This window comes from Arthrobacter sp. NPDC080031 (assembly GCF_040702485.1).
Taxonomy (GTDB): Bacteria; Actinomycetota; Actinomycetes; order Actinomycetales; family Micrococcaceae; genus Arthrobacter.
On record NZ_JBFBLA010000003.1, the window covers coordinates 1 to 57,671 of the forward strand.

The 57,671-nt window shown below is 63.6% G+C and carries 42 protein-coding genes (1 of these 42 running past the window's edge); 17 read left to right on the forward strand and 25 right to left on the reverse strand.

Annotated elements, in window-relative coordinates; translation table 11 throughout:
• Positions 1-206 precede the first annotated feature (206 nt).
• Positions 207-1,955, forward strand: coding sequence for a phospho-sugar mutase (locus tag AB0323_RS03125; RefSeq protein ID WP_366176075.1), 1,749 nt, complete (start codon positions 207-209; stop codon positions 1,953-1,955).
• A 1-nt stretch (position 1,956) separates the two neighbouring features.
• Here the strand turns inward: AB0323_RS03125 and nirD are convergent, their stop codons facing one another.
• Positions 1,957-2,328, reverse strand: a complete 372-nt coding sequence (nirD, locus tag AB0323_RS03130) for a nitrite reductase small subunit NirD (protein WP_366176076.1) — start codon at positions 2,326-2,328, stop codon at positions 1,957-1,959.
• 280 nt (positions 2,329-2,608) lie between these two features.
• Here nirD and nirB point away from each other — a divergent pair, with 280 nt between their 5' ends.
• Genes nirB through AB0323_RS03145 form a run of 3 tightly spaced genes read left to right on the forward strand, consistent with a single transcriptional unit; the run spans position 2,609 to position 7,455 of the window.
• Positions 2,609-5,236 (forward strand): nitrite reductase large subunit NirB, encoded by a 2,628-nt coding sequence (nirB, locus tag AB0323_RS03135; protein WP_366176077.1) that lies wholly within the window; start codon positions 2,609-2,611, stop codon positions 5,234-5,236.
• Between the two features lie 13 nt (positions 5,237-5,249).
• Positions 5,250-6,284: a uroporphyrinogen-III C-methyltransferase gene (gene cobA, locus AB0323_RS03140; protein ID WP_366176078.1), complete on the forward strand. Its 1,035-nt coding sequence runs from the start codon at positions 5,250-5,252 to the stop codon at positions 6,282-6,284.
• Between the two features lie 10 nt (positions 6,285-6,294).
• Positions 6,295-7,455 carry a uroporphyrinogen-III synthase gene (locus AB0323_RS03145; RefSeq protein WP_366176079.1) on the forward strand — a complete coding sequence of 387 codons (1,161 nt, stop codon included), beginning with the start codon at positions 6,295-6,297 and terminating at the stop codon, positions 7,453-7,455.
• On the opposite strand, the gene AB0323_RS03150 is transcribed toward AB0323_RS03145, so the two are convergent.
• Entirely contained in the window at positions 7,452-8,909 is a 1,458-nt protein-coding gene (locus AB0323_RS03150) for a sugar porter family MFS transporter (RefSeq protein WP_366176080.1), read from the reverse strand. The genes AB0323_RS03145 and AB0323_RS03150 overlap by 4 nt on opposite strands.
• 334 nt (positions 8,910-9,243) lie before the next feature.
• On the opposite strand from AB0323_RS03150, the gene AB0323_RS03155 reads away from it, so the two are divergent.
• From AB0323_RS03155 to AB0323_RS03185, 7 genes are all read left to right on the forward strand, one after another.
• Positions 9,244-10,152, forward strand: a complete 909-nt coding sequence (locus tag AB0323_RS03155; RefSeq protein ID WP_366176081.1) for an FAD-dependent oxidoreductase — start codon at positions 9,244-9,246, stop codon at positions 10,150-10,152.
• A 189-nt stretch (positions 10,153-10,341) separates the two neighbouring features.
• Positions 10,342-11,046 (forward strand): deoxyribose-phosphate aldolase, encoded by a 705-nt coding sequence (gene deoC, locus AB0323_RS03160; protein WP_234750836.1) that lies wholly within the window; start codon positions 10,342-10,344, stop codon positions 11,044-11,046.
• A 53-nt stretch (positions 11,047-11,099) separates the two neighbouring features.
• Positions 11,100-11,324: a hypothetical protein gene (locus tag AB0323_RS03165; protein ID WP_364532333.1), complete on the forward strand. Its 225-nt coding sequence runs from the start codon at positions 11,100-11,102 to the stop codon at positions 11,322-11,324.
• Between the two features lie 708 nt (positions 11,325-12,032).
• Positions 12,033-12,506, forward strand: coding sequence for a hypothetical protein (locus tag AB0323_RS03170; RefSeq protein WP_366176082.1), 474 nt, complete (start codon positions 12,033-12,035; stop codon positions 12,504-12,506).
• 88 nt (positions 12,507-12,594) lie between these two features.
• Positions 12,595-13,434, forward strand: a complete 840-nt coding sequence (locus AB0323_RS03175) for a hypothetical protein (RefSeq protein WP_366176083.1) — start codon at positions 12,595-12,597, stop codon at positions 13,432-13,434.
• A 1-nt stretch (position 13,435) separates the two neighbouring features.
• Positions 13,436-13,945 (forward strand): hypothetical protein, encoded by a 510-nt coding sequence (locus tag AB0323_RS03180; protein WP_366176084.1) that lies wholly within the window; start codon positions 13,436-13,438, stop codon positions 13,943-13,945.
• Positions 13,942-16,377, forward strand: a complete 2,436-nt coding sequence (locus tag AB0323_RS03185; RefSeq protein ID WP_366176085.1) for an Ig-like domain-containing protein — start codon at positions 13,942-13,944, stop codon at positions 16,375-16,377. The genes AB0323_RS03180 and AB0323_RS03185 overlap by 4 nt, the downstream gene beginning before the upstream one ends.
• Positions 16,378-16,423: 46 nt before the next feature.
• On the opposite strand, the gene AB0323_RS03190 is transcribed toward AB0323_RS03185, so the two are convergent.
• A complete protein-coding gene (locus tag AB0323_RS03190) occupies positions 16,424-17,230 on the reverse strand; it encodes a metal-dependent hydrolase (protein WP_366176086.1) in 807 nt (268 codons plus the stop codon).
• A gap of 3 nt (positions 17,231-17,233) precedes the next feature.
• Positions 17,234-20,959, reverse strand: coding sequence for a transcription-repair coupling factor (gene mfd / locus AB0323_RS03195; RefSeq protein WP_366176087.1), 3,726 nt, complete (start codon positions 20,957-20,959; stop codon positions 17,234-17,236).
• 158 nt (positions 20,960-21,117) lie between these two features.
• On the opposite strand from mfd, the gene AB0323_RS03200 reads away from it, so the two are divergent.
• From AB0323_RS03200 to nhaA, 3 genes are all read left to right on the forward strand, one after another.
• Positions 21,118-21,615, forward strand: a complete 498-nt coding sequence (locus tag AB0323_RS03200; RefSeq protein ID WP_364532354.1) for a DUF2505 domain-containing protein — start codon at positions 21,118-21,120, stop codon at positions 21,613-21,615.
• A gap of 1 nt (position 21,616) precedes the next feature.
• Positions 21,617-21,838, forward strand: a complete 222-nt coding sequence (locus AB0323_RS03205) for a hypothetical protein (protein WP_366176088.1) — start codon at positions 21,617-21,619, stop codon at positions 21,836-21,838.
• Positions 21,839-22,019: 181 nt separating this feature from the next.
• Complete coding sequence (nhaA, locus tag AB0323_RS03210; protein ID WP_366176089.1) at positions 22,020-23,327, forward strand: Na+/H+ antiporter NhaA; 1,308 nt, start codon at positions 22,020-22,022, stop codon at positions 23,325-23,327.
• Positions 23,328-23,378: 51 nt separating this feature from the next.
• Here the strand turns inward: nhaA and AB0323_RS03215 are convergent, their stop codons facing one another.
• The 7 genes from AB0323_RS03215 to AB0323_RS03245 form a co-directional block, all read right to left on the reverse strand.
• Positions 23,379-24,368 carry a glycosyltransferase family 2 protein gene (locus AB0323_RS03215; RefSeq protein WP_366176090.1) on the reverse strand — a complete coding sequence of 330 codons (990 nt, stop codon included), beginning with the start codon at positions 24,366-24,368 and terminating at the stop codon, positions 23,379-23,381.
• Complete coding sequence (locus AB0323_RS03220) at positions 24,365-25,876, reverse strand: polysaccharide pyruvyl transferase family protein (protein WP_366176091.1); 1,512 nt, start codon at positions 25,874-25,876, stop codon at positions 24,365-24,367. The genes AB0323_RS03215 and AB0323_RS03220 overlap by 4 nt, the downstream gene beginning before the upstream one ends.
• Positions 25,877-26,410: 534 nt before the next feature.
• Complete coding sequence (locus AB0323_RS03225) at positions 26,411-26,548, reverse strand: hypothetical protein (protein WP_284981004.1); 138 nt, start codon at positions 26,546-26,548, stop codon at positions 26,411-26,413.
• Positions 26,549-26,616: 68 nt separating this feature from the next.
• Entirely contained in the window at positions 26,617-27,144 is a 528-nt protein-coding gene (gene sufU / locus AB0323_RS03230; protein ID WP_366176092.1) for a Fe-S cluster assembly sulfur transfer protein SufU, read from the reverse strand.
• Entirely contained in the window at positions 27,141-28,472 is a 1,332-nt protein-coding gene (locus AB0323_RS03235) for a SufS family cysteine desulfurase (protein WP_366176093.1), read from the reverse strand. The genes sufU and AB0323_RS03235 overlap by 4 nt, the downstream gene beginning before the upstream one ends.
• Before the next feature lie 122 nt (positions 28,473-28,594).
• Positions 28,595-31,249, reverse strand: coding sequence for a LuxR C-terminal-related transcriptional regulator (locus AB0323_RS03240; RefSeq protein ID WP_366176094.1), 2,655 nt, complete (start codon positions 31,247-31,249; stop codon positions 28,595-28,597).
• Between the two features lie 540 nt (positions 31,250-31,789).
• Entirely contained in the window at positions 31,790-32,005 is a 216-nt protein-coding gene (locus tag AB0323_RS03245; protein ID WP_366176095.1) for a hypothetical protein, read from the reverse strand.
• A 28-nt stretch (positions 32,006-32,033) separates the two neighbouring features.
• Between AB0323_RS03245 and AB0323_RS03250 the strand changes: the two genes are divergently transcribed.
• Positions 32,034-32,771 (forward strand): hypothetical protein, encoded by a 738-nt coding sequence (locus AB0323_RS03250; RefSeq protein ID WP_366176096.1) that lies wholly within the window; start codon positions 32,034-32,036, stop codon positions 32,769-32,771.
• 140 nt (positions 32,772-32,911) lie between these two features.
• Here the strand turns inward: AB0323_RS03250 and AB0323_RS03255 are convergent, their stop codons facing one another.
• Both AB0323_RS03255 and AB0323_RS03260 read right to left on the reverse strand, forming a co-directional pair.
• Positions 32,912-34,093 carry a glycosyltransferase family 2 protein gene (locus AB0323_RS03255; protein WP_366176097.1) on the reverse strand — a complete coding sequence of 394 codons (1,182 nt, stop codon included), beginning with the start codon at positions 34,091-34,093 and terminating at the stop codon, positions 32,912-32,914.
• 194 nt (positions 34,094-34,287) lie between these two features.
• Positions 34,288-35,700, reverse strand: coding sequence for a polysaccharide deacetylase family protein (locus tag AB0323_RS03260; protein WP_366176098.1), 1,413 nt, complete (start codon positions 35,698-35,700; stop codon positions 34,288-34,290).
• Positions 35,701-36,218: 518 nt separating this feature from the next.
• Here AB0323_RS03260 and AB0323_RS03265 point away from each other — a divergent pair.
• Entirely contained in the window at positions 36,219-37,379 is a 1,161-nt protein-coding gene (locus tag AB0323_RS03265; RefSeq protein WP_366176099.1) for a chitinase, read from the forward strand.
• A 189-nt stretch (positions 37,380-37,568) separates the two neighbouring features.
• Here AB0323_RS03265 and AB0323_RS03270 read toward each other — a convergent pair whose 3' ends face one another.
• From AB0323_RS03270 to AB0323_RS03295, 6 genes are all read right to left on the reverse strand, one after another.
• Positions 37,569-38,189 (reverse strand): hypothetical protein, encoded by a 621-nt coding sequence (locus tag AB0323_RS03270; RefSeq protein WP_366176100.1) that lies wholly within the window; start codon positions 38,187-38,189, stop codon positions 37,569-37,571.
• 271 nt (positions 38,190-38,460) lie between these two features.
• Positions 38,461-40,320, reverse strand: coding sequence for an S-layer homology domain-containing protein (locus AB0323_RS03275; protein ID WP_366176101.1), 1,860 nt, complete (start codon positions 40,318-40,320; stop codon positions 38,461-38,463).
• 188 nt (positions 40,321-40,508) lie between these two features.
• Positions 40,509-41,513, reverse strand: coding sequence for a GDP-mannose 4,6-dehydratase (locus AB0323_RS03280; RefSeq protein WP_364532400.1), 1,005 nt, complete (start codon positions 41,511-41,513; stop codon positions 40,509-40,511).
• A gap of 31 nt (positions 41,514-41,544) precedes the next feature.
• The gene (locus tag AB0323_RS03285; RefSeq protein WP_366176102.1) at positions 41,545-42,927 is read right to left on the reverse strand and encodes a nucleotide sugar dehydrogenase; all 1,383 of its coding nucleotides are present in this window, start codon (positions 42,925-42,927) and stop codon (positions 41,545-41,547) included.
• Positions 42,928-43,420: 493 nt separating this feature from the next.
• Positions 43,421-46,102: a LuxR C-terminal-related transcriptional regulator gene (locus AB0323_RS03290; RefSeq protein WP_366176103.1), complete on the reverse strand. Its 2,682-nt coding sequence runs from the start codon at positions 46,100-46,102 to the stop codon at positions 43,421-43,423.
• On the reverse strand, positions 46,099-48,642 hold the full coding sequence (locus AB0323_RS03295; RefSeq protein WP_366176104.1) for a LuxR C-terminal-related transcriptional regulator: 2,544 nt from the start codon (positions 48,640-48,642) through the stop codon (positions 46,099-46,101). The genes AB0323_RS03290 and AB0323_RS03295 overlap by 4 nt, the downstream gene beginning before the upstream one ends.
• A 46-nt stretch (positions 48,643-48,688) precedes the next feature.
• Between AB0323_RS03295 and AB0323_RS03300 the strand changes: the two genes are divergently transcribed.
• The gene (locus AB0323_RS03300; RefSeq protein WP_366176105.1) at positions 48,689-48,928 is read left to right on the forward strand and encodes a hypothetical protein; all 240 of its coding nucleotides are present in this window, start codon (positions 48,689-48,691) and stop codon (positions 48,926-48,928) included.
• 169 nt (positions 48,929-49,097) lie between these two features.
• Here AB0323_RS03300 and AB0323_RS03305 read toward each other — a convergent pair whose 3' ends face one another.
• The 6 genes from AB0323_RS03305 to glmU form a co-directional block, all read right to left on the reverse strand.
• Positions 49,098-51,857: a LuxR C-terminal-related transcriptional regulator gene (locus AB0323_RS03305; protein WP_366176106.1), complete on the reverse strand. Its 2,760-nt coding sequence runs from the start codon at positions 51,855-51,857 to the stop codon at positions 49,098-49,100.
• Positions 51,835-54,555, reverse strand: coding sequence for a LuxR C-terminal-related transcriptional regulator (locus AB0323_RS03310; RefSeq protein ID WP_366176107.1), 2,721 nt, complete (start codon positions 54,553-54,555; stop codon positions 51,835-51,837). Before AB0323_RS03310 ends, AB0323_RS03305 begins: the two co-directional genes overlap by 23 nt.
• A gap of 176 nt (positions 54,556-54,731) precedes the next feature.
• Positions 54,732-55,316, reverse strand: coding sequence for an aminoacyl-tRNA hydrolase (gene pth, locus AB0323_RS03315; RefSeq protein WP_366176108.1), 585 nt, complete (start codon positions 55,314-55,316; stop codon positions 54,732-54,734).
• Between the two features lie 119 nt (positions 55,317-55,435).
• Positions 55,436-56,008, reverse strand: a complete 573-nt coding sequence (locus AB0323_RS03320) for a 50S ribosomal protein L25/general stress protein Ctc (protein ID WP_364532421.1) — start codon at positions 56,006-56,008, stop codon at positions 55,436-55,438.
• Positions 56,009-56,393: 385 nt separating this feature from the next.
• Positions 56,394-57,374, reverse strand: coding sequence for a ribose-phosphate diphosphokinase (locus AB0323_RS03325; protein ID WP_028266439.1), 981 nt, complete (start codon positions 57,372-57,374; stop codon positions 56,394-56,396).
• A protein-coding gene (gene glmU, locus AB0323_RS03330; protein ID WP_366176109.1) for a bifunctional UDP-N-acetylglucosamine diphosphorylase/glucosamine-1-phosphate N-acetyltransferase GlmU crosses the window boundary here: on the reverse strand, positions 57,371-57,671 show its end. 1,208 nt of this gene lie beyond the right edge of the window; only the last 301 of its 1,509 coding nucleotides appear in the window; its start codon lies beyond the right edge, outside the window — the gene reads right to left on this strand; it ends in the stop codon at positions 57,371-57,373. The genes AB0323_RS03325 and glmU overlap by 4 nt, the downstream gene beginning before the upstream one ends.

Below are 57,671 nucleotides of genomic sequence, written 5' to 3' on the forward strand. Positions count from 1 at the left end.
AAGTCCACAAACTCGTTGCGGGCACTCTGAGGAAATGACCTGACCATAGAACGCTCCATCAATCAGAGCGTTGCTACGACCATATGACTTTGCCCGCCTTATAACGACAACAAATGCGAGTCACTTGTGGTGGGGCGGCCGGACTGTGACGGCTGACATAGCCCTTGACCTCGGCATTCATTCTCTTTGACGATAGCTTTATCCCTATGACATCGAGCGATGCCGAATTTGAAAAGCTGATATCCGACGCCGGCGAGTGGGCTGCCCAGGACCCGGACCCGATCACTGCGGCAGCACTGGCCGAACTGACCGGACTCGCCTCCAGCGGCGTCGCTGCAGCCCGTCAACAGCTTGAAGACAGCTTCAGTGGAACACTGCAGTTCGGTACCGCGGGACTCCGGGCAGCCCTAGGCCCGGGTCCCAACAGGATGAACCGGGTGGTGGTGCGGCGGGCAGCGGCAGGTTTGGCGGCCTTCCTCAAGGACGCCGTTGAGGCGGCTTCCCCCGGAACGCGGCCGCGCGCCGTCGTCGGCTATGACGCGAGGCACAACTCGGATGTCTTCGCCCTGGAGACTGCCGCCATCTTCACGGCCGCGGGAATCGACACCTTCCTGATGCCTTCAGCGCTTCCCACCCCGCTGCTGGCTTACGCGGTCCGGTCCCTCGATTGCGACGGCGGCGTCATGGTCACAGCGAGCCACAATCCGCCGCAGGACAACGGATACAAGGTGTATCTCGGCGGCCGGGCCGTGGAGGAAAGCGGGCGGGGATCCCAGATCGTGGCACCCTACGATTCGCAGATCGCCGCAAGCATCGAAGCCGTGGGCCCTTTGGATTCCATTGAACTGGCTGAATCCGGCTGGACCGTGCTCCCCGGCTCCATCACCGGCGAGTACGAGGCCGCAATGGCCGGCCTGGCCGACGTCGAAAACTTTCCGGCCCGCGAGCTGAAGATCGTCCTGACCCCCATGCACGGTGTGGGTGGTGAGACTGCGGTGTCCGTGCTCAGTGCGGCAGGCTTCGCGGACGTCTCGCTCGTGGAAGAGCAAGCAGCACCGGATCCGGACTTTCCCACGGTCAGTTTCCCCAACCCGGAAGAACCCGGCGCGCTGGACCTGGCCTTGGCAGCAGCGGCGCGCTCGGGCGCCGACATCGTGCTGGCCAACGACCCCGACGCCGACCGGGCGGCTGTAGCGGCAAAGGACCCTGATACTGGTGCCTGGCGGATGTTGCGTGGTGACGAAGTCGGCGCTCTCCTCGGGGCACATGTCGTGGCCCGGCACGCCGCGGACGCCCGGCAAGGGGACTCGAGCCGGGGCGTTTTCGCAAACTCAATCGTCTCGTCCCGGCTGCTTTCCCGCATCGCGGCGTCTGCAGGCTTCGCCCATGAAGAAACGTTGACGGGATTCAAGTGGATTTCCCGGGTGCCGGGACTTGTGTACGGCTACGAGGAAGCCTTGGGCTACTGCGTGGCTCCCGAACTCGTCAGGGACAAGGATGGCATTTCCGCCTCCTTGCTCATCGCCGAACTGGCGGCGGCGGCCAAGGCCGAGGGAAAAACGATCTTCGACACCTTGGACGAGATTTACCTGGTGCACGGCCTGCATGCAAGCGACCAGCTCAGCATCCGGGTGGCTGACCTTGGTTTGCTGGACGCCATGATGAACCGGCTCCGGGCCGATCCGCCGGAGTCCTTTGGCGGTTCCGCCATCGAGGCCTTTGTGGATCTGGCCGAGGGAAGCGAACAACTGCCGCCAACGGACGGCCTCCTCTACCTGACCAAGGACCTGAGCCGCGTCATCATCCGGCCCAGTGGCACCGAGCCAAAGCTCAAGTGCTATCTGGAGGTCATCAAGTCGGTCGGTTCCGCGGCGGAACTCGCAGAAACCCGGCACGCCGCGCGGACCACTTTGGACCACATACTCGCCGACGTCCGTGAAGCGTTGGGACTCTAATCTAGAGTTCGACCTCGACGAAGCCATCAACCATGCGGGTCTTGAATGCCGGAAGCCGGAGCCCGGGGTTGGAATAGCACTCACCGGTCTGCAGGTCGTAGACCTCCTTGTGCAACGGCGAGGCGATGGTGGGGCGTGATCCCCGGGAACCGGTGATGCCGCGGGCCATGACGTTGGCCAAGGTTGCAGGGTCCTGCTGGGCTACTGCGTAGACATTTTCGGCGTCGATGCGGAAGAGAGCCACCTGCACGCCATCTATCAATGCGGCCTCTCCCCAAGCCGGCTCAAGCTCGTCCAACGGGCACACACGGTGCCAGCCGGACGTCGTCGGAGCGCTCGTCAGTTGTTCTTCCCGTTCCAGAATGACGGTCATGTCAACCCCTCTCGCTATGCCTTCGGCCGGACAAATGCTGTCCGTTCCTTTCAGGCCTTGGCCGCCACACGGCCATACCTTCAAGGTAGGCGGGGCGTGTTTCACGGGAACGCAGTCAATGTGTCCGGTGCGTAAAAGAGACCTCACACGTCCCGACATGCAATCGTGACCCAGAAGTTAAGACCACGAAACAAAGGGGAAACTGCAGAGTAACTGCCCGTCCGTAGTCTGAGGTGACAAGTTGCGGAGCACGTTCTGCGGCGTATGCGAAAGGCCACCAGTGACCGGACACACTTCCACCCCAGAAAACCAGCGCCGTATTGTTGTCGCCGGCGGAGGCCCTGCGGCCCACCGTTTTGCCGACGCCATGCATACCCGCGGTCTTGAGGGCTGGCACGTCACGGTCCTGACCGAGGAAGAGCACGTTCCCTATGACCGGGTCACGCTGAGCAAGGCGTTGACCGATGTGGACTATGACCTCACCTTGGGCGACATGTCCATGTGGGAGCACGAGGCCATCTCCCTGCGCACTGGCGAGCGCGTAGTCAGGATCAACCCCGATGCCAAGTCCGTGGAGACCGCGGCCGGCAACACGTACGAATACGATCACCTGGTGGTGGCCACCGGCTCGGACGCGGCAGAGCTCCCCTTCCCCGGCGGCGAGCTCGCCCATGTCTACCGCACGCTCGACGACGTCTGGGCCATCAACAAGGCCATTGCCGAACTCAGCGGGAAGCTCGGCCGGACCGTCAAGACGGTGACCATCGGCGGCGGCCTCCTCGGTCTGGAAGCGGCGGCCGGGACCATGGAGTTGGGCGCGCAGGCCACCGTCATCAACGGTTCGCGCTGGCTCATGAACGCCCAGCTGGATGAGGGTGCCGGCCAGGCGCTGGGCCGGCTGGTCACGGCCAAGGGGCTGGAGGTCCTTACGGGAACCTACCCCGCCGAAGTATTGTCCGACGACGACGGCCAGGTCACCGGCGTCCTCATGAGGGACGGCCGCATCGTCCCCGCCGACATGGTCATCGCGTCCATCGGCATCCGCCCCCGCGATGAACTATTCCGCGCCGCCCAGGACCCTTCGGAAGGCAAAGAACAGCTGTTCGAACTGGGAGAGAAGGGTGGCGTGGTCATCAACGACCACTGCGCCACCCCGGTCCCCGGAATCTGGGCCATTGGTGAGGTCGCGAACTTCGAGGGCATGTGCCTGGGACTCGTGGCGCCGGCGAACACCATGGCCGAGATCGTAGCCGACCGGCTGCACGGCGGGAAGGCGACCTTCCCCGGGTTCGACACTGCCACCAAGCTCAAGCTCTCCGGAGTGGACGTCGCCAGCTTCGGCGACGCCTTCGCCAAGACCGAGCACTCCCTGGAAATCGTCTACGCCGACCCCGCCCGGGGCGTCTACCAGAAGATCGTCACCACCGACGACGCCAAGACCCTGCTCGGCGGCATCTTCGTCGGCGACGCCACCCCGTACATGAGCCTGCGCCCCCTGCTGGGCCGCGAACTGCCCGCCGAGCCCGGCGCATACCTCACCGCAGCCGGCGGCGGGGACGCCCCCGAGACGGAACTGCCCGACGACGCGATCTTGTGTTCCTGCAACAACGTCCCCGCCGGGAACATCCGCGACGCGATCAACGGCTGCGGCTCCTGCGAAGGCAACGCACCCGTCCGAGAACTGGGCGAACTGAAGACCTGCTCCCGGGCCGGCACCCAGTGCGGCTCCTGCGTGCCGATGCTCAAGAAGCTCCTCGAAGGCGAGCTCAAGAAGTCGGGCATCGAGGTCTCCAAGGCGTTGTGCGAGCACTTCAGCCTCTCCCGCCAGGAACTCTTCGACGCCATCCGGGTCCTGGAACTGGACTCCTTCGAAGACATCCTGACCAAATACGGCACCGGCGCGGGCTGCGATATCTGCAAACCGACCATCGCCTCCATCCTCGCCAGCCAGAACAGCGAATACGTCCTGGGCGCCGGGCGCGGCACCCTGCAGGACACCAACGACCGCGCCCTGGCCAACATGCAAAAGGACGGCACCTACTCCGTGGTCCCCCGCATCGCAGGCGGCGAAATCACCCCGCAGGGCCTGGGCGTGATCGCGCGCGTCGCGGAGAAGTACGGCCTGTACACGAAAATCACGGGCGGGCAGCGGATCGACATGTTCGGCGCCCGCCTCGAACAGCTCCCCGAGATCTGGAAGGAACTGGTCGAGGCCGGCTTCGAGTCCGGCCAGGCCTACGGCAAGAGCCTGCGCACCGTGAAATCCTGCGTCGGATCGACCTGGTGCCGCTTCGGCGTCCAGGACTCCGTCGCCATGGCCATCAACCTCGAAATGCGCTACCGCGGCCTGCGCAGCCCGCACAAACTCAAAATGGGCGTCTCCGGCTGCGCCCGCGAATGCGCCGAAGCCCGTGGCAAGGACGTCGGCGTCATCGCCACCGATAAAGGCTGGAACCTGTACGTCGGCGGCAACGGCGGTTTCCTGCCCGCCCACGCGCAACTCCTCGCCCAGGACCTGGACGACGACACCCTGATCAAATACATCGACCGCTACCTCATGTACTACATCCGCACCGCGGACCGGCTCCAGCGCACGGCCCGCTGGCAGGAAGAACTCGACGGCGGCCTCAAACACATCGAAGACGTCATCATCCACGACTCCCTCGGCATCGCCGACGAGCTCGAAACCGCCATGGCCCGCCACATCGACACCTACCAGGACGAATGGGCCGAGACCCTCAAAGACCCGGAACGGCTCCGGCGCTTCCGCTCCTTCGTCAACGCCCCCGACCAGAAAGACGAAGCCATCACCTTCGTCCCCGAACGCGGCCAGATCCGCCCCGCCACCAACGAGGAAAAGGGCGGCGTCCTCGTCGCCAGCACGATCCCCGTTCGCGGCCAGGACTAAGGAGCAAGAAGCCATGCAGCTCGCCCTCGACCTCACAGGCCGCGACGTTCTGGTCACAGGCTCGGCCCACGCCGCACGGCAGGCCGTCCGGCGCTACGAAGCCGCCGGCGCCGTCGTGCATCGGCTCAGCACCCCCGACGGAGCCGACGCTGACGGCCCTCTTCCCGAACGCCCGTTCCTGGTCGCGGCCGTCGACGATGGCCAGCCCGGCTGGGAACCCCTGCTCGAACGCTGCCGGAAAGCAGGGATCCCCGTCGCCAGCGAACCGCCTGCAGGCGAGCCGGGCCATGTCACCTTGGTCGGCGGCGGCCCCGGCTCCCTCGATCTGCTGACCATGGGCGCGGTCAACGCGCTTCGGGACGCCGACGTCGTCTTCTACGACCGGCTCGCCCCCTACGCTGAACTGGCGCAACTGACGTCCGCGGACATGGTGGACGTCGGCAAGCGCCCCGGGCACCACAAGGTCGCCCAATGCGACATCGAAAAGCTCATGGTCGACGCCGCCGTGGCCGGCAAGAACGTGGTCCGGCTCAAGGGCGGTGACCCTTATGTGTTCGGCCGCGGCGGCGAAGAAGTCAGCGCGTGCGTGCACGCAGGCATCCCGGTCCGCGTCATCCCGGGCGTCACGAGCGCCATCTCGGTCCCGGCCGCCGCAGGCATTCCGGTCACGCACCGCGAGGTCAGCCACATGTTCACGGTTGTCTCGGGCCACGCACCGCTGACCGAGAAGGAGCACGCCCACTTGGCTGGCCTCGGCGGGACCATCGTGGTCCTCATGGGCATCGGAACCCTCCCCCAACTCGCCGCCGGGCTCCGCCGGGCCGGGATGGACCCCGCAATGCCCATGGCCGTCGTCGAACGCGGCTACCGCCCCGGACAACGCACTACCATCGCCGAACTCGGAACTGTCGAAACGGCGGCCGCGGGCTGCACCAATCCCGCCGTCCTGGTCATCGGCGAAGTGGTCCGGGTGGCCGAAGCCAACCGCAATCACACCGAAGCCACCGCAGACCTCAAGCTACTCGCAGCTTCCCTCCTTGAAGCCTGAAAGAACACACATGACTACGTTGAATGCCCTAGATTCCATCGATGCAGGCTCGCCGTTGGCCACCCCCGTACCAAACGACGATGCGCCCCTGGACGGTTTCCGCATCGGGGTGACATCCCACAGGCGTTCACTGGATTTGATCGAGGCGCTCGAACGGCGCGGCGCTTCCGTGCTGCACGCCCCGGCTTTGAAGATCGCGCCGGTCCAGGAAGACATCACGCTTATCCGGGACACGAAAACGATCATCGCGGCCAAGCCGGATATCTGCATCGCCACCACCGCCTACGGCATGCGGCGCTGGTGTGAGGCCGCGGACTCTTTCGGCATCGGCGAGCAGCTTCTCGACGTCCTGGCCGCCTGCCGCATGTTCGTGCGGGGACCAAAAGCCCGCGGTGCCGTCCGCGCGGCAGGCCTTGCCGACGTCGGGATCAGCAGTGACGAAACCACCGCCACACTGGTGGATATGCTCCTTCAGGAAGGCGTCCGGGGGAAGACTGTCGCCGTGCAGTTGCACGGCTACACCGATGTGCGCCAGCTGGAGCGGCTCCGGATGTCCGGCGCGACCGTCCTCACCGTCACCCCCTACCGCTGGGTAAAGCCCGACGGCGAAGACAAGCTGCCGCGGTTGATCGAAGCCGCCTGCAGTGGAGACTTGGACGTGCTCACCTTTACGAGCGCACCTGCCGTAGACGCCATGTGGAGCACTGCCCACGAAATGGGCCTGTACCGCCAGCTGGTCGAGGCCCTCAAGACCCAGGTGACCGTCGCCGCCGTCGGGCCCGTCACCGCACAGCCGCTGATCGACGCCGGACTCGCCCCCCTCATCCCGGACCGCTACCGCATGGGTGCGCTCATCCGGCTCGTCACCGAACACCTGGCCCTGAACCATGTGCGCCGGCTCGACACTCCCGCGGGGAACATCGAGCTGCGCGGCCGCTGCTTGAAGATCGATGGTTCGGTGGTGGAGCTGGCGCCGGCTCCGCTGCTCCTGCTGCGGGCGCTTTTGGGAGCAGGGGGCGCTGTGCTGTCCCGCGAGGCGCTTTCCGATCTTCTGGAACTGCGTGGCTCGGTCCATGCCCTGGACATGACGGTGAGCCGTTTGCGGTCTTCGCTGCCGGACGGAAAGCTCGTGGAAACCGTGGTCAAACGGGGTTACCGGCTCCGGGTCTAGCCGTGGTTCTTGTGGACCAGGTAGATGGCACCGGTGGTGACGTCTTCCTCAAGTGCTTCCAGGGTGCGGCCACGGGTTTCGGGAACCTGCTTGACGACGAAAACCAGGGCCAGCGCCCCGACGACGGCGAAGAGGAAGAAGGTGCCGGTGATCCCGACCCCCGCAACCAGCGACGGGAAGAACAGCGAAAGGAACCCGTTCACGACCCAGAGGAAGAAGATCGAGACGCCGGTACCGAAGCCGCGCATGTGCAGCGGGAAGACTTCCGACAGGTAGACCCAGACCGCCACGTTCAGGAACGTCTGCATGGACCCGACGAAGGCAACCACCAGGAAGAGGATCACGTACGGGCGGATCGGATTGCCCACGGGCAACATCATTGAGGCGAACCCGATGAGCAGGTGGCAGCTGGTGGTCAGCGTGAGACCGAGGATGAAGGTCTTGCGGCGGTCGATCCGGTCCATGAGCGACAAGGCGATGACGCCGCCGACCACGGCGATCACGCCGGGGGCGATGTTCGCGATGAGCGCTCCGCTCTCGTTGAAGCCCGACTCGACGAGCACCGTCTGTCCGTAGTACATGATCGAGTTGATGCCGGTCAGCTGCTGGGCGACGCCGAGGCCGATGCCCACGAGCAGAATGCGGAACAGGTTCTTGTTGCTGAAGACCGCACGCCAGCCGATCTGTTGGCTCTCCTGCTCCTCTTTGGCGACGTTCTCGACCTCGCCGAGCTCCGCAAGAGCGCGGTCCTCGGAGCGGACGGACCGCAACACCGCGAGCGCCTCATCGTGCCGGCCCTTTTCCACGAGCCAGCGCGGGGACTCGGGCACTCGGAGCATCCCGAAGAACAGCGCGATCGCCGGCAACGCGCACACCGCAAGCATGATGCGCCACACGCCCGGGACGTCGCCCCACACGATGCCGATGATGGCGTTGACGACGAAGGCCGCCAGTTGGCCGGCGACGATCATGAGCTCGTTCCGGCCTGCCAGGGAGCCGCGGATCTCGTACGGGGCCATCTCCGCCAGGAACACCGGGACCACCGCCGAGGCGCCACCCACTGCGAGACCGAGCAGGATGCGGCCAACAACGAGGACGCCAAAGCTCGGCGTGAACACGCACACCAGGGTTCCGGCGAAGAACAGCACGGCCAGCAGGATGATCGTCTTGCGCCGCCCCCACCCGTCAGAGATGCGGCCGCCGGAGAGCGCGCCGATCGCCGCGGCGAAGACGAGTGAACTGGCCACGATGCCCTCGGTGAACGGGGTGAGGCCGAGTTCGGCCGTCATTGGCCTCAGGGCACCGTTGATCACACCCGTGTCATAACCGAACAGCAGGCCACCGAACGTGGCGATCAGGGCTACCAGGCCCAGTCGCTTACGATGTGGGCCGGCGGTCAAAGGTGGAAGCGCGACTACGCTGCCGGCTCTGCCGTGACTTTGAGTAGCAGACATCAGGACTCCTTTGTCATGTGGTGCGGGTCATACGCCCGCTCTGAACACAAGACTAACGCGCGAAAGACACAAATGTAAGGTCAATCTAACAAATGACTTAATTGAGGCTTCTTCGCCATGGCAAAATGAGGGCATCCGCGGACCGTCCGACAGCCATTTCGCCCGCAACTCAACGGCGCCCGTCGCCATGTGACCCAGCTCATTACCGGCTGGTAACCATCAGGGAACGGGTTCCGGCCAAATTGCAACAACGGGGAAACACCACCGAAAAACCCCACGCCTAGGCTGGGCACAGGCACATCCACCACAGCTCAGTTCAGCGAAGGGACCCACCATGTCCATCACCCCGTCCGCAGGCTCCATCCACCTCGTCATCGCAGGAGCCGGGCCCGCAGCCCAGGCCCTCGTCCGTCAGCTGACAAGCAGCAGCACTACTTCGCGACAACCCGGCACGGCAGCGTTCATCGGCACCATCACGGTCCTGAGCAACCGCGACGAGTGCCCCGACGCGCTCCTGGAGCTAGCAGCCCTCCCCCAGGTCTCCGTGCGTTTCGGCCAGGCCGCGAGTTTCATCGATGTCCAGGCCCGCACGGTGACGACCACCGAAGGCCTCGAGTTCCCTTACGATCAGCTGGTGATTGCCACCGGCTCCTCCCCCATGTACCCGCCGGTCCAAGGCGCGGCACGCAGCCTCAGCTACTCCACGATCGACGACGCCGAGCAGATCGGCACCGCGGTCCAGGACATCACCAAGGTCCTGGGACGTCGTCCGCTGGGGATCTTGGTTGGCACCGGTCCGGCAGCCGGCCAGGCCGAGGCAGTCCTGCGTGCCCGCGGAGTCCGGCCCGTCCGCACCACCTTGCGTCCAGCTGCCGTCATGCCTTCCGTCGCCGGTTCGGTCCTGCCGGCTACCGGGATCGTCTTCGAGGACGGAAGCAGCATGAACGGCGATCTCGTGGTGCTCGCGGAGGAACGGCTCCCCCGCAACGGGCTCGCTGAAAGTGCAGGCCTGCAAACAGCTCCCGACGGCGGCATCAGGGTGGGGCGCGACTTCGCCACATCCGTGCCCGGCATCTGGGCGATCGGCGACGCCGCCTCCCGGGACGGCATGCGCCTCGGACTCGTCTTCTCCTCGAATGCCGCCGCGGCACACTGCGCCGCCCGGCTTGAGGAAGACGCCAGGCTCCACGCGTCCAGTCCCCAACGGTCCCGGCGTTCCTCACGGTCCGCCGTCGCGGCCTAAGGCGGGCCGGGGGGCCTGAGGCGGGCCGGGGTGTGTAAGGCGGGCCGGGAAGCCTGTCTCAGGGGCCCAAAACTCAGCCCGCCGGGCCCTAGGCAGGGAGCCTCCACGGCGGCCGGGCAGTGTGGCAAGATGGTCATTTGACGAGCCGCGACCCTTGCGGCACACCGGGCCCGCCACGGAAGGACCTCCATGAGCAACGAAGCCTCCAGCGCACTGGACAACAGTGCAAGCATCGCTTCATACATCGACCACACTCTCCTCAAGCCGGAAGCCAGCGAAGCCGAGGTGCGCCAAGTCTGTGCCGAGGCGGCCGAGTACAAGTTCAAGTCGGTGTGCGTCAATCCGATTTGGGTCAAGACCGTCACCAAGGCACTCAAGGGTTCCGGAGTGCTCACCTGCTCGGTTGTCGGCTTTCCGCTGGGCGCCACTCCTAGCGATGTCAAGGCCTTCGAAGCACGAGGCGCCGTCTTGGATGGTGCGGATGAAATCGACATGGTGATCAACATCGCCGCGGCCCGCGCCGGGGACAAAGGCGCCTTGGTGGATGACATCACGACCGTAGCGGAGGCGGTCCACGCGGGCGGGGCCATCCTGAAGGTCATCATCGAGACTGCCCTGCTGAATGACGAGCAGAAGGTCCTGGCTTGCGAGGCATCGGTGGAGGCCGGGGCGGACTTCGTCAAGACCTCAACCGGTTTCAACGGTGGGGGCGCCACGGTGGAAGACGTGGCCCTCATGCGCAAGACGGTGGGCCCGGATCTCGGCGTCAAGGCCTCCGGCGGAGTACGTTCCCTGGCCGACGCACAGGCTATGATTGCTGCTGGTGCAACACGTATCGGTGCGAGCTCCGGAATTGCCATCGTCAAAGGTGAACAAGGTTCATCCGCGTACTGATTTTCCCGGCAGCCGCCACAGTTTTTGAGCCCCCCGGGGCCGAGGAGGAAAGCATGTCCCAGAACGCCAGCCAGCCCATCGAAAAAGAGAACCCCCTGGGCCAGAGCATTCTGCTCTTTGTGTTCAGCATGGTCCTGTTCCTCGGCGCCATCTACTCCCTGACCTTCCTGACGCTGGAGAACACGTGGCCGATGGCCATCTGCCTGCTCCTCTTTGGCCTCGCCTTCTGGATCCCGCAGACCATTCTTGGCCGCTCCAACTCGGCGGGCGAAAGCTAAGAACCAACCGCAACTACTGTGGCCCCGGACTTTTAGTCCGGGGCCACAGTACTTTAAATGTGGCTCCACCACTTCTGACTTCTTTTGAACGCCAACGACGGCGACACGCCCCAAAAAGGGGCGTGTCGCCGTCGTTCTCCCAGCAAAGAAGGTCAGAAGTGGCGACAAAACCAAGTAGTACCACTCGTATTGGCCTGCGTTGGCTCACGGGTCGTGGTCTCGGAGTGGGTCGGCATTCTGACTTGCGGTGATGTCGGTGGATTGGTGCTTTTTCACGCACTGAGGAAATAAGCCAAGTCACGTGGCCGACTGCCATCCGTCTGTCCTCTTTGGCCTCGCATTCTGAATCCCGCGGACCATTCTTGGCCGCTTCACGTCGGCTGGCGAAAGCTAAGAACCAACTGTAACTACTGTGGCTCCACCACTTCTGACTTCTTTTGAACCCGAACGACGGCGATACTCCCCAAAAAGGGGCGTGTCGCCGTCGTTCTCCCAGCAAAGAAGGTCAGAAGTGGCGACGAAACCAAGTAGTACCACTCGTATTTGCCTGCGAAAAACGGGTAACACCACTCGTTGTTAGTTAAAGACGGCCCATGCCAGCATTTGGTCATCGATTGAATGGGCAATCGAAGCAAGGGTCGGAAATTTCGAATTCATTGCCGCTGTCGCCTGTTCTGGGGAATACCAATTCAAAAAGGAGTCTCACTCATGCGCAAATTGAGCAAAAAAGGGAAGATCTACGCGGCGGCAGCAACAGTTGCCCTGGTGGCAGCAAGCGGCGGAGCAGCCTACGCGTACTGGAGCACGACGGGTAGTGGTTCGGGAGCGGCAGCCAACTCCGCCGGAACATCACCCGTCACGCTGCACGCGGCTTTCGCGGCAGGGCTGGCCCCTGGCAACTCGACTTCGGTCACATACACCGCAAGCAATCCCAACAGCAGCAGCACCACTGTCACCCTCGGCACCCCCACAGTAACGATCGACGCCGCGCACGCAAGCTGCGATCCCGGGTGGTTCCAAGTCACGGCCTCAGGGGGGAGTACCCTCGTGCCAGCGGCCACCGTAGCCGGGCCCGGCAGCGCTCAGGTTGGAACGGGCACCCTGACCATGGTGGACCTTTCCGGTACCTCCCAGGATGGGTGCAAGGGCGCCACCGTCACCGTCAGCGTCGGCAGCAACTAATCAAGAGCTGGTGGGCCCATCGCGGGCCCACCAGCTTGTGCTGTCCGATCAGTAGAAACCACGCAGAACAAACTTAGAGGAGGCCCAGGTGCCGAGCATTCAGGAGTTATTCCACTCGCCGCTTCGCATTGTCCGTGCGGGAGCCAAAGTGCTTCTGGCAGGCCTCCTCTTGGTGACCCTCACATCGGGCGTCGTGCTCGCCGCCAGTAGTAATGGCAACCAAACCACACCAAAAGGCATCACGCTGCAGCTTGCCCCCACCAGCAGATCCGTTACACAGGGAACGTCGGCAAGCTACAACGTCGTGGTCCAGCCCTCGGGCGGGTTTGCTGGCAACGTCGCACTGACAATCTCGGGTCTGCCAGCGGGTGCCACTGCATCGTTTTCTCCCGCGGTGGTAGCCGTCGGACCCGGATCAGGGTCAGCGACCCTCAACGTGTCCTCTACATCCGCCACGCCCTTGGGAACCTACTCCCTTAGCCTCAAGGGCAGCAGCGGGACGCTGCAGTCCGCCGTCGTCGTCATTTCTTTGACGGTGACGGCCGGACAGCACCAGCCGTTCAACATCTCAGGCGACCCCACAGGGCTTCTGGCACCGGGCAATGCAGTACCGATTAATCTTCAATTGACGAACCCGGGCAATTCCAGCCTCAACGTCACCGGCCTGACCGTTTCCATCGCCGGAGTCACGCGCACTGCCCAGGCCGTCGCCAACAACCGGCCATGCAATCCTTCGGACTACGTCGTCATCCAATTCAGCGGCAGTTATCCGATAGCTGCCCCGCCCGGCAACTCCTCGCTTTCCGGGAGCGGAATTCCGGCAGCTCGGTGGCCACAGGTAAGGATGCTGGACACTTCGTTGAACCAGGACGGTTGCAAAGGCGCAACCGTGCAGCTTTCCTACTCCGGGACGGGACAGGGCAACTGAGATGACTTCCAACGGATGGCTGAAGATCAGCAGGGGCCGCGGCGGCAAGGCCGCGTTCCTGGCGGGCGCGCTCACCCTCGCGCTCGGCGCGGGGACGGCTTATGCATACTGGGCCACGAACGGCTCCGGCAGCGGCTCCGCTGCCGCCGGCGACATGCAGACTGTCACCGTGGACGCGCTCGTTCCCGGTGACACTCCGTCGTCGACACTGATGCCCGGCGGGACCGCCGACGTAGTGCTGCGGGTGACCAACCCGAACCCCTACCCGGTCCAGGTGTACAGCGTCATGGGCAACGGACCCGTCACCGCCGACACCGCGCATCCTGCCTGCACCACCACGGGGGTCACCTTCGCCGGCTCTCCGGGTCCACTCAGTCCGACCGTTTCCATCGCCGCGAATTCGACCGCACTGGTCACTCTTCCCGGAGCCGCGGGCATGGATGCGACGTCGCAGTCAGCCTGCCAGGGCTCCACCTTCCACCTTCCAGTCAGTTTGGCGGTCCGAAAATGAGCATTCAACCGCGGCACCATATGCCCCGCGCCGCCAGCTGGCTGAGGACCCGTGCACCGTGGGTGCTCATCGGAATCCTCCTGGTGTCCGGCATCGGTTCCGCGGCCTACGCGTTCTGGCAGTCCATCAGCAGCAGCAATTTCGCCTCTGCTACCGGGGACGCCGTCATGCCCGGAAACAAGCCATCGGTCTCTGCCACGGGTGCCGACATCTCAGTGAACTGGACACCTGGTATGACGGCAAGCGGCCGGGCTGTTACCGGTTACACGGTTGCCCGGTATAACGCGGCCACGGGCGGATCCCAAACCCCTGCGACAGGCGCCTGCGCAGGCACCGTTACGGTCATTAGCTGCGCCGAACACAACGTCCCCGGCGGAATATGGTTCTACACCGTCACCCCGGTCATCGGACTCTGGACCGGCGCTGAAAGCCCGCGCAGCGACGCCGTCAGCAGTGACAGCACGCCGCCGGTGGCCTCCGTTGCGTCCATTTCCCCGACACCCAACGCGTCCGGCTTCAACAACAGCAGCCCTGTCATCGTCAATCTCTCGGCCCAGGACAACACAGGCGGCTCCGGCGTCGCCTCGATCACCTACGCCGTTGATTCCGGCAGTCCGACGACGGTGAGCGCCGCCAACGCGGCAGTCACCGTGAGCGGTGACGGAACGCATGTCGTGACCTATTTCGCGACCGACAACGCAGGCAACGCCAGCGCCCCCCAGAATCTTGCGATCAAGATCGACACGGTGGCGCCCGGCGCACCTTCGATCATCGTGCCCACGTACGTGAACAGTGCCAACGTCGCCGCTGTCCCAGTCAACGGCACAGCTGAGCCCGGATCAACGCTGACCCTTACAATCACCGATCCCGGTGCCGCGCACACGCTGGCACGGACTGTGACAGTCAACGGCTCCGGAGCGTGGACGGCAACCGGTCTCGACCTGAGCTCCCTGAACCAAGGCACCGTCACGTATGCCGCCAAAGCCACCGACGCTGCGGGCAACACCGGCTCCACGGTGGCCGTTACCAGCATCAAGGACTCGCTGGCCCCGGGCACCCCGACGATCTCCGCCCCGCTGTACGTCAACAGCGCCAACGTTGCCAACGTGCCGGTCAGCGGCACGGCGGAGGCTGGCGCGGCAGTCACGCTAGTGGTCACCGACGCCGGGGCCGCCCATTCGGTGACGCAGACTGCGACCGCCAGCGGCACCGGTGCTTGGTCCACAACCGGGCTCAACCTCTCCCCACTCAACCAGGGCGCTGTCACGTACACTGCCACCGCTACCGACGCCGCCGGTAATACTGGCGCCTCAGCAACGACAACCAAAACCAAGGACACGATTTCGGCCACTCCCACGGTCACTGTGCTTACCTACGTCAACAGCGCCAACGCGGGCAACGTGCCGGTAAGCGGAACGTCCGACGCCGGGGCATCGGTCACACTCACCGTCACCGACGCCGGCTCCGCTCATACTGTCAGCCAGACTGTCGCCGCCGCGGGTTCCGGAACATGGTCAGTGACTGGCTTGAACCTAAGCACGTTCACAGACGGGAGTATCAGCTACTCCGCGACGGCGACCGATCCGGCCGGAAACGTCAGCGCCACGAAGACCACCACGAACACGAAAGACACGGTTTCCGCCACTCCGGTGGTCAACGCTCCTGCCTATGTGAACGGTACCAACGTAGCCAGTGTCCCGGTCAGCGGAACGTCCGACGCCGGAGCATCAGTCAGCCTTACTGTCACGGACGCCGGCACCCCAGTACACACGGTCACCCAAACCGTCACGGCCAATGGCTCGGGAACGTGGTCAACCAGTGGACTCAACCTGGGCACGCTCAACCCTGGTGCCATCAGTTACTCGGCAACTGCCACGGACCCGGCCGGAAATGTCAGCGTCGCGGGAACAGCAAGCAGCACGAAGGACGTCGTGGCGCCAACGGTCACAGGGGTCGCACTGACGAACAGTAACGGAACCGCAGACAGCGGAGACTCAGTGACTATCACTTATTCGGAACGCATGGATGCCACCAAGTTCTGCAGCACGTGGAACAACACCGGAACTCAGACTCTGAACAGCAACAATGACGTGACTGTTACCCTCACCGACAATGCACTTAACGACACGCTGACGGTCTCCAGTAGTACTTGCGCCCTCAACTTCGGGCCCGTGTCCTTGGGCGGAGATTACATCAGCTCGGGGATGGCAACGTTCAAGGGCGGGGGCGGCATGAAGGTTCCTTCGGTGGTTCAATGGGATCCGGTGACCTTCAAGCTGACCATCGTCCTGGGAAGCCTCAAATCGGGCACGGTGCGCACGGGCGTCAGCGCAGGAACCCCTTCTTACGCGCCGCTTGCAGGCTTCGCCGACCTCGCCGGAAACGCCCTCGGTACAACGCCATTTACCTCTGCAAGTACGTCAGGGTTCTGATGCCGGTGACCCGGGCGTCAGAACCGGCAGGTTCTAAAAACCACCGTCATCCACCCAGCCCCAACATGAGGGCCAGGAGCGCAGGCCACTGGTTTCGGACCAATGCCCACGCCGCCAGGCCCAGCCCAACCATGGCGTAGCCGCTCACGGGAATCAGGACGAGCCACTCCCGCCGCGAGCCGGCCTTGCCAAGCAAGGGGATGGAAAATGCACCATTGGACCGCCAGATCCCGCTGACCAGGGGCAGCTTGCGCCAGAACTTCGGCGGCTTGATGACGATGGGCCACAGCAACGGCACTCCCCCGGTGGTGATCATGTCGCCGACAATATGGACTACGACGCCGGTGAGCATGGCCAAGGGCAGCCAGCTCCACTGGTGCGGGGCGAACCATGTGACCAGCCCGGCCATGGCAAGGGCGAAGACCCAGTTGGCGATCCACCCGGTATTCGGGAACAGCTTGAGGGCTTTTGCGGCCAGGTTGATCATGAACATGCACAACAGCCCGGCACCCACGGACAAACGGCCCACGGGAGTATCCAGCTGGAATTGGGCGGCCATGGCGGCGAGCACCACGAAAGCCGAGGCGCCCAGCAATGAATGGGTTCCCTGCCTGTGCCCGCCGCTGGCCTTCTCGATCCCGACGGCGATCACGTGGGACAGCGGCGGCAGCGAGTGGGCGATGGTGCTCGAGCGGTGGTCCCAATCGCACACCAAGGCAGTCCCCGCCGTCGTCATCGCTCCGATGAGGATCCCTGTGGCGTCCAGCGGATACCAGCCCAAGGCGTACGGGCCGGTTGAAGCGATAGCTATCCACGCCGCGGCCCCGGACGCGGCGTGGTGTCCTCCCATCATCGCTTAGCCTGCGGTCTGCGAAGCGGGCGCAGCCGGCGAAGCCGCGAAGATAGCTTCGATCACGGTGTTGGCCCACTCCAGGATCTCGGCGTCCTGCAGGTCCCTGCCGCCGATCCTCGCCGTCTTGGGCTTGGGGAGCAGCACGGCGTCGAGGGCCGGCTTGATCTGCGAGCCCGGGTACATGCGGTTGAGCCGCATGACCTTGGATTCGGGCAGCTGGGCGGGCGAGAAACGGATGAAGTTGCCTTGGAGAGCGACGTCGGACAGCCCGGCCTCGCGGGCACCCACCCTGAATCGTGCGACGGCGATCAGGTTCTTCGCGGGCAGCGGCGGCTCACCGTAACGGTCCACGAGTTCAGCCAATACCTCGTCGATGGCCTCGTTGGTGAGGGCCGCGGCCAGTTTCCTGTAGGCCTCCAGCCTCAGCCGTTCGCCCGGCACATAGTCGTGCGGCAGGTGGGCGTTGACGGGCAGCTCGATCTTCATGTCGGCGGCCTTCTCTTCTGCCTCGCCACGGTATTCGGCCACGGCTTCACCCACCAGCCGGATGTACAGATCGAAGCCGACCCCTTGGATGTGTCCGGACTGTTCCCCGCCCAACAGGTTGCCGGCACCGCGGATTTCGAGGTCCTTCATGGCCAGCTGCATACCCGCTCCGAGCTCATTGTGGGCCGCGACGGCTTTCAGCCGTTCGAGCGCCACTTCGCCCAGGGGCTTCTCGGAGGGGTACAGGAAGTAGGCGTAGGCGCGTTCGCGGCCACGGCCCACGCGGCCGCGCAGCTGGTGGAGCTGGGACAGGCCGTATTTGTCCGCGCCGTCCACAATGAGGGTATTGGCATTGGAAATATCCAGGCCGGTCTCAATGATGGTGGTGCAGACCAAGACGTCAAAACGCTTCTCCCAGAAGTCCACGATGATCTTTTCCAGGCGGCTCTCGGACATCTGTCCGTGCGCCACCTCAACCCTGGCTTCGGGGACAAGTTCCCGGATCTGGGCGGCGATGCGCTCGATCGAGGACACCCTGTTGTGGACGAAGAACACTTGGCCTTCGCGCATGAGTTCGCGCCGGATCGCGGCGGAGGTCTGCTTGTTGGTGAACGGCCCGACGTACGTCAGCACCGGGTGCCGCTCCTCCGGCGGCGTGGCCAGGGTGGAGGTTTCGCGGATGCCGGTGAGGGACATCTCCAAGGTGCGCGGGATGGGCGTGGCACTCATGGCGAGGACGTCCACGTTGGTGCGCATCTTCTTGAGCGCTTCCTTGTGCTCCACACCGAAGCGCTGCTCCTCATCGACGATCACCAAGCCGAGGTCCTTGAACTCGAAGTCCTTGGACAGGAGGCGGTGCGTGCCAATGACCACATCCACGGAGCCGTTCTTGACTCCCTCGATGGTTTCCTTTGCTTCCTTCGCTCCTTGGAACCGGGACAGCGGCTTGACGCGCAAAGGGAATCCGGAGAAGCGCTCGGTGAATGTTTCGTAATGCTGCTGGGCGAGCAGCGTGGTGGGAACCAGAACTGCGACCTGTTTGCCGTCCTGTACCGCCTTGAACGCAGCCCGCACCGCGATTTCGGTCTTCCCATAGCCGACGTCTCCGGAGACCAGCCGGTCCATGGGGATCTCGCGTTCCATGTCGGCCTTGACCTCATTGATGGTGGTGAGCTGGTCCGGCGTCTCCACATACGGGAAGGCTTCCTCAAGCTCCCGCTGCCACGGCGTGTCCGGAGCGAAGGCATGCCCGCGCGAGGCCATCCGGGCGGAGTACAGCCTGATGAGCTCGCCCGCGATTTCCTTGACGGCCTTGCGGGCCTTGGACTTGGTGCTCGCCCAGTCCGCTCCGCCCATCTTGCTCAACGACGGCGTGTCGCCCCCGACGTAGCGGGTCACCTGGTCCAGCTGGTCCGTCGGCACGAAGAGCCGGTCGCCGGGGGCACCGCGCTTGGACGCCGCGTACTCGAGCACGAGGTACTCGCGAAGACCGGCGTCTCCCCCCGAGGGACCGGCAGAGGAGCCCGCCACCTTGCGCTGGATCAGCTCCACGAACTTCCCGATCCCGTGCTGTTCGTGGACCACGAAGTCACCGGCGTGCAGTTGGAGGGGGTCCACTGCGTTGCGCCGTTTGGAGGGCATGCGCCGCATGTCTTTCGTGGACCCGGCCGACGTGCGGCCCAGGAGGTCCGCTTCCGTGAGCAGTCCCAGCTTGAGGCCGTCCAGGACAAAACCGCGTCCGACGGCGGCAGTGGTCACCTCGATGATTCCGGCCTGTGGCTCGTGGGCCAGGGAGTCGACCCGGGAACACGGAATATCGGCATCATGGAACAACTCGGCGAGACGCTGGGCAGGCCCGGGGCCATCCGTCGCCACCACGATGCGCCATTGGTCCCGCACGTGGGAGCCGATGAATTCGAGCATTTCCGCGACGTCACCCTGGTAGCCGCGCGGTTCACGGGCATGCAGGTTCAGGACGTCGATGTCGAGGACCAGATCCTCGTCCGTCGCCAATGACGTGATGGACCACCAGGAAACACCGTGGGCCAGCGCCGCACTCCGGGTATCCGTCAAGGATTGAAAGCTCGCCGCATGCAAAGCTGACGCGGCTTGGGAGCCCAATACCGAATCGAGGTCCAGGGGCGCCGTCCCGCCGTCGGACGCCGTGGACCAGGCCGCCTCGAGGAACTCCTCGTTGGTGGCCGCGAGGTCATGCGCGCGGGTGCGGACCTTCTCCGGTTCGATGACGACACCGATCGAACCGGGCGGCAACTGGTCCACGAAAGGCACCATGGCGTCTACCAGGACCGGGGCCAGGGACTCCATTCCCTCGACTGCGATGCCGCCCGCGATCTTTTCCAGCATGTCCGCGGCGGCCGGCATCTCGGCCTTGAGCTTGGCGGCGCCGGACATGACCGACGGCGTGATGAGGATTTCCCGGCAAGGCGGAGCGTGTAATTCGCCGGGGTGGTGCACGGCCGGGCCGGAGAGTGAACGCTGGTCTGCCACGGCAAACCAGCGCATCTGGTCCACCTCGTCGCCGAAGAATTCCACCCTGACCGGGTGGTCCTCGGTGGGCGGAAACACGTCCAAAATACCGCCCCTGACGGCGAATTCACCACGGTGGGTAACCATGTCCACGCGCGAATAGGCAGCGTCGGCAAGGCTGCGTACCACGTCGCTGAAGGGCATTTCCTGCCCCACCTTCAAAGTCACCGGGACCAGTTCTCCCAAGCCTGCCACGACCGGCTGGACCACGGCGCGAACCGGCGCCACGACCACCCGCAGGGGACCCGCCGTCGAGCTCTCCGGGTGGGCCAGGCGGCGAAGCACTGAGAGCCTGCGCCCCACCGTATCCGAGCGTGGGGAGAGCCGTTCGTGCGGCAGGGTTTCCCAACTGGGGAAGGCCGCCACCGAGTCCGCGGGAAGATAGGCAGCCAAGGCCGCGGTGAGGTCCTCGGCTTCGCGGCCCGTGGCCGTCACAGCCAACACCACAGCACTGTCTTCAAGATCCTGGGTCGCGAGGCCGTCCGCTATCTCCGCCAGCAGTGCAGCCCTCAAACCCGTGGGCGCGCTGATCTGGTAGTCGCTGCTGCGTTCGCTGAACGTCCGCGAAGCCTCGGGCCTGACCCGCGCGAACGTCCGGTCCTCGCCCAGGGCCCGCCGCAATCCATCAAGCGATGGGACGGTGCCGGCAGGGCTGATTCCGGAGTTGACCGCAGACGGTTGGCCTTTGGGGCTCATGTATGGCACTCCTCGGAAGAGGGAAGTCGGATAGGGCAAGGCAGCACGAAAACCCGAAATTCTCTCGAATCCCGGGGCGTTCCTAGCCTACCCGACCACACCGTAGGATGTTTGGGAGCCGCAAGAGCTTTCAACCGAGATATTCACGGAGGACCCCCATGGCCCTGAACGCATCCACCACCCTGCCCTACGGCGTCGACCGCGTAGCCGCTACTTTCATCGACGAAGACTTCCTGCGTCACACGAGCGAGTATGTCGGCGGCACTTTGGAATCATTCCAGATCGACGGCGACCCCTCCGGCGCTTTCACCACCATCACGGTCCGCACCCTGCCCACCACGCGCCTCCCGGAGATCGCCCGCAAGTTCGTGGGCGAGAAGCTCACTGTCACCCAGACCGAGAAGTGGGACGCCCCGACGGCCGATGGCTCCCGCACCAGCAACATCTCCCTGAAGATCTCGGGGGCCCCGCTTGATGTCACCGCGGTGCAGCGCCTCGTGGCCGACGGCGGCAACACCCGCGTCGAGCTCGAAGGTGCCGTCACGTCGTCGGTTCCGTTCCTCGGCGGCAAGATCGCCGAAGCAGCCGAACCGATGGTCGGCAAGGCCTTGAACATCCAGTCCCAGCAGGCCCAGGCCTGGCTCGAAAGCCACTAGGGTGAAGCTGGCAGCCGGGCTGTCGGTTGTTCTGATTGTCGCGGGGGCATGGTCCTTGATCGTCTGGCCGCAGTTCCTGCGCCGCGTCATGGCCGACTCCCGTGCCCGCGACGCCAACGGGAAAGCCACGAAGTTCCTTACGGTCCACGTCGTGTTGGTCACCATTTCCATGGTGCTCGGACTCGCGACGGCGGTCATCGGGATCACGGCGCTGCTCACCTAACGCTCCTTCCGGGCCCAACTAGCTCGCATTTGTTGTCGTTTTGACGCCTCATAACGACAACAAATGCGAGTCAGTTGGGGGCCCGGCGGGGTGGTGCGCCTTCGGGTAGAGTGGAACACAGGTGCGCCGGGAAGTCTGGTCGGCAACAGTTTTGTCGATCCCGAACTCCCTAAGGAGCCGCATGGCGGACCGCCCGCACCCCGCTGCCCCGTCCACGGTTTTCAGCCGCTCGAGCTTCCCCGAGTACCAACGGATCCTGGCTATCCTGCGCACTGAAACGGTTGGTGGCGCACTCTTGCTCGCGGCAACAGTTGCCGCGCTCGTCTGGGCGAACTCACCTTTTGCCAATGGCTACTTCGCACTGCGCGAAGCCAAGATCGGCTACGCTCCCTGGCATCTGGAATTGAGCCTGGGCCACTGGGCCTCCGACGGTCTCCTGGCCGTCTTCTTCTTCATTGCGGGACTGGAACTCAAGCGTGAATTCGTGGCAGGGGAACTGCGGAAGCCCGCAAAAGCGATCGTCCCGGTCGCTGCGGCAGCGGGAGGCGTGGTCCTTCCCGCGCTCATCTACGTGGTCATCAACCTGGGCCCGGGCGCGGAAACGCTCAAGGGTTGGGCCATCCCTACCGCCACTGACATCGCCTTCGCCCTGGCCGTCCTGGCGGTCATCAACACGCATTTGCCTGCGGCGTTGCGGACGTTCCTGCTGACACTGGCCGTGGTGGACGACTTGATTGCCATCGCCATCATCGCGTTCTTCTACTCGAGCGGCCTCGAGCCCCTCATGCTGTTGGCGGCCGCCGTGCCGCTGGCCCTCTTTACCCTCCTGGTCCAGAAACGCGTCCGCACCTGGTACCTGCTCCTCCCCCTCGCCGCAGCCACCTGGGCTTTCGTCCATGCCTCGGGAATCCACGCCACCGTCGCAGGGGTCCTGCTCGGATTCGCCGTGCCTGTCATGGCCTCAGGCAAGAAGGGCGAGCCTGCGGCCGGGCTCGCCGAAAGCTTCGAACACCGCTTGCGTCCCTTCTCCGCAGGCTTTGCTGTGCCTGTTTTCGCGTTCTTCTCGGCCGGGGTGGCTTTGGGCGGGGCAGAGGGACTGGGAGCCGCCCTGCGCGATCCGGTAGCGGCGGGCATCGTGCTGGCCCTCGTGGCGGGCAAGACCGCGGGAGTGTTCGGCACCACATTCCTCATCACAAAGACAACCCGCGCGCGGCTGGATGACGGCCTGGCATGGATCGATGTCGCTGGGCTGGCCATGCTTGCGGGCGTCGGTTTCACCGTCTCCCTCCTGATCGCCGAGCTGGGCTTCGGCACCGGTTCCCCGCACGATGACCACGCGAAAGTGGCCATTCTGGCCGGTTCCTTCGCCGCAGCGGTGCTTGCCGCCGTCGTGCTTAAAGCCCGTAACCGGCACTACCGCCGCGTGGCGCTGGAGGAGCAAAGGGACGACGACGGCGATGGCGTGCCTGACGTTTTTACCCGCGCCTGACGTGCCGGGTCTCGTGCGTTCCCGCGGCGTCGTCCCGCGATGATCCGGCTGTTACCGATTGCCGCGCAAGAACCGGACGATCCTGCCGGTCAGCCGGCCAGGCCGCCGGGCAAGATCGGAAAAGCTCGTCCTGTTAAGAACGGTTTCTTCCAAGGACGCCACCCTTCGTCCAAGCTCGTCCACGCTTGAACTTATCCGCTCCGCCAACTCCCGCAACTCATGGATCGCCCCTTCTTGCTGCCCGTGCATCTGGGCCAAATAGAGCAAGGTGCCGTACCCGGTTTTGCCGGCCTCTTCGCGAAGGTAGACATCACGCACGTAGCGGTCGAACTTCTGGTGGTCATCGGCCCCGGCTATGACGCTGTTTCCCATGTCGCCGCGCTCTGATGGTCGCTGGCACCAAAAGGCCAGAGGCTCGCCGTCCAGCAATTCAATGGGGAACGCCGAAAGGAAACGGAGATTGAACTCCCAATCCCCCACTGCGTCCAGCGCTTCGTTGTAATTCCCGATCCGCTCAAGGATGGAACGGCGGTAGAGGAAGGAAATCGGCACCACCCGGTTGCTGCGAAGCATGTCGGACAGGGTGATCGCCCGAAGCTCACGCTCGAACCCTTGGGAGCCGGTCTGCTCGATGACACCTCCGCGGATCTCCTCATAGACGATATCGGTACGGACAGCCACGCCCTGGGCCTGCGGCATCCCGTCGAGGAAGCCCACTGTCTTCTTCAGGAAGTCCTTATGCCAACGATCGTCGTCGTCATGAATGGAGATGAACTCCGAAGCCGTGGCTTGGATCCCTGCGTTGGACGCGGCCTCCATGCCTTTGCTGGCCTCGTGGTGGAGGATCGTAAGCTTGCCGGCGGGAAGGTGGTCCCAGGTCCTGGCTAGCGCATCCACCGGAACTGGATCCCCGCCATCGTTCACGACGACCACCGCAACATCCTGGAAGGACTGGTCGAAGATGTCTGCGAGCGCCCGGCGCAGGAGGACCGGCCGGTTCTTTGTGCGTACGACGACGGCGACGCGGGCCTGGGCGTTCATCGACGGCCTCCGGAAACACGACGCAACACGCTGGCGCCTTGGCGCAACAGGGTGGCGGCCTTGAACGATCGTGATCGAACTATTCGCTCTTTTTCTTCCATCGCTTCATTCCGATCATGCAACAGTAAATCGCGTTGCGAGCGGACATCGTCCCACTCCGTCCAGAGGGTGGCGATTCCGCCGCTCAGGGCACGGAACTGGCTGCGTAGCCCCCTGGCCTGCTTGGCCCACTCTGAGTCCGATTCAAGGGTCACGACGTCCCCCAGTCCCTTCGCTGCCTCGGCATCTCTCCCCGAGAGTATGCTTGCGACGGCGTCCCACCAGTTCTCGTGAACGGCGCGTATCCGGGGACGCAGCGATTCAAGGTGCTCCCGGATTTCCGCGCGCCTCGCCCATGCCTCAGCGATAGCGAGGTCGAAACCACCGATGTCGAGGCTGCTGAGGGGCAAGGCCCAGTCCTGCACGCCCCAGTTGTTCATGGCTCCATGCAGTCTCACGTCCGAGTAGGAGTCATTCGCGAGCGCAACCACCGGCACCCCGGCCGCAAGGCCGAAGACCACAGGGTGGTAGCGGTTTGTCAGCACTAGTTCTGCTGCCGCGGTGAATGCCGCGACTGCGGGCGCCGGAAGAACGGGGCAAACGCGAACCTGGCCGCTCCGGGAGTGTGCGTGTACCGTTTCGTGGGACTCGTGGTCACCGCCGCGGCCCTCTGGGCCAAGAGGGCCCACGTGCGGGATCAGATAGACCGGAAGACCTGTCAGTTCCACCGCCCGGTCCAACACTTCTCCCAGCTTCGCAAGGCTGCGGGTCCCGTCCCGCCAGGATTCGGGACCAAAGGTCGCCGCTATGAAAGGGCCTTCCGGAAGCTCGAACTCTTCCCCGGCTGGATTCGCGTCTACCGATCCGGGCAGGAGCAGGAAGCTGGCATCATCCACACCCCTGGTCAGTTTCTCGGAACCGAGGCCCATCTGAAAGCCCAACGCATAGGAGGATGGCTCCCGCGCACCCACCAATCCCGCATAATCCAAGAGCTCGTGGAGGGTTAGCTGATCCTGTGGCAACAGCGTAGGACCAAAGGTTTGGCCACTGACAACCAAGGGCTTGCCCAGTTCCTTCGCGATAAGGCCCAGCGCGGCACGCTCGTAGAGCAGCCATCCATACAAGGAATTCATGTTGCCGCCGCCGGCGATCAGCACACCGTCCGCTGACTTCACCTCGTCAATCACCCGCCACACGGAATCCTCGGCCGGTAGGGCGGTGCGGTCTCCGCGGGCCGCCCGGCGAACAAGTTCCAGGTGCTTGCTGCGCTCCGCAGGAGGCCAAGGGAACACCAGAGTGTCTATCGCGTCCATGCCATAGAGGTCCGTGGTTTGTTCCGGGTCACGGGTCAGGAGGACGATCTTGGCCTGAAGCCGGGCCCGAAGTTCATCGGCCGCCGCGATTGCCATCGCCTCGTCACCTACGTGGTAAGCCACTTGGCCCAGATCGCCTTGTACCAGAATCTTCAACACTCGGTCCTTCCCTCACGTGCACGCAGCGGTTGCGCTGGCTAGGCGCCTAACCACTTCCGGATGCGCTGAAACAGCCTATCGTTCTTCGCCGGGGACTCCGAAACTTGACGATTCTCGGAGTTTTGAGAGCTGACACCCAGGGAATGCCATGATGGGAGTGATACGAGTAGCCGACATTTCAAATGGAGTAATGAGTCTTTCAAGTAGGGTGGTTGGCACGCTGTTTGGGCGGTATCGACAGGAATACCTTGCTGCTATGGACGCGAATAGTATGGAGCGAGTGTGGCATGGGGCCCACAGGAGAGCCCAAGAGAAGAACTGGTCTTTGTTCTTTGTTTGGGCAATTCTCGGTCTTATGACGATTTCGGTGCTCATCGCAGCGGTACCCAAATGATGCGGTGACAAAGCCAACGGTACAAAAAGCTCGGACCGGTTTTTGCGGGTCCGAGCTTTTCTTTGCCGTACGCTTTTCCAAGCCACGAATAGTCAGCCGTGAATGCCGCAGCATGGCTGCGTTGGAGCATTCGGCCCTTACTGCACCAGTCCGGCGACGGCGGCGAGAATTGTCGCCGCAACGAGGACGAGCAACAATCCCACAACCACGAATTCCGCCCGGCGGACCCGATGTTGGCTCTGGCGCCATTCGCGCCTGCTCTCCAAGGTGATCATGCTTCGAGGCTAAGTCCGGACCGTTGCGTGAAATAGAGTGGACGGTACTCGACCTCGGCCCACCAGCGCTAGAGAGGCCGGGACACCCCTTGGCCCGCCTCGGCCTGGCGTAGGGCGTCCTCCGCGGCAACCCACGCGAGCATGGCGCACTTTACCCGGGCAGGATATTTGGCAACCCCGGCCAAGGCGGCGGCGTCCTGGAGGAGTTCCTCATCCGCTTCCAGCTTGCCGCGCGAACGCATCAATTCCCGGAAGTGATCGATCGTGTTTCGGAGGGATACCGGGGACATGCCAGGTGCCATTTCACTAAGTATGGACGCCGACGCCATCGAGATGGCACACCCGTCACCGTCCCAATGGATCTCGGTGACGGCCTGTCCGTCTCCGGCGGTGCCAAGACTCAGACGGAGGGTGATTTCGTCGCCGCAAATGGGATTGAGCTGGTGGCTCTGTCCTGTATGGCTCTCTCCCGTTTGGCTCTGTCCGGTGGCGGGGGCGCCCATTGCGGTAGCTGGAAGCTTGGCAAGGTCTCCCCCGCTGCGGGCCTTGGAGTGCTCCAGGATCAGTTGCTGGTACAGGGAGTCCAGGCCGCTCATGACGCGGCTCCGGCCGTTACGCCAAAGTAGGGCCTGATCCGGGCAACCGCCTCAACCAACAGGTCGACTTCCTCGAACGTGGTGTACAGGTATGTACTGGCCCGCGTGGAGGCGCTCAGGCCCAGCCTGCGATGCAAGGGCTGGGCACAATGGTGGCCCACCCGCACGGCGATACCCAGGTCGTCGAGGTACTGCCCGACGTCGTGCGCGTGGACTCCGGCGACGTCGAACGCGGCAATCCCGGTGCGTTCTTCGCCCGGCCCGGGGCCCAGCACACGGACGCCCTCGATGGCGCTGAGGCCCGTGACAAGCCTTTGGCCGAGTTCCGCTTCACGAAGAGCGATCCGGTGCATTCCTGTTTCGCTGAGGTAGTTTGCCGCGGCAGCGAAGGCCACGGCCTGGGAAATAGCCTGGGTTCCGGCCTCGAAGCGCTGGGGGGCGGGCAGGTATTGGGCTTCTTCCATGGTCACCGTCGTGATCATGGAACCGCCGGTCAGGAACGGCGGCATGGCATTGAGCAATTCGCTGCGGCCATAGACCGCGCCGATTCCCGTGGGGCCCAGCATCTTGTGCCCGGAGAATACGGCGAAGTCCACGTCCAGGGCCTTGAAGTCCAAGGGCAGGTGCGGCGCGGACTGGCATGCGTCCAGGACCACCAGAGCGCCCACTTCCCGTGCCATTGCGACCAGCACGTCCACGGGATTGAGATTGCCGAGCACGTTGGAAGTGTGGGTGAACGCCAGGATCCTGGTACGCGCGCTCATGAGGCGTGCTGCTTCGTCAAGACGCAGCGCACCGGCGTCGTCGAGGGGAATGTAACGGAGGCTCGCTCCGGTCCGCCGGCACAGTTCCTGCCACGGGATCAGGTTGGCGTGGTGTTCCATTTCGGTGACGAGCACTTCGTCGCCCGGTTTGAGGGCAAAGCGCCCGGCTTCCCCACCCGCCCGGCCTACGCTGGCGTTCGAAAACGAATAGGCCAGGAGGTTCAGCCCCGCGGTGGCGTTGGCGGTCCAGATCAGCTCATCATCCTGCACGCCCACAAATCGCGCCACGGTGGCACGCGCGTCTTCGAAGGCGTCCGTGGCCTCTACGGCGAGGTGGTGCGCGCCGCGGTGGACGGCCGAGTTGCGCTGTTCGTAGAATTCCTGCTCAGCCTCCAGCACGCTCCGGGGGTTCTGCGAGGTAGCCCCCGAATCCAGGTAGACCAGCGGTTTGCCGTTGATCTCCTGCTCAAGAACGGGGAAGTCGTTGCGGATGCGACGGACTTCATCGTCATCGAGTGCGGAAACCTGGGCATCTCCCCACGCGGGGGTGGAAACCATTGTCAAAACCGGTGCTCCTTGTTAGGACTACGTGGCAATCGCCAGCGGCTGACCGCCAGGAGTGGCGGCGTCACCTAGTAATTGTCCCACCAATCGGCTTCACTGCCTTCATCCGGGGAGCATCGGCCTTACTCCTCCGGCTTCGCCAACTCGTCCCACAGTTCGGAAAGCTTCTGCCTGCGGGACACTCCGAGCTTGCCGTAAACCCGCTGCAGGTGGGCGTTGACCGTGTTGACGGCGATACCCAACCGGGCAGCCACCTCCGCACTGCTCAGTCCGGAGGCCACCAGGGCAGTCACTTCGCGTTCACGTTGTGAAAGCTTGACGGCGCCGGGAAGGACCGAGGACCCGGCCTCCGGACTGGCCGGGTGAGGCTCGTCAAAAACGAAAGCCTCCTCCTGGTCTGACGCCTGCTGGGGTTCGCCTATGCTTAGCTGTCCTGTTCCCATTTCCTGTCCCGCTTCCTGTCCCGACGGCATCCCGGACTCGACACTCCACACCAGCTCGGACACTCCGGCCCCCAGCTGCCGGTCTCCCCGGCTGCCGGTACGGGCGGCCAGGCCAAGATTCAACATTTCGAGCGCCCGGTGTCCCTTCTTGGCGGCAGAACCGGCAAGTTGCAGCAGTTTCCGGTGCGAGTGTTCTGCGCCAATCAGCACTGACCGGGCGGCGGACGAATAGCTTTCGGCGAGCTGCGAGGCAAGATAGTTCCCCCCGCTGGCCCGCGAGTCGTAGGCCGCCAGTGCGCGACGGACCTGGTTGACATCGCCCAGCAACCACGCAGCCGCGGCAAGTCCGCCGAGGGCCGGTGGCAGGAGCCCCTCAGGGTCGGCTTCATCCAGCCGTGCCTTGGCTTGGCGGAATTGTTCACACGCCAGTTCCAGGCTCCCCTGCCTGGCAAGTACGAGTGCCCTGTAGAGATGCGCAGACCCGCCGAAATAGCTCATCCGGTTGCTGAAGCTTGAACTGCCGGCGCAGAACATTTCGGGGCCACCCCATTGCCCGCGCCAGATCAGATTGGACCCGTGGATGGTCAGCACAGTGGAGTGGAAGTCCACGGGGCACCGTGGCAGCCGCCCCACGGATTCGAGGGCCAGCTTCGAAAGAGCGACGGCGTCGGCGAACCGTCCGCTGACAGCCAGCCCTTGGGAGACAAGCGCCATCAATAGCACGCTGGCCTGGGTAGGCTCTGGGGGATGGCGCTCCGTGCGCAATCCAGGATCGACCAGTTGGCTGTGGCAAAGCCTTTGGAACAGCTCACTGTTGGCTGAAGGCCAACTGCCGTTCTGGGCATCCAGATACAGCTGGAGAACATCCAGCTCATCCCGGACGGCAGACTCCTCAAGACGGGCTGGCTCGCCCGGTTGGAGGCCGACGGCGGCAGCCTCCAACCGCCGTCGGGCATCCTGGAGGACCCCCTGCAGCACATTGGCTCCGGGCGATGTCGGCAACAGCGCATGCAGCAGAAGCCATACGGCATGGGCGAAATCCACAGTCAGGACGTCAGGGGTGTTTGCCACCAGACCCTTCAAGATCGTCACAGCCCCGGGGAAGTCCCTTGTTTGATAGAGCGCCCTTGCCAGTTCCACGCCGGCAACCAGTCCGAGTTCCGGCGCGCGCACTGCTTCCGCTGCCCGACGGGCCCTCCGATTGTCGTGAATGTCGTTTGCGGCAATGGCCACGGCCAAAAGATCAGCGTCAGGCACCGGCAAGCCGCTTGCCTGCTCAAGGTCCACGCGACGGAACAGCGTCCAAAGCGAGTCATCGGCAACGGGTGAGGACGTCGCGTAGATGCTCCGTCGCAGCTCGAGGATCCGTTCAGGTCCCAGCTGCTGCCGGGCCAGCCTCGCTTCAATAGCGTGGCTGAGCGTTGCTGTCTCCTGACGGTCTTTCAGGACCCGGATCGTTCCGTCGGCCCGAAGCGCTTCGATCGCCCGCTTTTGGCCAAGTTGTTCAAGGACGGCCAGCAGTATCGGCTCCCCCACTGCCAGAATATCCACCACCTGCCGCTGCGGCACGGAATAGCCCTCAAGCCGGTGGCGGGTCAGCTCAAGCGCTTGCGAACCGTCCAAACGGATCGGTCCGGACAACATCCACGAATCAGCGTGTTCCACGATCTCGCCGCGCGCCGCAGCTTCATCCAGCAACAACTTCGCGGTCTGCAGGTTTCCTCCCGTGAGGGCATGGATGTCCCGGACCAGGCTTCGGGCAGCGCGTCCGCCGAGGCGATCATCAAGGAATTCTTGAAGCTGCTCCTGCGTGAGATCGTCCAGGGTCACAACGGAAAGCTGCCGCGAAACCACGGATTCCATGAGTTCCATTCTCAACGGCCGGTCCGAGCGGTGGGTGGCAATCAGGCGGATGTCCGGTTCAACAAGCAGCTGGCTCAGGAGCCAAAGAGACATATCATCCAGGAAATCGATGTTGTCCAGCACCAGCAACGCAGCCGACCCGGGTGTCGCCGCGCCACGCACCGCTTTGCGGCAAGCCGTCACGATGGAACCCGGCCACACCTTGGCCCTTCCCGGCAGGTCCGGAACAAGTGCCATGGCGATTCCAAACGGAATGTCCGCGAATGACTCCGAGACGTTGTGGGCGATTACGCTGAATGAACCGCTCAGGACTGAAGCCGCCGCGTCCAGGAGGGTGGTCATTCCGGAGCCCCCCGGCCCCGAGATGACGATCCCGGCCGGTTCCGGCCCTGACAAGGCAATAACAATCTCCTGGAGCTCCGCTGCCCGAATGATCGGGGGCGAGGTGTGGGTCCCTTCGGTATCGTCCATGGTCCTGTCTAATCTTCGGGCCGCCGGACACACGTTCCTGACGGCTGTGGCACGGACCGGTGTCATTTCCAAACGTTACCTTCGGGGTTTCAGTCCTGGATTGAGTGGTAACTACTTGAATTTCCGGGGCTACTTGCACGAAACATCACCGCTCCACGGAGCCCCCTGGCGAGGCATCACGGCGTCGTTTCCAGCCGGGTTTTCCCGCCGGATTTACATCCTCCGTTACCGCCCTGTGATCTGACTGTGTAAGCTGGTGCCGCAAGAGTAAGTTCCGGCTGGCTACTTCTGGGGAGTTGAAGCGCAGCCGATTTTCGTAACAACTCTGTCGTGACACACCATTTGGCCGTGTACGACGCTGCGGCGTGTTCGGCTGCAGCTCGCCTTTTCCATTGCCCAGGTCTCGTATGTCTATGTCCCCAACAGATATGTCACCCAAAATATGAAACACCTGTTCACAGCACTCGTTGCCGTGGCGCTCCTTGCCTTCGGCGGGTTCGCCACCATCTCCGCTGTCCAGTCATCGCACAAATCCTCCTATCAGGCCGGCGACCGCGGTTCATATTCGCGGCCGAGCTCGTCGCCTTCCACTTCATCCGCGCCAACCCGCACCGCAACGCCGGTGCCGACGCCGACGCCGACGTCGAGCAGTGTTCCGGCCGCGGCGCCGTCGAGCACGCCCGCTGCGGCCGCCCCCGCTCCAGCCGCAACACCCGCCGGCGCGCCCGCGCCAACAGCAGCGCCCCTGCCTGTCACGGGAACCTACCCCCTGCACACCAACATTGTGAGCACCACCTTCTGGGTAGGCGAGATCTTCAATGCCAGCCTCTCGGACGGCTCCCAAGTCTGCTCCACCTACAACGGCCAGTGGGCCCTGCAGCACACTGGCGTCACCATGGGGACCACTCCGTCCAGCGCGAGCGGTTGCCCCGGCAGCACTTACGGCGGTTGTGACGGAGTCAGTTCCGGCACCGGCACGAGCTTCCAGTGCGCCACGGAAAGGCGCGTAGCCAGCAACGGGTACTTCCCGCTGCACCAGCCCAAGCCCTTGCAGAACCCGTTCTATTTGGATCTGCCTTACGACGACGTCAATGACGGCGTCGCTTTCGCTGAGCGTTGCAAGGTGATTCCGTGGGCCGCAGCGGACAACGCCAAAACCGGCGTCAACCATTGCGCGGACTCAAGCTACAGCTACATGAAGAACGCATGGGTCCAGATCACCGGACCCAATGGCGGCGTGTGCTACGGACAAGTTGAAGATGCCGGCCCCTCGAGCGGTTCCCTCTACCACGATTCCGCCTACGTGTTCGGCGCTAACAACGCCCGTCCTGCCAACAAGCAGTTCTCGGGCGACCCGAGCCAGGGTGCGGGCATGGATGTATCCCCTGCCCTGAACGGCTGCCTGGGCTTCGCTGAGCTGAACGGCGACAATGACCACGTATCGTGGCGTTTCGTTGACCGCGCCAGCGTGCCGCCTGGTCCGTGGCTGAACGTCGTCACCACGTCGGGAGTCACCAACTAACATCCCGGAACCCCGGATCAGCATGACACCACGCACTCGGGGAGTGCCGGACGCCCATGCCATACAGCCGCAATGGCTGCGTGGCATGGGCGTCCGCGTGTCCGCCTACCAGGGGCGGAGGCTGTCCGTGCGACTGCGTCCTAGCCGGTCCGGACCACGGAAGGACCCGGCGTCGCGATTTCCTGAGGTTGGCGTTGGATCCGCCGGACGGGGCTGACCCAAACTCCCGACGAATGCGCCGAGTACGCCTTGGGCAAGACCTGGAGGCAGATGACTGCGTCCAGGATCCGCATCAGCGGAAAGAAGGGAGCCATCAGCAGAAAGCGCGGGCTGCGCATCGAAACAGCGGCAAGGACGGTCAAGAAGAGGTCCGGCAGGAAAACTCCGATGAGGACGTCCTGAGGCCGCAGGACGCCCGACAGGAAGATGAAGACTTCCGATCGATTGCCAAAAATCCACACTTCGACCGCCGCGAGGGACGATAGCAGGAATGCCGGGACCAGAAGCACGAAGAAGAGGCAGCTGGCTACGAGCTCAACAATGTACAGCCCCAGGACAAACCAGAATCTGCTGAACTGCAGCCCGTGCCGCCTGACGGTCTGCCAGAAACCAAGTATCCACCGACGCACCTGCTTGATGTAGTCCTTCAGGTTGTCCGGATCCTGGGTGTACGCAACAGCCGCGGAGGGATGGAATGCGATCCGTCCCAGCTTCTTCGCATGGATTTCAAACGTCATGTTGAAGTCTTCGATCACCAGTCCGGGCGCGAGGACCTCTATTTTTGCGAGCGCGCTGGTTCTGTACATGCTGGCAAAGCCAGGCACGATGGAGACGACATTGGCGCCCTGCGCTGCCTGGCCGTATTTGAGGAGCAGTTGGACCGCGATGTACAAGCGCTCCCGGTAGGCCACGAGGAAGCGGCCGATCGCCGTCGGAGGTGCCGGGCTCATGATCGACTTGGCGCGTCCCGCGACGGCGACCACCGTGGGATCATCAAACAAAGGAAGCCCGGTTTCGAGGTAGTCCGGCGTCGGGCGGGTGTCTGCGTCCAGGAGCATGACCACCTTGAACCGCTTGCACAGATCGAAATGGGCGATGCCCGCCGCGAGTGCGCCTGCCTTGCCACGGTTCGGTTCAAGGTCAAGGACCTTCACCCCTGCATCCCGTGCAATAGCTGCGGTGTCATCAGTGGACATGTCCGAAACGACGTGGATGTTGCGTCGAGGGACCAAAGCGGAGGCCGCGAGGATGGTCTCCCTGATGACGAGGGCCTCGTTGTGGGCGGCAATGAGGACCGCGACATTCGCAGGGGAGATGCGCACTCCCTTTGAACGATGGCGGCCCCGCTGATGTCGAGGGATCGGCGCATTGCCGCCGCGCAGCAAGGCGATCCACCTGCGGACCCTCGATGACAATTCCCGGGCCCGCCACGACTCCTCGCCAGCAAGGCGGACCAGCCCGGCAATGGACCAAAAGATCGTGCTTACCCCCAGAACCAAAAAGATCGAAAGAACTATCACGGCGACGGAGCTCCCACTGTGTCGTACATTTCGTAATCATCGGTAGCGAGCTGGCCATCGCTGAAAAGGTTCATTCCAAAGCTGATGGCCTCGGCTCCTGCCGGAACGGGCGGCGTATCCCAGATCGCCTGCTCGTAACTGGTGTTGGCCGCGAACCAGGGACTGGCTGTCCAGTAGGTCCACGTGCCCAGCTTGTTGCGGTAATACACTTCGAACTGCGTCTTGGCGGTGGACTGGTACCACGCCCTGAGCGAGTAGCTGTGGCCGGTATTCACGCTCGGAGCGCATGCTCCCAGATCGAGGACGGGAAGCAGTTTGGCATCACCGGATGAATATTCGCTCAGGTCCAGGCGACGGGCCACCGCACCACTGTGTCCCGGGGTCAAGGTGCTCAGGACTACGGCATTCTTGCCGTAGGACGCCACCTGCCAGCATTGCGGCAAGCCGTACTTTCCGGCGGTTTCCAACCCCGGATTCCGAATAGCGTTCTGACCCGCTGCCGCCGGCGGCGCCGCGGGACCGTTCACCACGGGTTTCGCCACGCCCCCGATCACGTCATGTACCGTGCGCACGCCCATGGTCCCTGGTTGGGTCTTGGCGGCCAGCCATGTGGCGAATTGTTCGAACAACGCTGGGCTGACGGAGCGGGGATTGCCGCTGTTGTCAATGTCGTAGAAGGTCAGCTGCAACCAGCCCCCGGCCTTTTCGGCCTGCTCCACCGTCGCCTCAAGGTCGGCCAGCGTCCACTTGCTGCCGACTTCCGATGTCGCCCGTGTCCGGAACAGGTCGCCGGGGCGCACAGTTTCCGCAGCCGCACAGCCCGGGCAATCAACGGGGGTGGTTATTTCGCCGAGGCCCCGGGCGCTGTTGTAGCCGCAACCAGCGACCAGCTCTTCCGACTTCGGCGTTGACGCCGCGAACGGATAGGCAAAGGAGGTGACCTTGAAGCCCCAGTCCGTGAGGTTTGCCCGGTCGTTGCAGATCTGCCTCGACGCTTCGTCCGGTTCTACCGAAGTCACATCGGCAAGGGTGACCGTATGGCCACCGATTTCGTTCTGGTCCGCGGACAGGCTGTGGAGATTGTCCATTGTCATGTATTCAGGTGCGCCTACAAAGCCCGAGTCTATGAAAAAGGTGCCCCTGAGTCCGTGAGCCTTCAAGATCCGGGCCGCCTCCATCTGGCTTGCCCGGCCCTCATCGAACGTCAGGCTGACAGATGAGAGCGGAGCGACAGTAGGTGTGGGGGTGTCGTTCCCGGATCCGCTTACTGGAGCTTGTCTTCCGTTGATCAGCGATGTGGCGCCGGTCAGCAGGAGCAGCACCGACACGCACGAGGCAGCCCACAGCCCTGCCCGTTTCCTCGATGCGCGGACCGGGCCGGATGCGGTGCCCTTCCCCAGGGGACTCATTGCCAACCCGCGCTGCCGGGGTTCCTGAAGGGGCCGGTGGCGACTGGGGGAAGCCTCGGTCTCAAAGGCTTATTCACCACCGGCCCCCGCTCAGGGGCCCTCTCTATGAGGGCGCGCTGCCGTTCGGCAGCACGGTCAATCGGCGCCGGATCCACGGGAGGGACCGTGCTGTATCCCCCAAGGGCAGGCTCGGACTCCAGGCAAACACCTTCCAGGATGAATCCGCTGCGTCCTGATACCGCCCGGACCAGAGCGTCCGTTTCCATTGCGAGACCTGTCTTTCCCCCGTTGCCATCATCCAACTGACACCATCAGCGTATGAACCAGGGCGACGACGGACACGAGTAGGATCTACCCGTCTTTTACACTCAACCTTGACGTCCGGACAGCGTCACTACTCGTGCGCTACGCGCGAAACGCCAGGATCAAACCCCGGGACGCGGACCGGGGCGAATCCGATCCGTTCGTGGTCAAATGGTGCAATCAGGGCAGTCGGAGTTTAAGGATGGCGGAAGAGAGTGTCCAGGAAACAGGGAAGCGGCACTCCCGTTGCGCCAAGGGAAGGCAGTGCTCGGGACATCCGCCGCCCGCCCTCCCCCGCCAATGGCCCCCGGCGCCGGCCGTCAGCCTTCGCCAAGGCTTGCATCGCCGCAGCCCTGGTGGTGGGGATCGGAGGCGTGCTCGTGTGGCGGTTGACTTCGGAGGCAAACGGCTCTCTCGAACCACCTTGGTTTTCCGGCTACGTCGACGTCACCGTGGTCCCTCAGTACGCTTTCGAAACACCCTTGGGCGAGGGCACCAAGAACGTCACACTGGCGTTCGTGGTGGCAATGGCGGGACAGCCCTGCACACCCAGTTGGGGCAGCACCTACAGCCTTGATGCCGCGAAAAATTCGCTCAAGCTCGAGGAACGCATCGCCAAGCTGCGCTCGAACGGCGGCGCGTTCGCTGTGTCTTTCGGCGGCTCAGTGAACAGTGAGCTCGCAAACTCCTGCCAGGATGCAGCCGATCTGGAAAGGGCCTACCGGGCCGTCCTGGAGCGCTACAACCCCGAGACCATCGACTTTGACATCGAGGGCGACAACCTGGCGGACAGTGCAGCCTGGCAGCGCCGCGCCGCAGCTATCGCTGCCCTCCAGAAGGAGCGGAGCAAGGAAGGGCACGCCCTCTCAATCTGGCTGACCCTTCCGGTGACCCCGCAAGGACTGACCGACGCCGGAACCTCCGCTGTGGACCAGATACTCGCCGCCGGTGTCCAGCTGGCGGGGGTCAACATCATGACGATGAACTACGGTTCAAGCCGGAGCGCATCGCAAAGCATGCTCGATGCCGGAACGTCAGCGGCCCAGTCCACCCACGATCAACTCAGCATCATCTATCAGCGTGCAGGAAGTCCCCTCAACAGCGAGCAGATCTGGAGAAAGATGGGGTTGACCCCCATGATCGGCCGGAACGACCTCCCGGGCGAGGTATTTGACCTTGATGCGGCTCGCGGATTCAACTCCTTCGCCATCAGCAAGGGGGTTCAACGGGTGTCCATGTGGTCCTTGAACCGGGATGAGTCGTGCCCGCAGGACACTCCGGAGGATCCGGCCAGCCACGTGTGTAGCGGGATCGATCAAGGAACCCAGCGCTTCTCCGATTTGTTGAGTGCAGGATTCCACGCCAAACTGCCTTGATCCCGCCGATCAAAAGAGGATCATGCCTGGCTTGGATGTTCCGCCCTGTTCTGGTTCTTGACTTCGGCCGGGCGGGCGAGGTGCCTGCCGTTGCCGTGCTGAAACAGTTTCTTGAGCCACTGCATGGATGCCTCCAGTTTTCGAGGGACTGACTGTACCGGATTGCTTGGACGGCCCCGGCGGCCGGTGCTACTTCACTTGGCTGACTGTGACAATGTTCAGCCACGGTCCCGCGGGAACCTGGTCCCGTGGGACGAACTGCCAGTCGACTTTGTCCGATTCGCCATCGAGCTCGGAGAACCCAAGGCATCCGTTGAGCGCTGGCGAGACGTCCATTCCGGCTCCATTGAACTTCTTGTTGGCAGGACGCGCATCGTTGGAACCGAAAACGTAGTCCTTGTCGTGATACTGGCCCGGACCGGCATCTTCAATCTGTCCGTAGCATTCGCGGTTGCCCATCCGAATCCGGACCCACTGGTTCTTCATGTAGCTAAAGGATCGGTTCTGGGCGTTGCCTGCGAAACCCGGATCGTTGGCCCACGGGATGACGCTCGCCCGTTCCGCGAAGGCGGTGGGATCGTTGACATCATCGAAAGGGAGATCGAGGTAGAACGGGTTCTCCTTCGGAGTCATGCTGCTCGGCGCATAGCCTTTGGCCTGTGTTCTCGCCTCGGTCTTGCAGCCGTTCGTCACGACGCCGTCACAGCCTCCGTAGCTCTGCATCCATTGGGAGTCGTAAGTGGACGTCACTTGGCTGCCATCTGGCGCGTTGGGGTCAAAGATCTCGCCCACCCAGAAGGTCGTGGACACGATCCCGGTGTGCCATGGATACCGGCCGGCTGATTGGGTTGGACTCGGGCTCGGGCCCGGTCCACCGCACGCCGCCGTCAGCAGGGTCAGGCAAAATGCAAAGCAGACGGCTGGGCGGTTCCAACGATTCACCCTCGATTTCGCCGGATTCACGATTCACTCCCTTGGGACCTGTCTTAGGTGCTTCCCGCAGTGTACGTGGCCTTGGGCGGGAAAACTCAGGAATTTTCGTGGGAAATCCCGCCCGCCTGGCCGTCAGGACGAGCTGCCGTCAGCCTTTCGGGAAATCAATGTTGTAGCGGTACAAGAAAGCAGCCATGGCGTCGCGGTTGATGGCGGTGGTTGGCCTATAGGTGCCGTCGGGGAAGCCCGTAGTGATGCCTGTGGATGCCAACCAACGGATCTCGTTGTAGAACGGAGCACCGGCTGGCACATCGGAGAAAGTCGGTGCGTTCGCCGGCACAGCGGGACTGCCCTTGAGACGATAAAGGAACGCGGCCATCGCGGCCCGGCTCACGGCCTCACCCGGGTGGAAGGTTCCGTCCGGGTACCCTGTCGTGATCCTGGTGGAAGCCAGCCACCGGATCTCGTTGTAGAACGGAGCACCGGCTGGCACGTCGGAGAACGCGGGTGCGTTCGCCGGCACCGCAGGACTTCCGGAGAACCGGTAGAGGAACGCTGCCATGGCCTCACGGGTGATTGACGTGAGAGGACGGTAGGTGTTGTCAGGCCAACCTTGCGAAATCAAGTTGTTGGATAGCCAACTGATTTCGTCATAGAACGCCGAGGTAGGAGTGACGTCTGTGAAGTGCCTGATGCCTGCACTGTCATAGAGTTCAAAGTCGTCCGTGGTCAAGGTGCCATTGCCGAGCAGGTTCAAGCCCAAACTGATGGCCGAAGCACCGGCTGGAAGGGCGGGCGACGTCCACGTCGCGTGGGCCCACGTGGTAGACGCCGGGAAATACGGGCTAGCGGTCCAATACGTCCATGTGCCCAGCCCCGTGCGGTAATACAGTTCGTATTGAGTCGTCGTCGTCGAGGTATACCAAGCTTTCATCTCATAGGTGTGGCCCGGAGTTGCACTTGGCGCGCACTCGCCCAAGTCGAGGGTTGGCACTAGCTTGGCGTCCCCGCTGACGTAGGCGGACATCACGAGCTGTTCAGCATGGGTCCCGGCGGTGCCCCCGTGCCCGGGGGTTACCGTAGTGAAAGCCGAAGTGTGGCTACCGTAACTGCCCTGGGCCCAGCACTGCGGCAGTCCCGAAGCTACCGGACCGGCGGTTTCCAAGCTGGCGTTCTTGACGAGGTTCCCCGCGGTGACCGGAGGGGGTGCAGCCGGTCCGGCGACAACGGGTTTGACCGCTCCGCCGAGCGTTTCCTGGACCGTTTGGACCGCGATCCGCCCAGCGGCCTTCTCCGCGGCGAGCCACTGTACATATTGGGTGAAAAGCGCTGTGGAAACCGTCAGGGGGTCCGCGATTCCTGAAGTTGGATCGATACCGGTGCCGATGTGGTGGAATGTCACCTGAACCCAGCCACCGCCGGGCTCGGCCTTGGACACCACGTTCTGCAGGTCAGTCAAAGTCCAAGTGTTGTCCACTTCGTCCGGGGCCTTCGTTTTGTATGGATCGGCAGGAGGAAGGGTCTCAGCGAATCCAAGGCCTGCGCTTCCAGGCACAACGCTTTCAAGGTCTCCGAGTCCGCGGGCGCTGTTATATCCGCAAGCCGCAACCGTGCTCTCCACCGCCGGGGTGAGCGACGCGAAGGGGTACGCGAAGTTGGTGATGGTGAATCCCATGTTGGTGAGATTGACGCGGTCATTGCAGACTTGGCGTTTGACCTCGTCGGCACCCATCTGGGCCAAGTCCGGGTGCGTCACCGTGTGACCGCCGATCTCGTTTCCGTCCGCCTGCAACGCCAGTGCTTGCTGGGTTGTCATGTAGTTCGGAGCGTTGAGGAAGCCCGACGGCGTAAAGAAGGTGCCCTTGAGCCCGTTGCTTTTGAGGATAGCTGCGGCGGGGATCTGATCTGCGTTGGCGTCGTCAAACGTCAGGGTAATGATGGTGTTCGGCGCCGCGTGCGCGGCGGGTGCTGCTATCCCAAAAACCGACGTCCACATCAGGACGCTCAAAACGCCTGCGAGCCAACGAGATCTTCCCGGAGGGCTCAAGCGTTCGGCCTTGTGACGAGGTTGAGACATGGACGCCCCCCAGATACGGTCCATTCGGACGCAGCCTTTCTCTTCAAGGTACTTCTTCAGTTCAACGACTTCAGTTGAACGACTCCGCTTCAGTGGATACGGTTTCGTTTGGCCGCGGTTCAAGATGCGAGGGTGATCTTCCAACCCGAGGGATCCAGGACTTTTGCCGGCTTGTAGTCGGCCGCGACGTTGAGGATGATTTCATCCAACGTGGTCTTCGGCTCGAAGCCAACCAGCCCGAAGGACTTGCTGTTGTCCGGAACCCGCCGGCGCATGTCCTCGTAGCCTTCCGAGTACGCCTGCTCATATGGCACCAAGGTGATGGCGCTGGAGCTCCCAAGGAGTTCAACAATCCTTTCGGCCAACGTCAGGATGGAAATCTCGTAGCTGCCGCCGAGGTTGTATGCATTACCGTAGGCAAGCGGTTCCTCGGAAATGCGGACGATGGCGGGAACGATGTCGCCGACGTAGGAGAAGCACCTCGTCTGGTGGCCGTCTCCATATACGGTCAGGGGCTCACCGACGAGCGCCTGCCGCACAAGTCGCGGAACAACCATTCCATAGCGACCTGTCTGCCGCGGACCGACCGTGTTGAAGAGCCGTACGATGGCAACCGGCAACCCGAATTGGCGCCAGTATGCATGGGCAAATGCCTCGTCAATACCTTTGGCGGCGGCGTAGGTCCACCGGGATTTGAGCGCGGATCCCAGGATGCGGTCCGCTTCCTCCGAGAGGCTGTCCGAGGTGTTCTTGCCGTAGATCTCGCTTGTGGATGCCAGCAGCAGCGAGGCACCTGATTGCAGGACCGAGTCCAGGACCACTTCGGTGCCATGGATATTCGTGCGGAGGCTCTCCAAGGGGTGGTCAACAATCAGATTCACGCCGACGGCGGCGGCCAGGTGGAAGACCCGGTCGGCGCCTGCCACCACCTTGTCCACGGCGTCACGGTCGAGAATGGTGCCCTCGACGAAGTGGAAGTTCCGGTGGCCGATGACGCCTTTGAGATTCTCCAAGCGTCCGGTCGACAAGTTGTCCAGCACGGCGACTTCGTCCCCCGCCGCCAACAAGTACTCAACAAGGTGGCTTCCTATGAAGCCGGCACCCCCGGTTATTGCTGTTTTCATTGCTCCTGCTTCCGTCGAAAACCTGGTGGATCTAGAGCCGGGTTACGTTGTCGGCCTTGGGCAAGCGGTACGTCGTGTCCAGGACTGCTGGTGCTCCGGCCAACCAGTCAAGTTCCATCTGGCTGTGCCTCGTGTGCAGGATCACCAGATCCGCACCCCAGTCAGCAGGCGATTGCTCCGACTGGAGTGTTCCGCCGTGCCCATCGGGCGCCGTCTGGCACCAAGGATCGGAGAATGCCACTTCCGCCCCATCGGCAATCAAGGCGGCAATGATTTCCAGGGCCGGGGATTCCCGGAGGTCTTCGACGTCGGGTTTGTACGCGACCCCGAGCACCATGACGCGGGCACCGGCAACACCGTGGTTGCGGTCCGAGAGGATACGCCGGGCCTTCTCCACCACCTTGTGCGGCCTGCCTGCAATCCCGGCCATCGCTTGCTCGATCACCGGCGCCGTCAAGCGGGCCTTGCGCAATTGCCACAGCAGGTAGTGGGGGTCGCACGGTATGCAGTGTCCGCCGACTCCAGGACCGGGGGTGAACGCCATGAATCCATACGGCTTGGTGGAAGCCGCATCGATAACGTCCATGACTTCCATGTTGAGTTCGTGGCAGATATCAGCGAATTCGTTAGCCAAGGCGATGTTGACGGCCCTGAAGGTGTTCTCCACGAGCTTGGTCATTTCGGCGACGTCCGCCGACGGCACAACGTGAACCAGCTTGGTGCTGGCGCTCAGAAGCCGTTCGGCAACTTCGCCGCAGGCCGGGGTCACTCCGCCAACTACCCGGGGGACGTCTTCGTGTGAGAAGGAATCCACGCCAGGGTTGATGCGCTCGGGCGAGAAGGCCACGAACACGTCACGGCCTGGAATAAGTCCCCTGGCAGCCAAGGGCAACGCCAGGAGGTCGCGCGTGGATCCGACGTACGTTGTAGAGGTCAGCATCAGCAACTGGCCAGGGGTGGCGAAATCGACCACCGAGGCACAGGCCGCCCGGAGAATCGAGAGGTCCGGGACCAAGTACTCGTCGACGGGGGTGGGAACGCACACAACCACGGCCGCCGCGTGGGCAAGCAACGACAAATCGCTGCTCAGCATGAAGGTCGGGTCCAGAAGCGCGTTGCTGAGCCGCTCCCTGTCGGAGTCCAGAAGATCTGCCCGTTGCTCCCGGATCACGGCCAGGCGGGCGTCGGACACGTCAAGGCCGAGAACACGCCGACCCGATGCGTTGATCGCCAGGGCCGTGGGCAGGCCGACATAGCCCATGCCCACGATCGCCACGTCGAAAGTAAAAGCTTGGTCCTGTGTGGCTATCCGTGTTCCCGCGCCCTCCGGCCAAGCTGGGGCCTGCGTGTGCGAGGACTGCGCGTTCCCGCTGTGCTCTGCCTTGAGGGTCTTTACCTTCGTGTTCGGTGTCATGGTCAGTCGACCTCCCGGTGCCTGTTGTCTCCAGTGTGAAAGAAAGCCGGCGACGAAACGGGACGTGCCCCGGTCTCAGAGGGCACATGACCGTCTGCCGCCGGCTCGATTGTGGGGCCCCCCGAATGCGGGAGACCGGTTGCATTGGAGTTGACTTCTCGCCGGATTACCGGGTGGTTTTCCTGGATCAAAGAATTCTTCCTGCGTTTCATCTCGAGACCCACTTATCCCCAAATGAGTGGCGGTTGCCATCAGGAAAAGCGTATTAACGAACCTCCGGGGCGGGCGCGAGTGGGCTCTACCCGTCTTTGGATGCGCGGTCCGTTCCGAGGCCGTTGACTACCCGTCCGAGCACTTTTAACCACTCAATTCAGTACTCGTTTTAGGCTCTCGCGCCCGCCGTCGTGCCCCTCAGTGGAGAGCACGACGGCGGAAGGCGGCTTCGGGAAAATGGTCACCGCGATCGCAGAGGGCAAGCGGGTCGCGCGGGCGGCTAGCCCACGCCCTGCGTGCCGTGCGCACCGTTCATCAGGTCTTCCCGGTGGCTGATGCCAAGCTTGGCGAACATTCGGTACAAGTGACCTTCGACGGTGCGCAATGACAGGCCCAAGCTGAGCGCAATGTCCTTGTTGCTCGATCCCGACTGCACAAGCGTTGCGATTTCCTGTTCGCGCCTGGTCAGCTTCTGGAGATCCGGGGAGCCGCCTTCAACCGCCGGGCCGGCCTTGTCGAGAGCAGCTGTGCGGCGCTTGAGGAGCCGCTGTCCTTCGAGCTGGCGCGCCTTGTCCCCCCTGCTTTCCAGGATCCTCAGGGCGTGGCTGGCGCAGTCGGCGGCGGCAAGCTCCAGTCCGTCCCTGGCTGCCGAATCACTCAGCTCAATCAGGCGATCCGCGTCCTTGTGCGCGAGGGCGATCCCGACGCTCAAGGCGAACTCCGCAGTCCGGCCTTCGCTCCCCTCGGCCACTGCCATCAGCCGACGCGCCACACCGGGGTCACCCAGTCTCAGGACCAGCATCAGGATGTCGATCTCAGCACCGATAGCTCCGTCCGCGGCCGCGGAATCGGCCAGGGACATGAGTCTCGCGATCGCCGTTTGCGTTCCGGTATGCTCGGCTCGCGCCACTGCCGCATGACCTTGTGCCAGCAGCGACGGGTGCACGCCTTCCCGGATCAATGCGTCGTATTCGCTTGAGTACGTCATGGCTGTGTCCCGGCGTTTCAGGATCGACGCCGCGTACGCGGCGGCAGCAACGGCGTCGGGCAGGTCGCTTCCCATGTCGGAGACCCGCAGCATGCTGACCGCCTGGCGGAGCCGTGGCAGCGCCACCCCCAGGTCTCCGCGGCGCAGGTCCACCATCCCGGCAGCCAGGTGGAACATCCCGCCTGAATAGATCAGCGAGTTCGGTGCTTGGGAAACATGGTTCTGGAGGAACGTTTCAAGAACACCGAACTCGCCTGCCTGTTGCAAGGCCAGGATGTAGCGGCGCATCACCATTCCTGCGTACTGGAGGCTCCAGTCGCCGCTTGTGGCGACCATCTCCTGGATCTCCATCAGAATCTGGATGGCGGAAACCGGCCGTCCCGTGACCGCCATGGCCTCTGCGAGGAGGGTGCCCGCCACCAGGCGGGACTCGTCGTCGTCCGCTTCTTTCCAGATCTGGCGGAGTTCCCGCTCCGTCTCGATGTAGTGGCCTTCGGCTTGGAGGCCCTCCAGCGAGAGGAGCCTGCTCCCCAGCTTCCCGCGTTCCAGCTCACCAGGGTCGATGCCCTGGCGGGATTCGGCGAGCCTGGCCAGGGCCGCCTCCCATTCGTACGCTGCCTGTTTGATGGCGTTGGGCCCGACGCCTTGTCGCCCGGAAAGCTGGGCCGCCAACATCGATGCCTGCCGGACTGTCCGCGGATCATTGGTCCGGTCCACGACCCCGGCAAGCGAGGACACCGCACCCCTGATGTCGCCCCGGTACCATTTGGCGCGTGCCACCTCCACCTGCGCTGCCAGTCTCAGGGACGGATCCTTGATTGCGCCGGCTACCCGTTCCACGTAGCTGGGGATGAACAAGCGGTTGGCTAGCTGGGCCGCTTCCAGGATCTCGGAGTCCGGAACCTCGGTGCCCGATTCCAATCCCCAGGAGACGAAGCGCAGCAGTCCGTCCATGGTCTGCGGCTTGGACTCCATGAGGTTCACGATGCGCCGCCGGATGGTCATGCTGTGGGCGGTCGGGACCAGCTGGCGGATCACTTCGCCAACCAGCGGCTGGGCAAGCCGGACATGCCGGGCGGGGTCGGACGCGATCTCGATGAAATGCAGCTCCTGCAGTTCGTCCACAGCGCTGGAGTCGCTGGCCTGTTGCACGACGTTCAGCGGGACAGGCTCCGCCAGCGCCACGGTCTCCAGGGTCTCGCGCTGTGCGGCGCCCAGCATCAGGATCTGGTTGCGGACAAGGTCCATCAAACGCACGCTAGTGCCCCGGAGCTCGCCCGAAAGCATCCAGGCGTCGTTTCGGCAGACCAACTGGCCTGAGGACTTGGCGTGCTCAATGAGTTCCAGCAGGAACATCGGGTTTCCGCCGGAGTACTTGCCAAGGACGGCGCTGGTCCCCTGGACGACGGGCGCATCCAAGGCCTGGGCGCAAAGTTGGTTGACTTCCTGCTCGTTGAGTGGCTGCAAGTCGAATCGGTCCACGAGCCCCTCGGACCACATCGAGAAAACCTCTGCAGGCGGCGCGGGATACGGCCGGCACAAGAACACGACTTTGGCGGCTTCCGCCGCAGCCAACTGTGCCAGGACAGCCACGCTGCTGTCATCGATGTGATGTGCGTCCTCGACGATCAGGACAGCTGGTGCCGGATGCGGCTGGCCTGCCGGGTTCAACGCCGCGACGACGGCCCTCAGGACCGACAACGGTTCATTGATCTGGCTCGGGGTCAAGGCTGTCAGCAGCGGTGCCAGGGCGGCAAACGGTACCGAGGCGAGGGTGGGACCGGCAAAGACCCGGAACGGGCGGACACGTTGCCCCAATTCCTGGACCACTTCGTTAATCAGTGCCGTCTTGCCGATGCCTGCGTCGCCAAAGAGCAGGACCCCGGGGCCATTGACATCGAGAAGGCAGTCGACAACGGCTGCCATCACGTTGAATCGTCCTATGAGCGCATCAGCCGAAACCACTTCGGTCATTTCGCACCACCTTCGACGTTGCCAAGCGCGAAGCTCAGCTCGGAGCGTTCCACGATTTTCAGCTTGCCGAAGATCTGGTACAGGTGCCCCTCCACCGTGCGTACTGAAACATGGAGCTTCGCGGCGATACCTTTGTTGCTCTCCCGGTTCGCCGCCAGCCTGGCGATCTCCATCTCGCGGGCCGTCAGCTTCAAGCCCTCCTGGTTGCCGCTTTGCGGGGTGCGCAAGCGCTGCCGGCACGTCTCCGCGAGCTGGCGCGCCTTCCTGAGGGCTGTCTTGTCCGACTGGACCTGGTCGATGTGCAGGACGGTTTCGGCGATATCGAAGGCGAACCTGTCGTTTTGCATGTCTTCGGCCAACCGTGCTGCCTCAAGAAGAAGCTCCGCGCTTCCGGACATCGTCGCGCGTGCGTACGCAACGCACAGTTCGGCGAATCGTCCCTGGCAGCGGAGGGCCGAGTCCAACAGCCGTGGAGCGGATGCCGCCGCGCCGAGCCGGACGGCTGAACTGAGGCAGAAGATCTCGTGGCCGGGGGCACCCTCGTCCCGGTCGGCGTCGGCCAAGCTGAGGAGTTCCTCGACGGCGGCCTCCGGGCCGTTGACCCGTTCCCGGGCCAACGCCGCGAGGTATCTCTTCGTCCGCTCTTTCCGCCACGTCGGCCGGCGCAGCTGGGTGGAAGCTTCCTTCAGGTAGCGCACGGCCTGGTCATGGTCGCCTTGCAAGGCCGAGGCGTAGGCTGCTGCGGTGCAGGCGACATCCAGCATGCCTTCGTTGTCCTGGACCCGCAACTGGCTTATCACCGGAATGAGCGCTTCCAGACCGTCCTGGCCCCGACCTTGGAGGCACCGGAAGATCGCTTTGGGAAGATCGATCGCTGTGGGCAGCGCCTCGGCCGCTGAGGCCAAGAGGTCATCGCCGGGTTGGACCATCTCCGCCTCTTTGTCCCACCGTCCGGCAAGTACGAAGGCGAACCGCAGCCGCGATGTGGCGCGTCGGGCTGCGGCGACCGAAACAGCGGGATCATGGCAGTCAGCCGCCAGCTGCTCCGCCATGTCCGCCGCCTCGGATTGCCGTCCCGTCAGGGCCCATGCCTCGCACAGCCAGCTTCCGGCAAGGAGGCGGAACTCGGTGCCGTGCGATTCAAAGTCTTGAAGGACCTCCTCCAGTCTTGCTGCCATCTCAGCGTAGGAACCCGAATAGCTCGCTGCCTGCGATTCGGCCAGGACAAGCTCCTCCCGCAAGGTGGCGATGTCCTGCCCTTCGCCGGCCGTGATCGTTTCGTCCTCGAGCCGCCGACGGACGTGTGCCAGCGTCTCGGAAGCTTGGGCCGTGGTTTCGGGAAGGGCCAGAAGGATCGCCGCCTCGGCCAGCTTGAGCCGGACCCATTCTGCAAGGGTGACGCCATCCCCGGGTTCATCCAGCTGAAGATTAAGCAGGTCCCTGGCCCCGGCGACATCACCGAGTGTCATCATCGCACGGGCTTCCTCGGCTACTGCCCCGGGCACCGCGGAGTGGCCCGGGATGGACCGGACCAAGCGCAGGGCCAGCCGGGCCTCAAGTTGCCCGTTCGCCGCCGCGGCCGCTTCCAGCGTTTCTTCCCGTCCCAGCTTGGCTCCGCAGTCCAATGCCCAGGCGGCCATGGACAGCAACATCGAGCGTTGGCCCAGGGCCGGATCCATCGACTTGAGGAGCAGGCTCCGGAGTTCGTTGCTGCGGCCGGGGGGAACGTTCGCCCGGACCACGTCACCCACCAGCTGGCTTTGGAGCCGAGCCATCCTGGGCAGCGAATCGTCGACGACGAGGACGCCCCTTTTCTCAAGGGAATCCACATCATCGGCCGATGCGAGTGCCAGCAGGGATTCCAGGGGCACGGCCCTCGCCAGTGAAAGGACCTCCAGGACTTTGCGCTCACCGTCGCCCATCCGCCCGAGCCGCGTGGTGATGAGGTCGGTGATTGCCCTGCCGTGCTGTTCGCTCCGGGAGGTCAGGACCCAGACGCCGTCGCTTTTCAGGAGCGAACCCGATTCGGCGAGCTCCGCGGCGAGCATCTTGAGGTAGTGGGGGTTGCCCCCGCTGGCTGTCCACAGGGCATGGGCGCCGGACGGAGAGACCTGTGCTCCCAGCGCGGCCTCGAGCCAGGCGTGCGATTCATGGAAAGTCAGTGGTTTGAGGTCTATGCGGTGCAAGAACCCATCACCGCAAAGCCGGGTGATCTCCCCGCCGAGCCGCTGCGGGTCGGTGCAGGTGAGGACAAGCTGCGCCGTGCCGTTCCTCGCGAGCTGGGCCACCGTCATCGCCGCCAACTCATCAAGCTCGGCCGCGTTTTCAATGACCAGGTACACCGGCTTTCCCTCGGCACGCTCACGGAGCAAATTGGTGAGCGCCGACAACACCAGGACGGGATGGGCCAGGTATCCCGGGTCAAGATCGCTCAGAAGGATATTGAGGGCGCCGTACGGTGATCTCGCCAATGCTGCGCTTCCGCGGATGACGACGACGAACGAGCGCCCGCGTAGTTCGTTCACGGCGCGAGTAGTCAAGTAGCTCTTGCCGCTCCCCGACGGCCCCGTAACAAGGACGCCACCCTTGGAAGCTGCTAGCGCAAGCGCGATGTCCTCGACAGCGGCTCTAGGTCCAATCGGCGGCCACGCCGTCGAAATTGCCGATTTGCCTTCGGTTCCATCAGGCGAGGACGGAGTCGACGATCCGTCGAATGCCTGGTACCGGGACCGCGTCCCGGACCGGACGGCGTGGACCGCAGATGCACTGCCTGCTGTCAACATGAGCGAGACCCCCAGTGATCGAGTGGTGACACCCCCCAATTAACCAGCTGGCCGTCAGGCCCACACCAGTAGTGAGTACTCGACTTTCATTCACCCGCATACTCGTATGCGGGTGTGAGTACCTTTGCCCCGGGCTGCGGGTACTCGTCGCGGGCAGTGGCCGGCGGTCGAATCGAGAGTGCACTACTACTGCCCTGCGGCCATTCCCGGCTTCAGCTTGTACTCGATGCTCCCTGTGCGACGGCGGCGGCCCCTGCAAGTTCGTCCCTGCCGGTGATCCCCAATTTCGAATAGCACCGGTAGAGATGCCCTTCGACGGTCCGGACAGAGATAAGCAGCGTGTCCGCAATCTGCCGGTCGCTGAGGCCCTGGACCGCAAGATTGACGATGTCCCATTCCCTCTTGGTCAGCTTCGGAACCACGGACTCGTTGTGTGTTTCCTCGCTGCCCTTGCCCAGTTCTTCGTTGCAGCGCGCCAGCCCCGCGCGCGCAACGGCACTGAGCTCTTTGGTGCTGCCGCGATCCGGTGCCGCCAGCGCGAGGCCATACGCCTTCGCGGCTAAATGGTAGACGGTGGCCGCCTGTAGTTTCTCTCCTGCGGATAGATACCGGGCAGCGCCCCCGAGCTCAAGTGCCCGCCCGTATTCGGCGAGCGCTTGCGCCCATTCCCCCTCCGTCGCGGCCGCGGTTTCACAGAACCGGTCCAGCCTGCTGATGTCCCCCAGGCCAAGCGCAAGCTCCAGCGCATGAAGTTCAAGGTACGTGGCGTTTTCCTTCGCCGCGTTGTTAGCGTTGCAGTGCAACGCCTCCAGGCCGGAGCCGTCGGCGTTGAGGAGTTCCAGTGCGGCGTAGAAAAAACTGTTTGCCTGTGACGCGAGAAGGTGGGTGCTGTGTTGTTCCCAGGCCTTGTAGTCCGCCCGGAACCGTTCGGCTTCAGGCAACCCGGCGCTGGCTGCGGCATAGAAGGCCATGGCAGCACACAGTCCGAAGAGATTCTGCGGGTCGCTGTCCCTCAAGGCTTCCAGTCCGGCAGTCAGCAACGGCAAGGCGTCGCCGGATTTTCCCTGCCTGATGGCGATGTACCCGGCCACCACGTAGGCCGCCCCGCCGAAAGACGCCATCGAGACACCCGACGATTCGTAGTAGCTGTCGAGGAGCTTTTGTGCGTCGGTCCAGTCACCTACGGCCAATGCGCAAATGACGAGGCGGGCGGAGATGAAGTCGGGGATGAAGAAGACATCGTTCTCTTGGGGCTGGGCCAGGGCGGCAGCCTCGAGAACCAACAGCCTTGCCTGGTGTCCGCGGCCGAGGGCGCACAGCATTTCTGATTTCAGGGCCAACGCGAGGGCCCTGAAGAGGGGGGCCAAAGAGCCTTCCACTGTTCCCGAATGAAGAAGCACGTGCTCCAGTTCGGGGCCCATCCTTCCGTAGTCGCCGTCCACGGAGCCAGCAAGAAGCCCGATCATGGTGACGGCGAGCGGCACCGCGGCTTTCGCGTCCGGCGTCCTCTGCCCCTCGAGTCCAGGCTGCTGTTCGCCCCATTCGCGGAGTCGTTCGGCTTCCCCCCGTATCAAGGAAGCGGACTGCCCGACGGCGGCACGCGTGACCGCGCGCAGAAGGCTGTCGGATACTACCTGGGCGGGTCCGGCGTCGCCATCCAACGTTTCCTGGGCCAAGACTGCCGCGGCCTCGTCCCGGCGTCCGAGATTGAAGTATGACCGGGCCATAACCGCCTGAGCAACCGATTGCCATTGCGTGTCGCGCACCGCGGCCGCCATGCGCAATGCCGTCTCGCTCTGCAGTAGCCTCGCCGAGAGGACCGCCGCCCGGATCAAAAGTCGGTCCGGTACGTCCGCCCCGCAGTCAAGTGACCATGTCACCATCCGCAGCAAGGAATCCGGGTTGTCCTCCAATACATCCATCCGGGAGATCAGCTGCCGATGCAGTTGGAGGCTCTTCGCGGCCGGAACGATGCTTCTGAGCACTTCTCCGTAGACTGGATTGACGAGCCGGAGGGTTGGCAACCCATTGCCCGCAGGCTTGATCAAGTGCTGTTCCATCAGCTCCTGGACGGCCGCTTCTCCGGCCACAACGTTGATCAACGTCTCGTCCACCGGTTCTGCCAATGCAATCAAGCTCAAGGCTTCCCTGCCCGCGGCCGAAATGCGCATCAGCTGAAGTTTGACGGCGGCCTCCAGCTTCACCGTGTGGACCGGTGTTGCGGCCGTCTTGAGCCAAACACCGTGTCTCTGAACGAGGGTACCCGAGCTCTCGGCTTCGCGGACAAGGGTCTTAAGAAGAAGGGTGTTGCCTCCTGCCTCGGTCCAGAACCCATGGCTCGTGCTGTTCAGGACGATCCCCCCGAGCAATGCCTCGCACAGTTCGTGGCCTTGCTCAGCAGTCAATGGCTCCAGGTCAAACCACTCTGCGGTTCCCTCGTGCCACAGCCGCAAGAGCGTCCCGGGAACTCCCGGCCGTGGAACGCAGGCGGCCACGATTTTGGCCCATCCGGCCTGGACAAGCTCGGTCAGCATCGCGCACGTTGCATCGTCCAGGTAGTGCGCGTCATCGACAAGCAGCAAAGCCGGTCCGGTACTTACCCGGATGGCCTCGAGGTGATCCCAGAGTGAGCGAAGCACAGCGACCCGGGAGGATATGTCAGCAAGTGAAAGATGGGAAAGAAATGGCGCCAGCACCCCATACGGTACAGCAGTCAGTGACGGACTTCCGTGAATCGGAACGACCGCAAGCTCGCCGGCAAAGACACTGCCCAGCTGGGCCAGGAGAGATGACGCGCCGAGTCCGGAATCGCCCACGATGAAGACTGCCGAACAATCATCGGTACGGATGGCGGCGGTAATTCCAGGAAGCAAGTGCCCAAAATCGAGCCAGGGTTCAGGCGGCCTTGTACCGCTTTCTCCGACACGACCGTGCACCATCGCAGCGTTGTCATGACTGCGCGGTTCCTTCAAGCTCGCTCCTCGATGAGATTCCCATTTTCGTGAAGATTTGGTAGAGGTGGCCTTCGACTGTGCGCACCGAAACTTGCAATTGGTTGGCTACCTCTTTGTTACTCAACCCTTGACTGGCCATCTTTGCAACCTGACGCTCCCTTTCCGTCAGTTCCGGTCCGAAAGTGTGCGGTGTCAAGGGCAGTACCGGTACGGTACCGACCAGGCGGTCCAGCCGTTGCTGGGCGAGCCTGGCGGACGCGGAATCGCCGGCTTCCCGGGCGATGTCCAAGGCCAGGACGGCACAGCGCGACTCCACGGCATCCAACTTCAGTTCCTGGGCGACCGAAGCGGCAAGAAGCAGCGTCTTCGGGTCCTTCTTGCGTGTTCCCTCCGCGACCATCCGGTTCACTGCGGCCATCTTGCCCTGGCGACGGGATGAGACCTGCTCCAGGAGCAACAGCTCCTCTTCGGTGCCGTGGACGGTCGCGCCGAAAAGGCTGATGGATGCCGTGGTGATCCGTCCCTTCGCCAAATCCCGGTTGGCCGACTCGATGAGACTCTGCTTCGCCCCGGGATCCTTGAGCCAACGCCGTGCCATCTTGACGCAGAATTCGGCCATCCAGGCGGGAAACCACGCCGTTTCCCCTTGTCCCTTCTCTGCCAGTTCGAGGAAAGTCCGGGATTCCTTCACGTCGCCGGCCTGGGCGTAGGCAAAAGCGAGCGCGGAGTAGGCCAACGCTGGTCCGTAGTAGTTGCGCCTGATCTCCAGCTGCGCCTGGGCCCCCAGCAGGGTGTCGATTGCGACTGAAGCCCGTCCGGCATAGGTGTAGGAAACACCCAGGGCCAGTTCGGCGGCACCGCCAAGGTAGTGGATGTTCTTTGGTTGCTGATCGAGGGTCGCCGTCAGCATCCGTGCCAGTTCTTCCCACTGTCCGCTGCAAAGGAGTGCGGCAAACAAGCCTTCGGACAACCAGTTGTGCAAGCGCGGCCGCGCTTTTGCGCGCTGTATCTTGTGCTTCAACTCGCGCGCCAGCTCGATGGCTTCCATTTCCCTGCCGAGCACTGCCCAGGCCATGGTCAGCAGGCTCCCGCAGCTCAACCTTTGTTGAAGATCATTCCCATCCCGGTACTCCTGCTCCAAGGCCTCTGCAACCTCGGCATATTCGCCCTGATGGACCTGGAGCTCGAAACTCGCGAGCCTGAGCATCCCGCGTGCCCGTTCAATCTCCGTGGCATCCGCTCCGACCTCTTGCGACCGGCGGGAAAGGTCCTCCGCGGCCTCGGCGATCAGGCCGGGTATCTGGAGGTGCCCACCTGGAATCCACAACAACGCACTGCAGAGCTCCTGGACATAGTCCGCATAGTCATATGCCGGGAGGCGCCGAAGCTGCTCGGGCGTCACATCCTTCAAAGCTGCCACCGCGGCCTCGTGCTCGGCCAGAATGACGTGGGAAACACAGCGTTGCTGGGCGGCAGCCACCCATTCCTTGTCCTCGCGCCCGATCTGCCGGGCGCATTCCAAGGCGAACCAAGGATCGAACTGCTTGTTCGCTGCCGCCGCAGCCGCCAGGGCGACTCCGGGTTCAAGGGTTTCGCGGACGTTCAGCGTCGAGGAGGCAAAGCCCAGGAGTGCCTCGGCATCCAGGTCCCAGGTAATGCTGCCGATCACCCCGGCGGCGAGCCGCCGCAGTTCATTCCGCCGCGGCAGGTCCATCCAGCCCCGAATGACCTCACCCATGTACTCGTCGCGCAGCGCCACCCTGCGGGCGCCTGACGGTTCGATGCGGAGGTATCCGGACCACTCCATCTCCGCAACCACGTCAGCTTCCAGGACGTCCAACAGCACGGCCAGCGGGGCGGTTCGAATGAGGGCAAGCAGCTCCAGCGCTTCCTGGACCGCAGGGCTCTCCCGGGCCAGGCGCGAGCGGACCAGGTCGGTCAGGATTTCCGCGGAAGAAAGGTGGATTTCGCCCTTCATTGCCCAAACCTGCCCGGCCAGATGCAGGTTGCCTGAACGGAGCTGTTCAGTCACGATGGCTTGGAGCACCAGGGGGTTTCCACCGCTGGACGCGTGCAAAGCGCTTGCAGCCGTAGCGGTCACTCGTTTTCCAAGGACGCCGCTGAGCAGTTTGGCAACTTCCGCGCGGGAAAAAACTTGAAGTTGGACCTCCTCCAGGAGGCCGTCTTTCAATAGCCTGACCAGGTCTTCCGGCATGTCGGTAGCCTGACGGACAGTGACGAGGACTTTTGCCGTCCCACTGATTAACAAGTGCACCAAAAGGGCCGTGCTCATGCTGTCCAAAGCGGGAAGTTCCGACAGGACCAAAAGCACTTCGCGTCCCGCGGCGTCCGAACTTATCAAATGTGAGATGCCGTAAATGATCGCGGCAGGAGAATCTGCGGCGTCGGCGGGCAGCCGGGCGACCAGATGGGCCACCGCGCCAAACGGAGTAGTGACGTCCGTGGAGCCGTGGAGGTGCAGTACGTGGGTCCTTGGAGTGAGCCGGGCCTCTACTGAACGGGCAAAAGTCGCCTTGCCGACGCCCGGCGCGCCAACCACCACCACTCCGTACAACGACGGGTCGCCGAGCGCTTCGATAACCTTGTTCTGGAGATCCTGCCGGACCAGCGACGACCATTTTCGACGTTCTGCAGCGCCTAGGGCTTGCCGCTCCGTCGCGTGCCGCTCTGTTTCAGATTCCGATGTTGCTCGCAATTTAGATCACGCTACCTTCGCAGCTCTGGCGGACGTGACGTTCAGCGGGTCGTTTGCTTTTGTATTTCCTCTTCACCCCAGCAGTGATTTGCAAAGTATCATAGCGATCGGCGCGAATCAATTAGTCACGGACGAACGATCAGGGTACTTGTTAACCACTGAATTGAGTCAGCGGGCTAGGCCTTGATGGGGTGGAACTTCTGCTGGGCGGCAAGCAAACCTTCGGTCATCAATACCTCCACAGCATCCGCCGCTTCATCCAGGAGGAATGGAAGCTCCTTCTTCTCGGAGGCGCCAAAATCCCTGAGAACATAATCCGCGGTGTCCATCCTCCCGGGTGGCCTGCCCACCCCCACGCGAACCCGGAAGTAGTCCTTTGTCGCCAAAGCCTTGGAAATATCCCGCAGGCCGTTGTGCCCGCCTTCCCCGCCGCCGATCTTCAATTTAACGGTGTTGAAGGGAATATCAATTTCGTCGTGGACGGCAATGACGTGATCCGGAGCGATATCGAAGAACCTGGCAAGGCCGGAAACAGGTCCCCCGGAGACATTCATATAACTCATCGGTTTCGCCAATACCACCCGAGGCCCCCCGATCCCGAGCCTGCCCTCGACCACCTGGGCCCGGGCCTTGTGGGCCTTGAAGCTTCCGCCCATGCGCGAGGCAAGCTCGTCCAGCACCATTTGGCCGACGTTGTGGCGGTTGTGGCTGTATTCGGCGCCGGGATTGCCAAGGCCTACGATCAGCCAAGTGTCTGTCATGGAGTCATCCTAGGGAATCAAGAGGGTGGAAAGAAAAAGAAGTGGCCGGGCCCCTCAGGACCCGGCCACTCGCAAAGGCGAATGCCTCGACTAAACCGAACGACTACTAAACCGAACGACTACTCAGCGGCAGGAGCTGCCTCTTCTTCGGCCTCCGAAGTGGCCTCCGAGATGTTGATGATGAGGGTCTCGGGATCGGTGAGCAGTTCCGAGCCGCTCGGCAGGACGATGTCCGAAGCGTGGACGTGCTCGCCGGCCTTGCGGCCTTCAATGCTGATTTCGACGAAGGTCGGCAGGTGCGTGGCCTCGGCTTCGAGGGAAACCGTGGTGGCTTCCTGGTTGGCGACTGCGCCAATGGCAGCTTCACCGATAACGTGGACGGCCACGTCAACGGTGACCTTCTCGCCCTTGCGGACGGTCAGGAGGTCGATGTGCTCGATGATCTGCTTGATCGGGTCGCGCTGGATGTCCTTCACGAGTGCCAGGTGCTCTTCGCCGTTGACGTCGAGGGACAGCAGGGCGTTGGAAACGCGGACGGCCAGGGTGGTGGCGCGGCCCGGGAGGTTGATGTGGATGGGCTCAGCGCCGTGGCCGTAGATGACGGCCGGGATCTGGCCGGCTGCACGGGCGCGGCGGGCGAAACCCTTGCCGAATTCGGTGCGCAGTTCTGCTGCGAGCTTCTGCTCAGACATGTGTACTCCTTGATTACTGTGGCGCCGGCAAATTGCCGGCAAGTCGATCAGCAAGGGCGGAGGTCTGTGGTGACCTTCCACGCCCGGCGGAATGCCAGCCGCTGAGCAGCAGGTTCAGTCCGCCTTCGTTGAAGGAGATTCAGACCCAGTCGATAACGGAGACCCGCAATCCGGAACTAACCCGGATGTGCTCTCCCTCGCCAAGGTATCCCCAAGAGTTTAGCAGCCGCGTCCCGCCAAAGGGAAAACGGCCCCGGCCTGACCCAACTGGCTCGCATTTGTTGCCGTTATGAGGCCCGAAAACGACAACAACTGCCAGTCAGTTGGGCCGGGGACCAATTGTCCGGGCGGGGACTACTCAGCCGGCCAGCTGATATGAGTTGGGCTAGGCGTTGCCGTCGAAGAGGCTGGTGACGGAGCCGTCGTCGAACACTTCGCGGATGGCGCGCGCAATCAAGGGTGCGATCGACAGCACCGTGAGCTGCGGGAAGCGCTTGTCGGCCGGAATCGGCAGGGTGTTCGTGACGACGACTTCGCGGGCACCGGAATCGGCCAGGCGCTGGGCCGCCGGCTCGGAGAACACGGCGTGGGTGCATGCGATGATGACGTCCTTGGCGCCGGCGTTCTTGAGGACCTGGACAGCGCCGGAGATCGTTCCACCGGTGTCGATCATGTCGTCGATCAGGACACAGGTGCGGCCTTCGATCTGCCCGACGACGGTCTTGGAGACAGCCTGGTTCGGTACCGTGAGGTCCCGGCTCTTGTGCACGAACGCCAGCGGCGCGCCGCCCAGGCGCTCGGCCCACTGCTCCGCAACGCGGACACGGCCGGTATCCGGCGAGACAACGGTGATGTTGTCCGCTTCGACCCTGGTGCGGATGTAGTCGGCAAGCAACGGAATGGCCATCAGGTGGTCCACGGGGCCGTCAAAGAAACCCTGGATCTGGGAAGTGTGCAGGTCAACGGACATGATGCGGTCCGCGCCGGCGGTCTTGTAAAGGTCAGCCACCAAACGGGCGGAGATCGGCTCGCGGCCGCGGCCCTTCTTGTCCTGCCGGGCGTACGGGTAGAACGGCGAAACAACCGTGATCCGCTTCGCCGAAGCGCGCTTCAGGGAATCGATCATGATCAACTGCTCCATGAGCCAGTTGTTCAGCGGGGCCGGGTGCGCCTGGATGACGAAGGCATCGGTGCCACGGACGCTCTCCGCTGAGCGCACGTAGATCTCCCCGTTCGCGAAGTCGTAAGCGTCGATAGGCAGGAGTTCGGTTTCCAGCTCCTTGGCGATTTCCTGCGCCAGCTCGGGGTGCGCCCGTCCGGCGGCGAGAACTAGTTTCTTCTCGCCGTGTGCGGTAATTTCGCTCATGCCTGTGTGCCCTCTTCTGTGGTTGCCGGAGTACTTGAGGAATCGGGGGTGGCAGTGGAGCCATGCGCGGCTTGCGCAGCCTGCGCCCGTTGGGCCGAGTTGCTGCCCTGCCGGTTGGCGATGACCCAGCCCTCGGCGTTTCGCTGGGGAGCAACGCTCAGGGTGAGGGCTCCGGCGGGAACGTCTTTGCGGATGATGGCTCCGGCACCGGTGTACGCGCCGTCGCCAATCCTTACGGGGGCCACGAAAACGGTGTTGGAACCGGTCCGCACACCGGAGCCGATCACCGTGCGGTGC

Bases quoted from the DNA above. Each gene is read 5' to 3' on its own strand.
- AB0323_RS03125 (WP_366176075.1), top strand. From the start codon at position 207: ATGACATCGAGCGATGCCGAATTTGAAAAGCTGATATCCGACGCCGGC.
- nirD (WP_366176076.1), bottom strand. From the start codon at position 2,328: ATGACCGTCATTCTGGAACGGGAAGAACAACTGACGAGCGCTCCGACG.
- cobA (WP_366176078.1), top strand. From the start codon at position 5,250: ATGCAGCTCGCCCTCGACCTCACAGGCCGCGACGTTCTGGTCACAGGC.
- AB0323_RS03145 (WP_366176079.1), top strand. From the start codon at position 6,295: ATGACTACGTTGAATGCCCTAGATTCCATCGATGCAGGCTCGCCGTTG.
- AB0323_RS03150 (WP_366176080.1), bottom strand. From the start codon at position 8,909: ATGTCTGCTACTCAAAGTCACGGCAGAGCCGGCAGCGTAGTCGCGCTT.
- AB0323_RS03155 (WP_366176081.1), top strand. From the start codon at position 9,244: ATGTCCATCACCCCGTCCGCAGGCTCCATCCACCTCGTCATCGCAGGA.
- deoC (WP_234750836.1), top strand. From the start codon at position 10,342: ATGAGCAACGAAGCCTCCAGCGCACTGGACAACAGTGCAAGCATCGCT.
- AB0323_RS03165 (WP_364532333.1), top strand. From the start codon at position 11,100: ATGTCCCAGAACGCCAGCCAGCCCATCGAAAAAGAGAACCCCCTGGGC.
- AB0323_RS03170 (WP_366176082.1), top strand. From the start codon at position 12,033: ATGCGCAAATTGAGCAAAAAAGGGAAGATCTACGCGGCGGCAGCAACA.
- AB0323_RS03180 (WP_366176084.1), top strand. From the start codon at position 13,436: ATGACTTCCAACGGATGGCTGAAGATCAGCAGGGGCCGCGGCGGCAAG.
- AB0323_RS03185 (WP_366176085.1), top strand. From the start codon at position 13,942: ATGAGCATTCAACCGCGGCACCATATGCCCCGCGCCGCCAGCTGGCTG.
- AB0323_RS03190 (WP_366176086.1), bottom strand. From the start codon at position 17,230: ATGATGGGAGGACACCACGCCGCGTCCGGGGCCGCGGCGTGGATAGCT.
- mfd (WP_366176087.1), bottom strand. From the start codon at position 20,959: ATGAGCCCCAAAGGCCAACCGTCTGCGGTCAACTCCGGAATCAGCCCT.
- AB0323_RS03200 (WP_364532354.1), top strand. From the start codon at position 21,118: ATGGCCCTGAACGCATCCACCACCCTGCCCTACGGCGTCGACCGCGTA.
- nhaA (WP_366176089.1), top strand. From the start codon at position 22,020: ATGGCGGACCGCCCGCACCCCGCTGCCCCGTCCACGGTTTTCAGCCGC.
- AB0323_RS03215 (WP_366176090.1), bottom strand. From the start codon at position 24,368: ATGAACGCCCAGGCCCGCGTCGCCGTCGTCGTACGCACAAAGAACCGG.
- AB0323_RS03225 (WP_284981004.1), bottom strand. From the start codon at position 26,548: ATGATCACCTTGGAGAGCAGGCGCGAATGGCGCCAGAGCCAACATCGG.
- sufU (WP_366176092.1), bottom strand. From the start codon at position 27,144: ATGAGCGGCCTGGACTCCCTGTACCAGCAACTGATCCTGGAGCACTCC.
- AB0323_RS03240 (WP_366176094.1), bottom strand. From the start codon at position 31,249: ATGGACGATACCGAAGGGACCCACACCTCGCCCCCGATCATTCGGGCA.
- AB0323_RS03260 (WP_366176098.1), bottom strand. From the start codon at position 35,700: ATGAGTCCCCTGGGGAAGGGCACCGCATCCGGCCCGGTCCGCGCATCG.
- AB0323_RS03280 (WP_364532400.1), bottom strand. From the start codon at position 41,513: ATGAAAACAGCAATAACCGGGGGTGCCGGCTTCATAGGAAGCCACCTT.
- AB0323_RS03285 (WP_366176102.1), bottom strand. From the start codon at position 42,927: ATGACACCGAACACGAAGGTAAAGACCCTCAAGGCAGAGCACAGCGGG.
- AB0323_RS03290 (WP_366176103.1), bottom strand. From the start codon at position 46,102: ATGACCGAAGTGGTTTCGGCTGATGCGCTCATAGGACGATTCAACGTG.
- pth (WP_366176108.1), bottom strand. From the start codon at position 55,316: ATGACAGACACTTGGCTGATCGTAGGCCTTGGCAATCCCGGCGCCGAA.
- AB0323_RS03320 (WP_364532421.1), bottom strand. From the start codon at position 56,008: ATGTCTGAGCAGAAGCTCGCAGCAGAACTGCGCACCGAATTCGGCAAG.
- AB0323_RS03325 (WP_028266439.1), bottom strand. From the start codon at position 57,374: ATGAGCGAAATTACCGCACACGGCGAGAAGAAACTAGTTCTCGCCGCC.